The 57,108-nt window shown below is 71.1% G+C and carries 50 protein-coding genes (2 of these 50 running past the window's edge); 26 read left to right on the plus strand and 24 right to left on the minus strand.

Translation table 11 applies throughout. From position 1 onward, the window contains the following. Positions 1–63 carry the 5' end (the start) of an MFS transporter gene (locus JEQ17_RS20105; protein ID WP_200401603.1) on the minus strand. Its footprint begins 1,122 nt before the window's first position, so 63 of the gene's 1,185 nt are visible here — the first part of the coding sequence; its start codon is at positions 61–63; its stop codon lies beyond the left edge, outside the window. Positions 64–184: 121 nt separating this feature from the next. Here JEQ17_RS20105 and JEQ17_RS20110 point away from each other — a divergent pair, with 121 nt between their 5' ends. From JEQ17_RS20110 to JEQ17_RS20120, 3 genes are all read left to right on the plus strand, one after another. Beyond that, a complete protein-coding gene (locus tag JEQ17_RS20110; protein ID WP_200396528.1) occupies positions 185–1,192 on the plus strand; it encodes a helix-turn-helix domain-containing protein in 1,008 nt (335 codons plus the stop codon). A gap of 9 nt (positions 1,193–1,201) precedes the next feature. Next, positions 1,202–1,696: a glutathione peroxidase gene (locus tag JEQ17_RS20115; protein WP_200396529.1), complete on the plus strand. Its 495-nt coding sequence runs from the start codon at positions 1,202–1,204 to the stop codon at positions 1,694–1,696. A 125-nt stretch (positions 1,697–1,821) separates the two neighbouring features. Next, on the plus strand, positions 1,822–2,721 hold the full coding sequence (locus JEQ17_RS20120; RefSeq protein ID WP_234048280.1) for a MerR family transcriptional regulator: 900 nt from the start codon (positions 1,822–1,824) through the stop codon (positions 2,719–2,721). Between the two features lie 82 nt (positions 2,722–2,803). On the opposite strand, the gene JEQ17_RS20125 is transcribed toward JEQ17_RS20120, so the two are convergent. Then, the gene (locus JEQ17_RS20125) at positions 2,804–4,849 is read right to left on the minus strand and encodes an MFS transporter (protein WP_200396530.1); all 2,046 of its coding nucleotides are present in this window, start codon (positions 4,847–4,849) and stop codon (positions 2,804–2,806) included. A 190-nt stretch (positions 4,850–5,039) separates the two neighbouring features. Continuing rightward, the gene (locus JEQ17_RS20130; protein ID WP_200396531.1) at positions 5,040–8,111 is read right to left on the minus strand and encodes a D-alanyl-D-alanine carboxypeptidase; all 3,072 of its coding nucleotides are present in this window, start codon (positions 8,109–8,111) and stop codon (positions 5,040–5,042) included. A gap of 226 nt (positions 8,112–8,337) precedes the next feature. Here JEQ17_RS20130 and JEQ17_RS20135 point away from each other — a divergent pair, with 226 nt between their 5' ends. The 6 genes from JEQ17_RS20135 to JEQ17_RS20160 all read left to right on the plus strand — a co-directional run bounded on the left by JEQ17_RS20135 (position 8,338) and on the right by JEQ17_RS20160 (position 14,144). Further along, positions 8,338–9,093, plus strand: a complete 756-nt coding sequence (locus tag JEQ17_RS20135) for a GOLPH3/VPS74 family protein (RefSeq protein WP_055615874.1) — start codon at positions 8,338–8,340, stop codon at positions 9,091–9,093. 462 nt (positions 9,094–9,555) lie between these two features. Next, complete coding sequence (locus JEQ17_RS20140; protein WP_200396532.1) at positions 9,556–10,425, plus strand: helix-turn-helix domain-containing protein; 870 nt, start codon at positions 9,556–9,558, stop codon at positions 10,423–10,425. A gap of 296 nt (positions 10,426–10,721) precedes the next feature. After that, positions 10,722–10,922, plus strand: a complete 201-nt coding sequence (locus JEQ17_RS20145; RefSeq protein WP_055615876.1) for a DUF397 domain-containing protein — start codon at positions 10,722–10,724, stop codon at positions 10,920–10,922. A 327-nt stretch (positions 10,923–11,249) separates the two neighbouring features. Beyond that, a complete protein-coding gene (locus tag JEQ17_RS20150) occupies positions 11,250–12,404 on the plus strand; it encodes an ADP-ribosylglycohydrolase family protein (protein ID WP_200396533.1) in 1,155 nt (384 codons plus the stop codon). 70 nt (positions 12,405–12,474) lie between these two features. Next, positions 12,475–13,221 (plus strand): RNA polymerase sigma factor, encoded by a 747-nt coding sequence (locus JEQ17_RS20155; protein WP_200396534.1) that lies wholly within the window; start codon positions 12,475–12,477, stop codon positions 13,219–13,221. After that, positions 13,218–14,144, plus strand: a complete 927-nt coding sequence (locus JEQ17_RS20160) for a CU044_5270 family protein (RefSeq protein ID WP_200396535.1) — start codon at positions 13,218–13,220, stop codon at positions 14,142–14,144. Before JEQ17_RS20155 ends, JEQ17_RS20160 begins: the two co-directional genes overlap by 4 nt. A 98-nt stretch (positions 14,145–14,242) precedes the next feature. Here JEQ17_RS20160 and JEQ17_RS20165 read toward each other — a convergent pair whose 3' ends face one another. Together JEQ17_RS20165 and JEQ17_RS20170 are read right to left on the minus strand one after the other, a co-directional pair. Next, complete coding sequence (locus JEQ17_RS20165; protein WP_200396536.1) at positions 14,243–15,787, minus strand: sodium:solute symporter family protein; 1,545 nt, start codon at positions 15,785–15,787, stop codon at positions 14,243–14,245. Positions 15,788–15,929: 142 nt separating this feature from the next. After that, a complete protein-coding gene (locus JEQ17_RS20170; RefSeq protein WP_200396537.1) occupies positions 15,930–16,715 on the minus strand; it encodes an SDR family oxidoreductase in 786 nt (261 codons plus the stop codon). Between the two features lie 98 nt (positions 16,716–16,813). Between JEQ17_RS20170 and JEQ17_RS20175 the strand changes: the two genes are divergently transcribed. Together JEQ17_RS20175 and JEQ17_RS20180 are read left to right on the plus strand one after the other, a co-directional pair. Beyond that, a complete protein-coding gene (locus tag JEQ17_RS20175; RefSeq protein WP_200396538.1) occupies positions 16,814–17,665 on the plus strand; it encodes a hypothetical protein in 852 nt (283 codons plus the stop codon). A gap of 68 nt (positions 17,666–17,733) precedes the next feature. Next, a complete protein-coding gene (locus JEQ17_RS20180) occupies positions 17,734–18,234 on the plus strand; it encodes a DUF2165 domain-containing protein (protein ID WP_200396539.1) in 501 nt (166 codons plus the stop codon). 96 nt (positions 18,235–18,330) lie between these two features. Here JEQ17_RS20180 and JEQ17_RS20185 read toward each other — a convergent pair whose 3' ends face one another. Continuing rightward, entirely contained in the window at positions 18,331–21,684 is a 3,354-nt protein-coding gene (locus tag JEQ17_RS20185; RefSeq protein WP_200396540.1) for a tetratricopeptide repeat protein, read from the minus strand. 326 nt (positions 21,685–22,010) lie between these two features. Between JEQ17_RS20185 and JEQ17_RS20190 the strand changes: the two genes are divergently transcribed. Then, positions 22,011–25,454 (plus strand): S8 family peptidase, encoded by a 3,444-nt coding sequence (locus tag JEQ17_RS20190; protein ID WP_234048281.1) that lies wholly within the window; start codon positions 22,011–22,013, stop codon positions 25,452–25,454. A 108-nt stretch (positions 25,455–25,562) separates the two neighbouring features. Here JEQ17_RS20190 and JEQ17_RS20195 read toward each other — a convergent pair whose 3' ends face one another. The 6 genes from JEQ17_RS20195 to JEQ17_RS20220 form a co-directional block, all read right to left on the minus strand. Continuing rightward, entirely contained in the window at positions 25,563–25,973 is a 411-nt protein-coding gene (locus tag JEQ17_RS20195) for an Imm10 family immunity protein (protein ID WP_200396541.1), read from the minus strand. Positions 25,974–26,039: 66 nt separating this feature from the next. Next, positions 26,040–26,498, minus strand: a complete 459-nt coding sequence (locus tag JEQ17_RS20200) for a hypothetical protein (protein ID WP_200402115.1) — start codon at positions 26,496–26,498, stop codon at positions 26,040–26,042. Continuing rightward, a complete protein-coding gene (locus JEQ17_RS20205; RefSeq protein ID WP_234048282.1) occupies positions 26,495–27,067 on the minus strand; it encodes an RNA polymerase sigma factor in 573 nt (190 codons plus the stop codon). Before JEQ17_RS20205 ends, JEQ17_RS20200 begins: the two co-directional genes overlap by 4 nt. Next, positions 27,060–27,278, minus strand: coding sequence for a hypothetical protein (locus JEQ17_RS20210; RefSeq protein ID WP_200396542.1), 219 nt, complete (start codon positions 27,276–27,278; stop codon positions 27,060–27,062). Before JEQ17_RS20210 ends, JEQ17_RS20205 begins: the two co-directional genes overlap by 8 nt. 204 nt (positions 27,279–27,482) lie before the next feature. Beyond that, positions 27,483–28,331: a helix-turn-helix domain-containing protein gene (locus JEQ17_RS20215; protein ID WP_407700066.1), complete on the minus strand. Its 849-nt coding sequence runs from the start codon at positions 28,329–28,331 to the stop codon at positions 27,483–27,485. Between the two features lie 265 nt (positions 28,332–28,596). Beyond that, positions 28,597–29,064, minus strand: coding sequence for an ATP-binding protein (locus JEQ17_RS20220; RefSeq protein ID WP_200396543.1), 468 nt, complete (start codon positions 29,062–29,064; stop codon positions 28,597–28,599). 116 nt (positions 29,065–29,180) lie between these two features. Between JEQ17_RS20220 and JEQ17_RS20225 the strand changes: the two genes are divergently transcribed. Together JEQ17_RS20225 and JEQ17_RS20230 are read left to right on the plus strand one after the other, a co-directional pair. Continuing rightward, the gene (locus tag JEQ17_RS20225) at positions 29,181–29,990 is read left to right on the plus strand and encodes a helix-turn-helix domain-containing protein (RefSeq protein WP_234048284.1); all 810 of its coding nucleotides are present in this window, start codon (positions 29,181–29,183) and stop codon (positions 29,988–29,990) included. Then, positions 29,987–30,208: a DUF397 domain-containing protein gene (locus tag JEQ17_RS20230; RefSeq protein ID WP_200396545.1), complete on the plus strand. Its 222-nt coding sequence runs from the start codon at positions 29,987–29,989 to the stop codon at positions 30,206–30,208. The genes JEQ17_RS20225 and JEQ17_RS20230 overlap by 4 nt, the downstream gene beginning before the upstream one ends. Here JEQ17_RS20230 and JEQ17_RS20235 read toward each other — a convergent pair. Continuing rightward, complete coding sequence (locus tag JEQ17_RS20235) at positions 30,200–30,799, minus strand: LURP-one-related/scramblase family protein (RefSeq protein ID WP_200396546.1); 600 nt, start codon at positions 30,797–30,799, stop codon at positions 30,200–30,202. The genes JEQ17_RS20230 and JEQ17_RS20235 overlap by 9 nt on opposite strands. Before the next feature lie 242 nt (positions 30,800–31,041). Here JEQ17_RS20235 and JEQ17_RS20240 point away from each other — a divergent pair, with 242 nt between their 5' ends. From JEQ17_RS20240 to JEQ17_RS20280, 9 genes are all read left to right on the plus strand, one after another. After that, positions 31,042–32,931, plus strand: a complete 1,890-nt coding sequence (locus tag JEQ17_RS20240; RefSeq protein ID WP_234048749.1) for a sensor histidine kinase — start codon at positions 31,042–31,044, stop codon at positions 32,929–32,931. Positions 32,932–33,107: 176 nt separating this feature from the next. Next, entirely contained in the window at positions 33,108–33,770 is a 663-nt protein-coding gene (locus tag JEQ17_RS20245; protein WP_200396548.1) for a response regulator transcription factor, read from the plus strand. A gap of 51 nt (positions 33,771–33,821) precedes the next feature. Continuing rightward, entirely contained in the window at positions 33,822–34,244 is a 423-nt protein-coding gene (locus tag JEQ17_RS20250; RefSeq protein WP_200396549.1) for a hypothetical protein, read from the plus strand. A 67-nt stretch (positions 34,245–34,311) separates the two neighbouring features. Beyond that, a complete protein-coding gene (locus JEQ17_RS20255; protein ID WP_200396550.1) occupies positions 34,312–35,148 on the plus strand; it encodes an SDR family oxidoreductase in 837 nt (278 codons plus the stop codon). 175 nt (positions 35,149–35,323) lie between these two features. Beyond that, positions 35,324–36,241, plus strand: a complete 918-nt coding sequence (gene sigJ / locus JEQ17_RS20260; RefSeq protein WP_200401607.1) for an RNA polymerase sigma factor SigJ — start codon at positions 35,324–35,326, stop codon at positions 36,239–36,241. A gap of 109 nt (positions 36,242–36,350) precedes the next feature. Next, complete coding sequence (locus JEQ17_RS20265; protein WP_200396551.1) at positions 36,351–36,758, plus strand: Tat pathway signal sequence domain protein; 408 nt, start codon at positions 36,351–36,353, stop codon at positions 36,756–36,758. A gap of 47 nt (positions 36,759–36,805) precedes the next feature. Beyond that, positions 36,806–37,429, plus strand: a complete 624-nt coding sequence (locus JEQ17_RS20270; protein ID WP_234048285.1) for a class F sortase — start codon at positions 36,806–36,808, stop codon at positions 37,427–37,429. A 122-nt stretch (positions 37,430–37,551) separates the two neighbouring features. Further along, positions 37,552–38,043 carry an RNA polymerase sigma factor gene (locus tag JEQ17_RS20275; RefSeq protein ID WP_200396553.1) on the plus strand — a complete coding sequence of 164 codons (492 nt, stop codon included), beginning with the start codon at positions 37,552–37,554 and terminating at the stop codon, positions 38,041–38,043. Then, a complete protein-coding gene (locus JEQ17_RS20280) occupies positions 38,027–38,530 on the plus strand; it encodes a hypothetical protein (RefSeq protein ID WP_234048286.1) in 504 nt (167 codons plus the stop codon). The genes JEQ17_RS20275 and JEQ17_RS20280 overlap by 17 nt, the downstream gene beginning before the upstream one ends. A 37-nt stretch (positions 38,531–38,567) precedes the next feature. Here JEQ17_RS20280 and JEQ17_RS20285 read toward each other — a convergent pair whose 3' ends face one another. From JEQ17_RS20285 to JEQ17_RS20295, 3 genes are all read right to left on the minus strand, one after another. Further along, positions 38,568–39,140, minus strand: a complete 573-nt coding sequence (locus JEQ17_RS20285; RefSeq protein ID WP_200396554.1) for a hypothetical protein — start codon at positions 39,138–39,140, stop codon at positions 38,568–38,570. A gap of 131 nt (positions 39,141–39,271) precedes the next feature. Continuing rightward, a complete protein-coding gene (locus JEQ17_RS20290; protein WP_200396555.1) occupies positions 39,272–41,857 on the minus strand; it encodes a bifunctional FO biosynthesis protein CofGH in 2,586 nt (861 codons plus the stop codon). Positions 41,858–41,954: 97 nt separating this feature from the next. Continuing rightward, entirely contained in the window at positions 41,955–42,800 is an 846-nt protein-coding gene (locus JEQ17_RS20295; protein WP_200396556.1) for an LLM class F420-dependent oxidoreductase, read from the minus strand. Positions 42,801–43,036: 236 nt separating this feature from the next. Here JEQ17_RS20295 and JEQ17_RS20300 point away from each other — a divergent pair, with 236 nt between their 5' ends. Beyond that, positions 43,037–44,590, plus strand: coding sequence for a CehA/McbA family metallohydrolase (locus JEQ17_RS20300; RefSeq protein ID WP_200396557.1), 1,554 nt, complete (start codon positions 43,037–43,039; stop codon positions 44,588–44,590). A gap of 252 nt (positions 44,591–44,842) precedes the next feature. On the opposite strand, the gene JEQ17_RS20305 is transcribed toward JEQ17_RS20300, so the two are convergent. The 4 genes from JEQ17_RS20305 to JEQ17_RS20320 all read right to left on the minus strand — a co-directional run bounded on the left by JEQ17_RS20305 (position 44,843) and on the right by JEQ17_RS20320 (position 51,366). Further along, positions 44,843–47,038, minus strand: coding sequence for a protein kinase domain-containing protein (locus JEQ17_RS20305; RefSeq protein ID WP_200396558.1), 2,196 nt, complete (start codon positions 47,036–47,038; stop codon positions 44,843–44,845). Between the two features lies 1 nt (position 47,039). Beyond that, positions 47,040–48,953 (minus strand): protein kinase domain-containing protein, encoded by a 1,914-nt coding sequence (locus JEQ17_RS20310; RefSeq protein WP_200396559.1) that lies wholly within the window; start codon positions 48,951–48,953, stop codon positions 47,040–47,042. Between the two features lie 132 nt (positions 48,954–49,085). Beyond that, positions 49,086–50,594: an alpha/beta hydrolase gene (locus JEQ17_RS20315; RefSeq protein ID WP_200401609.1), complete on the minus strand. Its 1,509-nt coding sequence runs from the start codon at positions 50,592–50,594 to the stop codon at positions 49,086–49,088. Between the two features lie 124 nt (positions 50,595–50,718). Beyond that, a complete protein-coding gene (locus JEQ17_RS20320) occupies positions 50,719–51,366 on the minus strand; it encodes a TetR/AcrR family transcriptional regulator (protein WP_200396560.1) in 648 nt (215 codons plus the stop codon). Positions 51,367–51,548: 182 nt separating this feature from the next. Here JEQ17_RS20320 and JEQ17_RS20325 point away from each other — a divergent pair, with 182 nt between their 5' ends. After that, positions 51,549–52,580 carry a medium chain dehydrogenase/reductase family protein gene (locus JEQ17_RS20325; protein WP_200396561.1) on the plus strand — a complete coding sequence of 344 codons (1,032 nt, stop codon included), beginning with the start codon at positions 51,549–51,551 and terminating at the stop codon, positions 52,578–52,580. A 110-nt stretch (positions 52,581–52,690) separates the two neighbouring features. Next, positions 52,691–53,086, plus strand: coding sequence for a nitroreductase/quinone reductase family protein (locus tag JEQ17_RS20330; RefSeq protein ID WP_200396562.1), 396 nt, complete (start codon positions 52,691–52,693; stop codon positions 53,084–53,086). A 20-nt stretch (positions 53,087–53,106) separates the two neighbouring features. Here the strand turns inward: JEQ17_RS20330 and JEQ17_RS20335 are convergent, their stop codons facing one another. The 4 genes from JEQ17_RS20335 to JEQ17_RS20350 form a co-directional block, all read right to left on the minus strand. Then, positions 53,107–54,768: a serine/threonine-protein kinase gene (locus tag JEQ17_RS20335; protein WP_200396563.1), complete on the minus strand. Its 1,662-nt coding sequence runs from the start codon at positions 54,766–54,768 to the stop codon at positions 53,107–53,109. Positions 54,769–54,954: 186 nt separating this feature from the next. Then, entirely contained in the window at positions 54,955–55,707 is a 753-nt protein-coding gene (locus JEQ17_RS20340; protein ID WP_200396564.1) for a TetR/AcrR family transcriptional regulator, read from the minus strand. A 173-nt stretch (positions 55,708–55,880) separates the two neighbouring features. Continuing rightward, entirely contained in the window at positions 55,881–56,780 is a 900-nt protein-coding gene (locus tag JEQ17_RS20345; protein ID WP_200396565.1) for an SDR family NAD(P)-dependent oxidoreductase, read from the minus strand. 69 nt (positions 56,781–56,849) lie between these two features. After that, a protein-coding gene (locus JEQ17_RS20350) for an SDR family oxidoreductase (protein WP_200396566.1) crosses the window boundary here: on the minus strand, positions 56,850–57,108 show its final stretch. The gene runs 500 nt beyond the window's last position; 259 of the gene's 759 nt are visible here — the last part of the coding sequence; its start codon lies off the right edge, out of view — the gene reads right to left on this strand; the stop codon is at positions 56,850–56,852.

Below are 57,108 nucleotides of genomic sequence, written 5' to 3' on the forward strand. Positions count from 1 at the left end.
CGAGGAGGCCAGGAAGAGCGGGGTGAACTCGGGGGTACGGAAGAGGGACCGGTACGACGTCATGGGCATGCCCGGAGTCTCGGACCGGGGCCGGAGCGGCCGGTAGAGTTTCGTGCCCGCGCGAAACAGACAGCCGGACCAGAGGGCAGAAGCAGGGCGAACGGACACGGAGGAGGCCGTCGACATGGGCTGGTGGCAGGTCAACGCCGACACCCTCGCGGGCAGCCGGTTCGTGCTCTCGCCGCTCGCCGAGACCTTCGCCTGTCTGAAGGCGCTGCGGGCGGGGACGGCCGCGCACCCGGGCGAGCGGGCCTGGCTGGCGGCCCATCTGCCGGACCACGAACGACGGCTGGCCGCCGATCCCGTCACGTCCGCCCTCGTCCGGGCCGGGCTCGGGCCCGAGTGGATCGCCGACTTCCTCACGCCGACCCCGCGCGGCGAGGAGGAGTTCGACACCGAGGTCGCCCGCGTGCGCGAGACCTCCCCGGAGGCGGCCCGCGCCCACCTCGCCGTGGCCCTGCGCGGCCCGCTCCCCGGCATCCTCCAGGACCGCGACGACCTCCCCGACCGCGCCGCCGACCTGCTCACCCGCGTCTGGACCGAGGCCGTACGGCCCTACTGGCCCCGTCGCCGCCGCGTGCTCGAAGCCGATGTCGTCGCCCGCGTCGCCCAGTTGAGCCAGGGCGGCTGGGCGGCGGCCCTGGACGCGATGCGGCCGGGCATGCGCTGGCTCGGCGAGAACCGGCTGCAGATCAACCTCCACGAGTACCCGCCCCGCGAGATCTCGGGCGCCGAGCTCCTCTTCGTACCCGTGACACCGCAGCGGCAGGGCTGGGTGTCGTGGGAGGAGCCCGACCGGTACGCGGTCGTGTATCCGTGCTCGGGCGCGCTCGCGGACACCGGGCCGACGGCCGCGGGCGCCCCCGAGAGCCTCAGCCGGCTGCTCGGGGCGGGGCGGGCGGGCGTTCTCGTCCTGCTCGACTCCCCCATGAGCACGAGCCAGGTGGTGGCCGTCACCGGCCAGGGACTCGGCTCGGTCGGCCGCCACCTCAAGGTCCTCCTGGACGCCCGGCTGGTCGAGCGGCGCCGCTCCGGGCGGTCGGTCCTCTACTACCGCACCCCCGCGGGCGAGGTTCTCGTCGGGGCCCAGGGTGACCGGGGCGCCGCCCGTGACCCTTCGGAGCGGAGTTAGCATCCGTTTATGACTACTGACTCAGTTCTCGACGTCGACATCGATGCCCTGCAGGGCGGTTCCGCGGACCTCGGCCAGTACAAGGGCCAGGCCGTGCTCATCGTCAACGTGGCCTCCAAGTGCGGACTCACCCCTCAGTACGGGGGCCTGGAGCGACTGCAGGAGCGGTACGCCGCACAGGGCTTCACCGTGCTCGGGGTGCCCTGCAACCAGTTCATGGGCCAGGAGCCCGGCACGTCCGAGGAGATCGCGGAGTTCTGCTCGGCGACGTACGGCGTGACCTTCCCGATGACCGAGAAGGTCGACGTGAACGGGGACGGACGGCACGCGCTGTACGAGCGGCTCACCGGTTTCGCGGACGGCGAGGGCCACAGCGGCGACATCCGCTGGAACTTCGAGAAGTTCCTGATCGGCCGGGACGGCACGGTGGTCGCCCGCTTCTCCCCGCAGACCGAGCCGGAGTCGGCCGAGGTCGTCGCGGCCGTAGAGGCACTCGTCGCCTGACACGGCGGCTCCCGTCGGTTGCCGTCGCCCGAAGGGGCGGCTCCCGTCGGTTGACCTTGCCCCTGGGGCAAGGAGCACCGTCCTCCCCGCCGGGCGGCAGTCGCCCGGTGACGGAGGATGGGCCCGTGGAACCCGTGACCGACACGACCAACGCGTTGCCCCCGGCCGAGGGCCTGCTCACGATCGGCTCGTTCGCCGCCCGTGCGCGGCTCTCGCCGAAGGCACTGCGGCTGTACGACCGGCTGGGCCTACTGCGCCCCGCGCACGTCGACGACACGACCGGCTACCGCTACTACCGCGCCGCCCAGGTCGAACGGGCACGCCTGGTCTTCCTGCTGCGCGGACTCGACATGCCGCTCGCCAGGATCGCCGAGGTCGTGGAGCGGCAGGAGACCGACGGACAGGCGGCCGCGGACCTCGTGACCGCCTACTGGGCGGACGTCGAGGAACGCCTCGCCGGGCAGCGGACACTCGCGCACTACCTCCGTGGACGGCTTTCCGGAAGGAGTTCCGAGTTGTACGCGACATTCGAGGTCCACACCGTGGACGTACCGGAGCAGTGGGTCATCACCGAGAAGCGGCACACCCTCGTGGAGGAGCTGCCCGTCTGGATCCCGGCGTCACTGGCACGACTGGAGGCCGCCGCGGAGGAGTGCGGCGGCACGACCGGCTCCCCGTTCGTCGTCTACCACTCCGAGGTCTCCCAGGAGAGCGACGGCCCCGTGGAGTCCTGCGTCCCCGTGGCCGACCCGGAGGCCGCCCGCACCTGGGCCGCCCAGCACGCCCGCGCCTGGAACACCACGGCCCGCCTCGAACCCGCCCACCGCCTCGCCTACACCCGCATCACCAAGGCCCAGGTCGCCAACCCCCAGATCCACGCCGCCTACGAAGCAGTAGAGGCCTGGCTGACCGAAGAAGGCCACACCTACGCAGGCCCCTGCCGAGAGATCTACTTCACGGATTGGGACACGTCGGGCCCGGAGGACGAGGTGTGCGACATCGCCTTCCCAATCCAGCCGGGCTGACGGCGGGCGCCCCTTCAGGGGCGCGGGGAACTGCGCGACCAGCCCAATCGAACCCGCACCCGAAATCGGACCCGCGGATGCGCTACCCGCCACTCCCGCGGACGGCGTCCCTCATCTCCTCAGGACACCCAGTCCCCCGGGGCAACTGATAAGGCGCAGCCAACCGATACGTGCCGGCCCGCGGAGCGAGCAGCTCCGTCCACTTGTCCCCGTTGACATCCTCCTCCGTCTCCATCAGACACCCGTTGACGTTCTCGTACGCCTTCGGCATCTCGTCGTCCTCCTCCCGCAACCGCTTCGACTCCTCGGTCTCCTGCGGCGGCTTCACGCTCTTGCCCTCCGCGTCGACAAGCCCGAGCCACGGCGAGTAGGGGATCCGGATGAGCACCCGCCCCGCCCGCTTCACCTCGATGGTCAGCTCACCCTGCTCGGCCCGGTCGACGACGGCGGGCGGGTCGGCCATCGGGGTGGGGTCGGTGACCTTGAAGAGCTGCCAGTTGGCATCGCCCCAGACCTGCTTCAGATACGGCATCCCGCGCTGCACGAGCTCCCGCTCGCGCTCACCGCCGTCGCCGTCGGGCTCGCCCTTGGGGACGACGACGAAGTGGACGGCCCAGCGCCGCAGCCACTCGTGGTAGTTCGCGGAGTTGAGGGTGTCGTCGTAGAAGAGGGGGTTGCGCTCCATGTCCGCCTGACGGTTCCAGCCGCGGGCGAGGTTGACGTACGGGGCGAGGGCGGACGCCTCCCGGTGGGAGCGGGCCGGTACGACCTCGACGCGGCCCTTCTCGGCGCCGGCGACCTGGAGCTGGTTGACCAGCGGGGCCAGTTCGCGGGCCCAGGAGGCCGCGGGCGTCGTGTGCACTATGTCGTCGACGGCCTTGAAGCCGATCCAGGCGTTCATGCCCACGAAGGTCACGAGGATCGCGTACCACTTGCGCGAGCGCGGCACCGTGAAGGGCAGCGCGGCGATCAGCACGACCCCCGCCAGGAGCATGGGCAGGCGGCTGATGTTGGAGCCGATCTGCGAGCTGATCAGCCAGACGAGGAGGACGGAGAGGCCGTACACCGCCGCCGTGATCCGGACCGTCTTCCACTCCTTGGGGACGAGGAGGAAGACGAACACCGAGTACGAGAACGGCAGCAGGACCGAGGCGAACAGCATCGGCTGCGTACCGGAGAAGGGGAACAGCCAGGCGGAGACGCCCACGACGGCGGCGGGCGCGAGGCCCAGCGCGTACGCGCCCGGGCGGCGCTTCTGCAGGAAGAGCGCCACCGCGACGAAGCCGACGAAGAGTCCGGCCACGGGTGACGCGGCGGTCGCGAGCGCGGCGAGGGGCGCGGCGCACAGGGCCTTGGCCCAGCGTTTGTAGCGCCAGCGGTACGGCCAGCAGAAGACGACGGCGGTCGCGCCGAGCGCGAAGACCATGCCGAGGCCGAAGGTCACGCGTCCCGAGGCCGCGTTGCACAGCAGCGCGAACACTCCGGCGAGCGCCGGCCACACCGGGTTCCGTACGGCCCTGGTGCGCATCAGGATCAGCGTGAGCAGCCCGGCGGAGATCGTCCCCGCGATCATCAGCGTCGTACGCACGCCGAGCACGGCCATCAGATACGGCGACACCACGCTGTACGACACCGGGTGCATCCCGCCGTACCAGGCCAGGTTGTACGCCGAACCCGGGTTCCGTCCGACGAACTCGGCCCACGCGTCCTGCGCCGCGAGGTCGCCCCCACTGTTCGCGAACGTGAAGAACCAGATGACGTGGAGGATGCCGGAGAGTGCGGTGGCGAGGGTCGCGGGGTGCCGGAGGAAGCGGTGGAGACGAGTGGTCCCGTGAACGCCGTCGGGCTCCGCGAGGTACTCACCGTCCTCGCGGTCCGTGTCGTTCCCGGGGCTCTCGGGACTCCCGGGCGGCTCGGAGGCCTCGGGGAGTTCGGCGGACCGGGAGGTCTCCGGAGCCTCGGCCGACCCGGAGGAGTCCGAGGAGTCGGACGTGTTCGGGGAGTCGGACGAGTTCGGGGAGTCGGCGGAGCCGGGGCGTTCAACGTGCCGCGTACGCAGCCGTATTCGCTGGCCGGCTTCTTGGCCCGGCTCGGCGTCGTCGGCGTGCGTCGGCTCCGCTGTCGCCACGTGAAGGCACTCCCGTGTCCCGTTGTTTTCGCTCTCGGCCGGGCCCCGCGGCGGGCGACCTGCCCTTCTCGCGACGCTAGCACGCACCCCGGCGCAGAGCGCCGGGGCGGTACTCCGTCGGTGACGTACGACCGTTTCGGCACGGCTTGGGAGCGTTACGCCCCCAAGCCGCCGCGGCCCTGTACGTACGTCAGCTCACCCGGGTGAGCTTGGACCCGTAGCCCGGTTCGACGAGGTCCGACTGGAGCGCCACGGGCACCTCGACCGCGTTGCCGCTCGTGCCGTCACCGACGCTCAGCGAGCCGACCTTGGTTCCCGCCTTCGCCGCGTGCGGGATGGCCGTGCCGTCCTCGCCCAGCTTCAGCTTGACGGTCTGTCCGGCCCAGCCCACCGCGGAGACGTCCTTCGTGGCGACGACCGGCGTCCGGCCGCCGAGCCCGTCGTCCACGTACCCGACGACGTCGCCCTTCTTCAGGATCTTCTGCGAGGTCAGCGCCTCCTGGGCGGCGATCATCGCCTCCTTGCTGACCGCGTTGACCGTGTCGATGATCGGCGGCTTGTGCTGGCCGAGGACCGCGCCGACGACGATGACGTTCTCGCCTCCGACCTCCTGGGTGGCGGCGAAGAGCAGGTTGCCGCCGGCCTTGGTGGTGGAGCCGGTCTTGATGCCGATGGCGTTGTTGTACGGCACGAGGCGGTTGTAGTTGTCCCACTTCTTGCCGGACGGGTCCACCCAGGTCGGCAGCTTGGTGATGTCCACCAGCGCCTGCATCCGCACCAGTTCGTTGCCGAGCTTCACCTGGTCCTCGGCGGTGGAGACGGTGGTCTCCTTGAGGCCCGAGGGGTCGGTGTACGTCGTTTTGGTCATCCCGAGGTCCTTGGCGGCGTCGTTCATCTTCTTGACGAACTCCTCCTCGGAACCGTTCGAGTCCCAACGGGCCAGCAGCCGGGCGATGTTGTTCGCGGAGGGGATCATGATGGCCGCGATGGCGTCCTTCTCGGTGAGGGTGTCGCCCTCCTTGACGGTGTTGAGCGTCGACTCGCCCTGCGCGTCGTAGCCGCCCTCCGTCTCCGCCTTCGCGTCGACGGGGATCTTCGCGCCGTCCTCGCCGGGCTTCAGCGGGTGCTCCTTGAGGATCACGTACGCCGTCATGGCCTTGGCGACCGAGCCGATGGCGACCGGCTTCTGCTCACCGAACCTGTCGACCGTGCCGATGCCGTTCACGTCCATCCAGCCCTGGCCCTCGTCGGGCCACGGGAGGGAGACCTTGTTCCCCTCGAAGGCGTACGACTCGTCGGCCGTCAGCGCGAGCGTGGGGGTGGGCAGCGGGCGTACGGCCTGTACGACTGCAAACACCACGGCCAGCAGCAGCACCAGCGGGGTCCAGATCTTGACCCGCCGTACGACGGTCCGCACCGGGGTCTGCCGGGGCGGCGGCGTGTTCGTCAGCTCCGCCAGCAGGTCCAACGGGGGCTTCGGCGGCAGGGGTTGCTGGGTCGTCCGCTCGGGGCCGACCTGCGGGACGGCGGCCGTCTCGGCGGCCGGCGGCACCGACGGCGGCGCGACCGGCCGCGCCTTCGGCGGCGCAGGCTCGTCGAGCGGCTTGAGCGCCACGAATTTGCTGGTGCGCTCGGACTCCGCCTCGGCGGAGGGCTTGGCGGCCCAGGCCGGACCGGGCTTGCCTTCGGCACCCTTGCCGGGGTCGGCGCCCTTGCCGGACTCGGCATCCTTGCCGGGGTCGGCGCCCTTGGCGGGGTCGGTTGCCGTGCCCTTGTCCGCTCCGGCAGCCGCTCCGGCGTCCGGCTCGGTCGTGGGCTTCTCGTCGGTCCCGGCACCCGGCTTGGCGCCGCCCCACTTGAGCATGGTGGTGGGCTGATCCACGGCACGCGCCGGCATCTTGAAGATGGCGGTGGGCTGATCGACGGGGGGCTCCGGGTCGCCGCCGGAGTCCGCGTCACCGCCGGCTGCTGCGTCGGACTCGGCGTCGGCGCCGGCATTGCCCTCACCGGGGCCTTCACCTGCGGCGGCATCCGCATCGACGACAGCGCCGACCTTCGCGGCACCGGCGGGGACTTCGTCAGCGGGTTCACCCGTGGGACTGGCCTTCACAGCGTCAGCCTTGGCCCCGGCGGGAGCTTCGTCAGCGGGCTCGCCCGCACCGGACGCAACACCGGCCTCAGGCACAGCGTCGGCCTTCACAGCGTCAGCCTTGGCCCCGGCGGGAGCTTCGTCAGCGGGCTCATCCGCACCGGGCGCAGCACCGGCCTCAGGCACGGCGTCGGCCTTCGCGGCGTCGGCCTTGGCAGGGACCTCGTCAGCGGGTTCGCCCGCGCTGGGGGCAGCATCGGCCTCGGAATCGGTGGCGACCTTCGCGTCGCCGTCACCGTCGCCGGAACCGTCACCGTCGGACTCGTCGGACGCATCAGACGCGAGCGCCTCAGGCGCTGCGTCGGCCTTCGTGTCGGCTCCGGCCTCCGGCTGATCCTTCGCCTCGTCGGTCGCCTCGCTCGGCGACTCGCCCTCGGGCTCCCGCTCGGCGTCGGCGCCACCAGCGGGCTTCGCGCCGTCACCGTCGGTCTCGGAGTCGGAGTCGGAGTCGGAGTCGGAGTCGGAGTCGGAGTCGGCAGGAGCGTCATCCTCCGCCGGGGTCTGCGCGGCAGCGGCATCCTTCGGCTCGGCGTCCTCGTCCGTGGACGCGTCGTCGGTCTCGGCCCCGGCCGTCCCGCCCTTCACCCCGGACTCACCCTCGTCGTCCGAGTCACCGCCACCGGCGGCACCCCCGGCGCCACCCCCGGCCGAACCGGCCGAATCCGATGTGGCCGATTCCGGACCGTCGGACCCCTCCGCGGCACCGGGAACCTCCGCGCCGTCGGATCCATCGGAGCCCGCGGCGTCAGAGGCGCCCTCAGGGGCCTCGTCGTCCGCGGTCGCGACCCACGCGGCCACCACGTCCCGCAGTCGCGCGTCACCGCCCTCGGTGCCCTTGGCGGGGCCCTCACCGGCGGACTCCCGGTCCGCAGAACCGTCACTCCCCTGGGAACTCCCGGCGACGGACCCCTCCGACTCCGCCGACCCCGCGGAGCGCTTCGTCGAGAACACCGCCGTGGCCGTGTCCACCCGGGACGCCGCCGTCACCGCCTCCCTGGCGACCGCCAGCCGCGGATCCGGAACCGGAGCCTTGCTCCCCGACGTCGGTTCTGCCGACGACTCGTGCTGCTTCGACCTGTCGGGGGACTCGCCCGCCACCGATGCCTCCTCCATGCGCCACAACTCAGTGCGGCCAACCGAACCATGAACCCGCCAAGCCATGCACACACGCCCGGACATCCCGTGTCCGAACCATGTACCAGTGTCCTGTGTGCGGGCTTAACCCCCGTGGTAGACGAGAACGACATACCTATCGGTTCCACTACATTCCGGTCACGCACTCTCGACAGACCAATGTGAGAGGGGTCACCCTGTCATTCATCCACGCGGGGAGGCATGGATGGGCAGGAGCCGCAGAACACTTCCGGAGGAGCTTCTGCTGCTGGCGCTGGACCCGACCACGGGTACCACCGCACAGCCGCAGTCGCTCGACCTAGGTCTGGCCGGAGCGCAGCTAGTAGAGCTGGCGCTGGCCGGACGGATAGCCCCAGACGGGGATCGTATCGCCGTGGTGGCACCACGGCCGACCGGAGATCCGACCTTGGACTGTGCGCTGGAACTACTCCGCAGGCGGGGTGCTCCAGTACGCGCTGTGAACTGGATCGGCGGACCCCGACTGGGGCTGCGCCAGACATATCTCTCGCATCTGGAGCGGTGCGGCATGGTGCATGCCGTGGCGGGACAGATGTGCGGGGTGCTTCCGACGACTCGCTATCAGGCGACGGACACGGAGATCAGCCGGGAGATCAGGGCCCGGCTGGACAGCGCGATCCGCACCGGCGTACCGCCGGACCCGCGGACCGCCGCGCTGGCCGCGCTGGCGCACGCCGTCGGCCTGGGCAAGCACCTCTACCCGGGGAACGAAGGGCGTTCGTCTCGCTCCCGTCTCCGGGACCTGATCAGGCACGACCCCATGGGCGGCCTCGTGGCGCACGCCGTGATGGACGTCCAGAACGGTGTGGCCGCTCAGCCACGCCGCAGCCCGGCACCGGCCGGCCGTCAGGCCGCCCCCGGAGCCAGGCCCGCACCGGAGCCCGCCAGGGGCGTCCCGATGCAACCGCGCCGCGGTTCGATGGCGCGTGCCGTGGCTCACTGAGCCGCAGTCCCACGGCACTCGCCGGCACGACCGCGGCACTGCAGGACCCGTAGGACCAGCAGGACCCGACAACCGCAGCACCCACCGTGCAGCACGCATCGCGCGTCACGCACGTCAGCGCCGCACCGACGTCCCCAAGACCCGGTTCGGGAGCCGCTGGGCCGCGCGGGGCGGTGGGCCGTACGTCCGGACGACGACACGGCCCACCGCCCCGCGCGTCCGCATGTCCACTCATGTGCCGCCAAGCCGTATGTATCGCAACGTCACGTGTCTCCACGTACAACCGCGCGTCTCATCACACTTCTCACCACTCTTCCACGCAAGGTGGCGTGAGGTGGCGACAAGTGGCGGGTACGCACGGCATATCCGCTGTTTCCCAGCGGTAGCAAGCACCTTGGTGGCAATCTGCTCAACAGCAGATACGCAAAGTACAGACAGTACGCAGCCGGAGGTGCACGTCCCGTGGCGTCCAATGTCAATCCCACCGTCAGGCGACGCCGGTTGGGCCAGGAGCTGCGCCGGCTCCGCGAGCTCAAGGGCATGACGGCAGAAGAAGTGGCCGAGCGGCTGCTTGTCTCGCAGTCGAAGATCAGCCGCCTGGAGAACGGGCGGCGCAGCATCAGCCAGCGCGACGTCCGTGATCTGTGCGGGGTGTACGAGGTCGAGGACGTCCGGATCGTCGATTCGCTGATGCAGATGGCCAAGGACTCGCGCCAGCAGGGCTGGTGGCACTCCTTCGGCGACATCCCGTACAGCGTCTACATCGGTCTGGAGACGGACGCGGCGAGCCTGCGCGTGTACGACCCGCTGGTCGTCCCGGGCCTGCTGCAGACCCGTCCGTACGCCGAGTCCCTGATCCAGGGCGCGCTCCCGGAGGCGGCTCCCGGCGACATCGAGAAGCGCGTACAGGTACGGCTGCGGCGACAGGAACGTATCTCCGACCTGGAGAACCCGCTGCGGCTGTGGGCCGTGCTGGACGAGGCCGCGCTGCGCCGGACCGTCGGCAACAAGCAGGTGATGATCGAGCAGTTGGAGCATCTCGTCGAGATGTCCCACGTGCCGCATGTGACGGTCCAGGTCATTCCGTTCACCATGGGCGCCCACCCCGGGGTCAGCGGGCAGTACGCGATCCTCGAGTTCCCGGACGCGGCCGACTCCAGCGTGGTCTACATCGAGGGCGTCACCAGCGACCTGTACCTGGAGAAGGCGAACGACGTCCAGAAGTACAGCGTCATGTACGAGCACCTGCGGGCGCAGGCCCTGAACGCGGACCAGTCCCGGGAGTTCATCGCGGACGTCGCCAAGGACTACGCCACCGAAGCGATGTCCTGAGGCAGGGCGCCACCGGTGGGACAGGGCGTCACCGAGTGGCGCACGAGGCGGTGTTGGGCCGATTTCCACCGCTCCCGGCGAGAGGGCGCCGGACAATACACCCTCGCGGTATCTCGACGGAAGACTCCACTGGTATATGCCACCCGGTCGAGTGAATAGTCGCTTCGTACGCCGATGTTGGCGAGTAGCGTCGATCACGCCAAGCAGCAACAACCTTGGCGCAATCCGAACCGTGGGTTCCGGAACGAACCCGCAGTGCGGTGACAGCAACTCAGCAACTGGCTACCGGAGCGAACATGGCAATCAAGCAAGGCGCCACGGATACGTGGACGAAGTCCTCGTACTCCCAAGGCAACGGCGCGTGCGTCGAGGTCAAGTCCCCCGTCCTGACGGCGCTGGCCGTCCGCGACTCCAAGGTCCACGAGGGTCCGACGCTGGCCTTCGCGGCCGGCTCGTGGAACGCCTTCGTGGCAGAGGTGAGCCGGGGCACCGTCTGACCCCACCACCGGATGCCTCGCGCAGCACGAGCACCAACGCGGCAAGAGCACCGACAACGGGATCGACAACTGCTCCGAACAACCGGATCAACAACTGCACAAGCACCACGAAAGAGCCCTCTCGACCGGCCCGCCGTCCTGGCCGAGGGGGCTCGGCCTTTTCCGGATTTCCCATCCTTCAAGACCTCCAAAGATGATCAGTTCCCCTAACTGTTCGCAAACCGCTCCGACCTTCAACCGACCGTTCCCGTTCGATTACAGTGCTGGACTGTCGGCCGTACCGACGGAATCGGCACGGGAGCGGATCGGGATCTGTAGGAGGCCTCGGTGGGTGCGACAGCCGGTGCCGTCTGGGGCCGTGCCGAACAGCAGGACTTCCGCAGCCGGGTGCGTGGCACGCTCCTCGGCGCGGCCGTCGGGGACACGCTGGGCTCGCCCGTCGCGGGTCTGTCGATGGACGGGATCCGCGAGGCGCACGGGGCTCAGGGGCTCACTGATCTGGCCTTCGGGCACGGCAGACGCGGAGCCGTCTCCCATCTCACGCAGCTGACGCTGTTCTCCATGGACGGGCTGATAAGGGCCCAGGTGCGCCGGGACACCGGAGCCTGGCACCCGCCGACGGACCTGCACCGGGCATATCTGCGGTGGGCCGCCACACAGCGCGACTGGGGTCCCGACGAGCGGCGCAAGGAGGACGGCTGGCTGGCCCGCGAGGAGTGGCTGTACGCCCGGCGTGAGCCCCCGCGCGCCTGTCTGGTGGGGCTCGGCGACGAGATGATGGGGACGCTCGACGCGCCCAAGAACCCCGATGAGCGGGGCCCGGAGGCGGCGGTCCGCTCCGCGCCCTTCGGGCTGCTCGTCGGCTGGGAGCCGCAGCTGGTGATGCAGCTCGCGGTGGAGTGCGCCGCACAGACCCACGGGCATCCGACGGCCTACCTGTCGGCGGGGGCGTACGCCGTCGTGGTGCACGGTCTGGCGCGCGGTGAGAGCCTCGACGCGGCCGTCCAGCGGGCGCTGCAGCTGCTCGCCGGGCGCCCGGGGCACCAGCCCGTCGCGGACGCGCTCCAGCAGGCGCTGGGGGCCGTACGGCAGGGCATGCCCACTCCGGCCCGGGTCGAGGACCTGGCCGGGGCCGGTACGGCGGAGGGGCTGCTCTCGGTCGCCGTCTACTGCGCCCTGGTGGGCGAGGACACCCGCCACGGTCTGTGCCTGTCGGTGAACCACGGCGGCGACTCGGCGGCCACCGGCGCGCTCACGGGCGCCCTGCTCGGCTCGCTCCACGGCGAGACGGCCCTGCCGCCGTCCTGGCTGGCCGAGCTGGAGGGCCGCCCCACCATGCTCGTCCTCGCGGACGACTTCGCGATGGAGATGACCCAGGGCCCGGCCCTGCACGGCCCGGCGGGCTCCTCACCGGGTTGGCTGGCCCGCTACCCGCGCGGCTACGCGGCCCTGGCGGGCGCCACCCCGGTCCCGGCGGGCTGACCACCGCCCACCGACACTCGATGTGACCGGCGCCACAGGGACGAGGGACGCCGGGCGGACAGGGCTGGTCGTGGAACTTTCCCTACGTGCCCGGATACGGGCCGGTGACCCGGAGGCGTTCGCCGAGCTGTTCACCGCGCACGCGCGGGCCGTCTACAGCTACGCCGCCCGCCTGACCGGAGACCGCACCGCCGCGGAGGACGTGGTCTCCCTGACCTTCCTGGAGGCGTGGCGCCTGCGGGAGCGGCTGAGACCCGATGCCGGGCCCCCCGAGGAGGACGGCGCCCGGGACGGCCCCGGACTCCCCGAGGGCGACGGGCTGCGGCCCTGGCTCTACGGCGTCGCCACCAACGTGCTGCGGAACACCCGGCGGGCCACGCGGCGGCACGGTGCCGCGCTCGGCCGCCTCCACGGGAGCAGGGCGGACCACGACATCGTGCCGGACTTCGCGGACGAGCTGGTCGGGCGTCTGGAGGACACCGAGCGGCTCGCGGCGGCCCGGGTCGCGCTGAAGCGGCTGCGCAGGTCCGAGCGCGAGGTGTTCGCGCTGTGCGTCTGGTCGGAGCTGAGCTATGCGGCCGCCGGTGAGGCACTGGGGGTGCCGGCGAGCACCGTACGGTCGCGGCTCGCCCGTGCCCGGCAGCGGCTGCGGCGCCTGGCGGAGGCGGAGTTGGCCCGCCGCGGGCCCGGGCGGGGGCCGAAGCGGGCCGCCCAGGAAGAAGAGCCTGAAGAAAAACCGAGACACCGTCCCCGTACCGGACAGGTCCCCAGCAGCCGCCCCGAAGCGGCCCGGTCGACACAGGAGAAGTACCGATGAGGCCCGAAGAGCGCGAGGAACTGGCCAGGCTGCTGCCGAGCCCGGGTGACGCGGTCCTGCCGAGCGACCGCCATGATCTGATGAAGGACCATCTGATGCGAGAGCTCACCCGGGACGACGTCACGGCCACCGCGGCCACCGCGCGGCCGAGGACCGCCGCCCGCCGCCGGTTCGCCGTACCACTCGCCGCCGCGACCGCCGTCGCCGCCGTCACCGCGGCCGTCGTCACCGCCACCGCCGGACCGGACGCCCCGACCACCGACCAGGAGGCCGTCGACCTCCTGAACCGCATCGCCACGGTCGCCGCCGCGAAGAAGTCCGTGGCCGTCCGCGACGACCAGTACGTCTGCATCAGCGTCCAGGGCTCCATGGACATGGAGGAGATGGGCACCCAGGTCTTCCGCCGGACGGACTGGACCGCCGTCGACGGCAGGCGCTCCGGACTGGCCCGGACCACGGTGGTGTCGGGCCCGAACCTCCCGGGGGAGCGGACCCCCAAGGGCGTCCCGGCCGACATGACGCTGTCTCCCGACCCGAACGTCACCACGTACCGCGAGCTGGAGGCGCTGCCCACCGACCCCGACCGGCTGCTGAAGAAGATCTACGCGGACGCCGCGGGCGAGGGGCAGAGCCGGGACGAGTCCGCGCTGGAGGCGATCGGCGACATGCTCGACACTGCCACCCTCCTCCCCGAGGTGGGCGCGGCCCTCTACCGCGCCGCCGCGAGGATCCCGGGCGTCAGGGTGGTCGAGAACGCCGAGGACCTCGCGGGACGCCCCGGTATCGGCCTGAGTTTCAAGGACCGCGACGACCCCGACGTGTGGGTCTTCGACAGGAAGTCCCTCAACTACCTCGGGTCCGACGAAGTGGCCCTGCTCGGTGCCGGAGTCGTCGACAAGATCGGTGACACGCCGAAGAGTTGACGCTTCGTCAGCGTGGACGCCCGACGAGAAGGGCGACCGCTCCCAAGGGAACGGTCGCCCTGCCTCATGCGCCCAACTGCCCTACCACCGTACGAAGTTCACTCCACGCCCGCCGCCCCCGCGGGAGCCGGTACCGCAGTGGACGTCGAGCCGGGGTCATCGTTGTTGATCTTCTCGATGAGCGCGTCCCGTTCAGGCGTGTCCTCCGGTTTCACGTACCCGATGAGGATGTAGAGGACGAGCGAGACCGCGAGCGGGATCGACACCTGGTACTGCAGGGGTACGCCGCCGTCGACGTTCCAGCTGATCGGGTAGTTGACCAGCCAGAAGGTGAACAGGCCGAGCCCCCAGCTGATCAGCGCTGCCGTCGGACCGCTCTTGCGGAACCAGGGCAGCAGGCCCAGCATCAGCGGGATCGCGATCGGACCCATGAGCCCCGCGACCCACTTGATGACAACGGTGATGATGTCGTCGAAGAAGCCGGAGTTGACCTGCGTCGCGATGGCCATCGACAGTCCGAGGAAGAGCAGCGTGGCCCAGCGTGCGGCCAGCAGCCCCATCCGGGTGTCCCACTCGCGCACCTTGCGCGAGACGGCGGGCATGATGTCGCGCGTGACGACGGCCGCGATCGCGTTGGCGTCGGACGAGCACATCGCCATCGTGTGGGAGAAGAACCCGACGATGACCAGCCCCAACAGCCCGTGCGGCAGCAGCTGTTCGGCCATCAGGGCGTACGAGTCGGCCGGCACGTCCGTCTTGATGATCAGCGGCGCGACCCACATCGGGAAGAACAGCACGAGCGGCCAGACCAGCCACAGCACGGCGGACAGGGCGGCCGACCGGGTGGCGGACTTCGCGGAGTCCGTGGCCATGTAGCGCTGGGCCTGGTTCCACATTCCGCCGTTGTACTCGAAGGTCTTGATGAAGAGATAGGCGATCAGGAAGACCATCATGTACGGGCCGGCCAGCGGCTTGGTGTGGCCGTCGAGCGCGGGCTCGTCCCAGACGCTCCACAGCGTGCTGAAGCCGTTGAGCTCGGCCATGACCGCGACGAGCATCGCGATACCGGCGATGAACTGGATGATGAACTGGCCCAGTTCGGTGAGCGCGTCGGCCCAGAGCCCGCCGACCGTGCAGTAGACGGCCGTCACGGCGCCGGTGATCAGGATGCCCATGTTGAGCGAGACACCGGTGAAGACGGACAAGAGGGTCGCGATGGCGGCCCACTTGGCGCCCACGTCCACGATCTTCAGCAGCACGCCGGACCAGGCGAGCGCCTGCTGGGTGGGCAGGTTGTAGCGGTTCTTCAGATACTCCAGCGGCGAGGCCACGTGCAGCCGTGAGCGCACCCGGTTGAGCCGGGGCGCGAACAGCTTCGCGCCGATCGCGATGCCGATGGCGATGGGGAAGGACCAGGTGACATAGGAAGTGATGCCGTACGTATAGGCGATGGCGGCGTAGCCGGTGAACATCACCGCGCTGTAGCCGGACATGTGATGGGAGATGCCCGACAGCCACCACGGCATCTTGCCGCCGGCCGTGAAGAAGTCGCTGACGTTGTCGACCCGTTTGTGGGACCAGACACCGATCGCGACCATCACACCGAAGTAGCCGATGAGCACGGCCCAGTCGAGACCGTTCATATGCCCCCTCCCAGGGTCGTGTGACGCCCGCTCATCGTGGGTTCGATGGCATGACTCCGACAACAGCCCGGACTGCCAAGAGGAGGTAAAATAGTTCTGCTCACTGACCTCGGTTCATGTCCATGAACAAGGTCGGATCGGGCTACCGCATCAGCTCCCCCGCGTTGACCAGCAGCGACTGCCCGGTGATCGCGCGAGCCCGGTCGGACGCCAGGAACGCGGCCGCGTCCGCCACGTCCGAGTCCGTGGCCAGCTCCGGCAGGGCCATCCGCGAGGTGAGCCGCTCCAGCACCTCGGCCTCCGGCACGCCCTCGGTGTGCGCGGTGAACTTCACGTACGCCTCCACCGGCGGCCCCCACATCCAGCCCGGCAGCACGGTGTTCACCCGGATCCGGTGCGGGCCCAGCTCCCGGGCCATGGAGTACATCGCGCTGGTCAGAGCGCCCTTGGAGGCCGCGTACGCCGCCTGTCGCACCTGGGAGGGGGCGGCGACGGACGACTGCGTGCCGATCACGACCACGGACCCGCCGTGCTCCTTCAGGGCGGGCAGACAGGCGCGGGTCATCCGCAGTGTGCCGAGCAGGTTCACGTCGAGGACGGACTGCCAGGTGGCGAAGTCGGCGTCCTCCAGACCGCCGAAGTAGCTGTCCCAGGCGGCCACATGGACGACGGCGTCGATCCGCCCGAACCGCTCCTTCGCAAGCGCGGCGAGCGCCTCGCACTGGCCCTCGTCGGTGATGTCGGTGGCCCGGAAAGCGGTGTGCGCGCCGTCCGGGTCGAGCTCGGCGGCCGACTTGGCGAGATTGGCCTCGGTGCGGGCGCCGAGCACGGCGTTCCCGCCGTCCCGCACGACGGCCGCCGCGACCTGGTGACCGAGCCCGGCCCCGACCCCCGAGACGACGACGGTCTTGCCCTGGAGCAGTGACATTGCAGGCCTCCCGGCTCTGGCGGTTGATCTGACGGTCCGTCAGAGTAGGTCCGTCCGGAGGAGGAAGGAAGGCCGGACGAGGAAGGAAGGGGAGTGCCATGCTCGATGACACGCCGAACGACACCCGGAGCGAGGTGTACGCGGAACTGGCCGGCGTCGGCCCGTACGGCGTCCACCCCGGCCATGCCCTGATCACGATGGTGGAGCCGCATCCGGGCCACGAGTACGCGTACAACCGCTGGTACGAGGACGACCACTACTACGCGGGCGCGATGGCGATGCCGTGGATGTACGCGGGCCGGCGCTGGGTCGCGACCCGGGACCTCCAACTCCTGCGCTACCCCGAGAAGTCGGCGGTCGCCCAGCCGGTCACCGCCGGCTGCTACATCTCGACGTACTGGGTCACCGACGGCCGCTACGACGACCACATGAAGTGGACCGTCGGCATCAACAAACGGCTGAATCGGGACGGCCGCGTCTACCAGGACCGCACGCACGTCTTCACCGCGTTCCAGGACCACGAGGCGAGCGTCTACCGGGACGGGGCCGCCGGGCCGCGCGACTTCCACGCCCTAGACCACCCGTACGCGGGCCTGGTGGTGGAGGTCATCGACGCCGAATCCCCCGCGCAGCGCGCCGAGTTGCTGGAGTGGCTCCGCTCGCGCCACCTCCCCAAACGCCTCGCGGGCTCCCCCGCCTCCATGGTCACGATCTTCCGCCCGACCCCGCTCCCCGGCGACCGCATGACGTACGTGAAGCAGGTCGAGGGCGTCGATACGCGGCTGACGCTGCTGTGGTTCCTGGAGGCGGATCCGCGGGAGTGCTGGGATCCGTACTTCACGGGGCTGGACGCTCCCGTGGCCGAAACAGGTCTGGGGCGCGTCGAGTTGGTGGCGCCCTTCATTCCGACGGTGCCGGGTACGGATCGGTACGTCGACCGCTTGCGGTGACCCGCCGCGGCATATACGCAGGTCCCTCGCGGTTGACCAACGCACCTACGCGAAAGGGGACTTGAGGAATGGCCGCAGCACGCGCGCTTCCGCTCACCGCGACCCTGCTCACCGGCACGGTCGCGCTCTACATCACGCTCGTGGCGTTCGGGAACATCACCGACTTCGGCACCAACCAGCAGTTCGTACAGCACGTCCTGGCCATGGACACCACCTTCAAGGACGACGACCTGATGTGGCGGGCCGTCGAGTCCAAGGGGCTCCAGGACGCCGCGTACATAGCGATCATCGTGTGGGAGACGGTCGCCGCGCTCGTCCTGATCCTGGGCACGTTCCAGTGGCTCCGCCGCGACCATGTCCGGGCGCGGCGGACCTCCACGCTCGGGCTGCTGATGTTGATGCTGCTCTTCGGGGCGGGGTTTCTCGCCATCGGTGGCGAGTGGTTCGCGATGTGGCAGTCGGAGGACTGGAACGGGCTCGATGCGGCGATGCGGGTGTTTTTGTTGAGCGGGGTTGTGCTGGTGGTGATTCACCTGCCGGTGGAGCGGGTCGGGAGTGACGACGTGTAGGAGTCGCTCCGTGGGGGGTGTCGGGGGTTGTTCGGCGGCCGCGGGCCGGTTGTGGCCGGTCGCGCAGTTCCCCGCGCCCCTGACGGGCTGCGCCCGTCATCGGGCGTGCCTGGTTCGGATCGCGTCGCGGGCCGCCGTGAGCTCCGTGAGGCGGGCGGTGACGCGGTCCCGGTCCGAGCCGGGGCTCTCCAGTACGTCGGTGAGGACGGCGGCCAGGTTCGCCAGGGCGTCCCAGTCGGGGGTCATGGCCAGGAACTCGGCCAGGCCCCGGTCCGCGGCGGGCCAGTCGGCGAGGGCGCAGGCGACGAAGCAGCGGCCCTGGGCGCGCTCCGCGTCGTCCAGTCCGCCGCCCTCCTCGATCGTCCGGGCCAGCTCCCGCCAGAAGGGTTCGGCGGCCGGCAGGCCCTCGGATCTGCTGACGGTGACGGCCAGTTGGAAGGTGCCGGGAATCGGCTCCGCCTCCCGCATCCGCTCGGCCAGTCGGCGGGCCTCGGTCCACCGCCCCGCGTGCCGGTGGGCCTCGATGCGCAGGTCGTCCAGGTCGTCGTCGGGCGTCGGCGCCCGGTCCGCGTCGGTCAGGCGGGCCGATGCCTCGTCCCAGCGGTCGCAGTGCATCAGCAACTCGATGGCCGTACGGCGTGCCCAGTCCACCTCCGTCGCCAGCTCGACGCACCGGTCCAGGTCGGCCAGCGCCCGCTCGGTCCGTCCGGTCGCCAGGCCGACCCGGGCGCGTGAGGCGTACGCCCATCCGTAGTCCGGGTTCAGCTCCAGGGCACGGTCCAGGTGGCGGAGGGCCTGGTCGTACTCCTTCATGGCGCGGTAGGTCCCGCCGAGACCTGCCCGTGTGACGTGGTCGTCCGGGCTGCGTTCCAGTATGCGGCCGAAGACCGTGACCGCCTCCTCGTACAGGCCCACGTTGCGGTACTCCACGCCCAGTTCGTGACTGGTCCAGTCGACGTGGGGATCCGTGTCCACGGCTCGCCGCAGGTCCTCGAACTTGCCCTCCGGGTCGCCCAGTTCGTGCTTGGCGTGGGCCCGCATCACCAGCGCCCAGGAGTAGTCGGGCTCCAGCTCGACCGCGCGGTCCAGGTCGGCCAACGCCTCCTCGTACCGCCCCAGTTCATGGAGAGCCTGACCTCGACTGGCCAGGGCCGAGGCGTAGTCCGGTTCGAGGGAGACGGCCCGGCCGAGCTCGGTGACGGCTTCCTCGTAGCGGCGGGCGCGCCGGTAGGCGTCACCCCGCTCGGACGCGACCCAGGCCTCGTCGGGCGCGAGCGCGACCGCACGGTCGAAATCGGCGAACGCCTCGTCCTGTTCCCCTCGGACGCGGCGCAGCCGGGCCCTGCGCACCAGCGCCCACACATACTCCCCGTCGATGCTCAGCGCACGGTTGAAGTCGGCGAGCGCCTCGTCGTACCGCCCGAGGGCCTGTCGGCACACGGCTCGCCCGGTCAGGACCTCGCCATCGGTCGGGTCGAGGGCGACGGCGCGGTCGAAGTCGACGGCGGCCTCCTCGAAACGGGCCGAGAGCCGATAGGTCTCCGCGCGCTCGGCGATGATCCACCAGGTGTCGGGGGCCAGTTCGGCCGCCCGGTCGAAGGCGGCCAGCGCGGCCGGGAGGTCGTTCATCAGCCGGTGGGTGAAGCCGCGGCCGTAGTGGGCCCGGGCCATCTCCGGATCGAGTTCGAGCGCGCGGGCGTACTCCTCCAGCGCCCGCCCGTACTCCCCGCCGTGGCGCAGTTCCCTGCCGCGCAGGGTGTGCGCCGCCGCCCGCCCGCCGGTGTCCAGTCCCGGCCGGGTCACGAGCAGGGCCATCGCTCCCGCCACCCCGGCCTCGTCGTCCGCGAGCGCCTCGCCCAGCTCCCGGCCCCACTCCCTGAGGGCCGCGTTGTCCGTCACGTCGCCCGCCTCCGCCAGCATCCGTGCCCAGCGACGGCCGGCGACCGCGTCCTCACGGCAGGTCTCGACCAGCGACCGCAGTGCCCCGCCGAGCGCCGCGGGCGGCCGGGCGCAGAGCAGGTGGTACGTCTCCTCCAGGCGCAGCCCGCGCCACTCCTCGTCCTCCCACAGGTCCTCGGGCTCCCGGCCGGCCCCCACGTCGTCGCCCCACCGGGCGAACGCCTCCGCCAGCCGCCGGTGCCGCCCGGCCCACTCGCGCGGGGACCTGCGTCGCTCCATGCGCAGCATCGGCGCCCGTACGACGTCGTGGTACTGCACCCGCTCCCCGCGTTCGCCGACGAACGGCAGCCCGGTCAACCACTCGTACAGCGCGTCCAGTTCGTCGTCCGGGCGGTCGACGACCAGGATCCGGAAGACATCGGCGTCGAGCCACCGGGGCAGGGCGCAGATCCCGGCGACCTTGCGGCGGACGGCCGGCTCCGACCTCAGGAACCGTTCCACGGCGGTGGCGCTCGGGTCGCTCACGGCGTCCGGGTCGCCGGGGCGCTTGTTCGCGAGCGTCGACACGAGGACGGGCAGGCCGCCCGTGAGGCGCAGCACCTCCTCGACGACCGGCTCGGCCACGACCCCCTTCCCGGCGAGCAGCCGGCGCGACTCGGTCTCGGTGAACGGCGCGAGCGGAACCTCCGCCACCGAGTCCAGGCCGCTCCAGCGGGCGGGGTCCAGCGGGCGCTGTCCTGCGGTGACCACGACGACGGTGGCGGGCAGCCTGCTGTCGGCCGTGCCGCGCGTGATCATCTCGTGCAGCCACGGGTCGAGATACGGCCCTGTCCGCTCGTACGTGTCGAAGAACAGGACGATCCACTCCGAGGTGGAGGAGGAGAAGGCGGAGGCCGAGGCGGAGGCGGCGGCGCGCAGTTCGCGGAGCAGGATCGGGGTGAGCACCTTCTCGGGTGACGTCACGAGTTCGATGTCGTCGGGGTTGCGGAAGCGGGCGCCGAGGCCGGCCCGCAGGCGGTCGGCGCCCTGGGCGAGCCGGTCCGCGGGGAGGGCGCTGGTGAGGAGGCTGCCGCCCGGCAGGGTGGCCTCCACGGCGGCGAGGCCCAGCCCCACCGCGGCCCTGCTGCCGGTCGACGCCGCCTCCGGCTCCGGTGCGGGGCCGCCGGCGAGCGCGGCGAGGGCGGCCGCCTCCGCCTCGTGCCGCCGCTCCTGGTACGCGGTCAGCCGCCGCTCCAGGTCCTTCAACCGCCGTCCCTGGTCCGCGAATTGCTCGCAGATCTCCGACAGCGCCTCCGGGACGCTTCCGGCACGCTCGTCCACGTACGCCGTGAGCGCCCCGCGTTCGCGTGCCAGGTGCCGCAACTCCTGGACCAGGAAGGTCTTTCCGACGCCCGCGGTGCCGTGCACGTGGAAGCGGAAGCGCTGTCCCGGGTCGCCGGGCCGGAGGTCGAAGTTCCGCAGGAACGCGGCCCGTTCGGTGTCCCGGCCGACGAATCCGGCGCGGTTGCCCTGCTGGATCAGCTCCTGCCTCGACGGTCCTGCCTGCGCCACCCGTCCGCCTCCCTGCCGCTCCCGGTCCCGCTTCTGGTCCCGCTCGTGGTCCCGCTTGTGGTGCGGGACCCAGTCTGGCCCAGCCCGCGGAAAATGACCTAGGAGTCGGCAGGCGGGGTGGTCCTTGCGGTCATCCGCCTTCCGACGGAGCGAGCCGCGAGCCGGTCCGTCCCGAGTACCGCCGGCCGGGACCGAGGGGTACGCGCGATGGATCCTTCCCCCGGAACTCAACTGTCCGCCTGACCGCTCACGTCCCTGAAGTGGTACCAACTTCCGTCCGCGCGAGCCGAGTTCGCACGGAACTGTTGTCATCCCCAGGGGGAGACGTGAACAGACAGCTGAAGAGGGCGTACGCCACCACGGTCGCCGCGGCGGCCGCGGTGGCGCTGACGGCGGGCATGACCGGTCCGGCGTCGACCGGCGGGTCCACGGGGGCCGGGAAGGCCAGGGAGGCCGGCGAGGTCGGGCAGACCGCTGAGGCCGGGGCGGGCGCGGCCGCGAAGGGGCCGGCCGCGAAGAGGCCGGTCGCGCATCGCGTCACGCTCATCACCGGTGACCGGGTCGCCGTCGACGCGAAGGGCCGGGTCCTCGGCGTGGAGCGCGCCGAGGGCCGTGAGCACATCGCGTTCCGCACGCTCACGGAGTCCGGGTCCGGACACTCGCTGGTCGTGCCGGCCGACGCACAGCGTCTGATCGCCTCGGGCAGGCTCGACCGACGGCTCTTCGACATCACCGAGCTGACCGGGAAGGCGGTCCGGGCCTCCCACGGGCGGGCCCTGAAGGTGATCGTCGGCTACCAGGGCACGGCGAGGGCCGCGAAGGCGGACGTACGCGCGGCGGACGACACCGAGGTCCGCCGCACACTGAAGTCGCTGAACGCCGAGGCCGTCACCACCCGGGACCCCGCCGGTCTGTGGGCGGCGGTCACCGACACGCAGGGCGGTGGTACGGGAACGGGCGACGCGAGCCCCGGCAGCACGAGGGCCGCGTCCGGCATCGCCCACGTCTGGCTGGACGGTGTGCGCAGGGCGAGCCTCGACAAGTCCGTCCCCCAGATCGGCGCGGACAGGGCCTGGGCGTCCGGGTACGACGGCAAGGGCGTCAGGATCGCCGTCCTCGACACGGGCGTCGACACGACCCATCCGGACCTCAAGGACCAGGTGGTGGCCGCCAGGAACTTCACCCCGTCCCCCGACGCTGCCGACCACTACGGCCACGGCACGCATGTCGCGTCCATCGCCGCCGGTACGGGCGCCAAGTCGGGCGGGGCCCTCAAGGGTGTCGCGCCGGGCGCCGAGCTGCTGAACGGCAAGGTGCTCGACGACGAGGGCTCCGGCGACGACTCCGGCATCCTCGCGGGCATCGAGTGGGCCGCCGAACAGGGCGCCGACGTGGTGAACCTCAGCCTGGGCGGCGGCGACACCCCCGGGCTGGACCCCCTGGAAGCGGCAGTCGACAAGCTCTCCGCCGACAAGGGCATCCTCTTCGCCGTGTCGGCGGGCAACGACGGCGAGTCCGGTGAGCAGACCATCGGCTCCCCCGGCAGCGCGGAGTCCGCGCTCACGGTGGGCGCGGTGGACGGCGACGACGAACTCGCCGGGTTCTCCGGCCGCGGGCCGCGCGTCGGCGACGGCGGCATCAAGCCGGACGTCACCGCGCCCGGCGTCGACATCACGGCCGCGGCGGCACCGGGCAGCGTCATCGAGCAGGAGGTCGGCCAGAATCCGGAGGGCTATCTGACGATCTCCGGCACGTCGATGGCGGCCCCGCATGTGGCGGGCGCCGCCGCGATCCTGAAGCAGCGGCACCCTGACTGGACGTACGCCGAACTCAAGGGCGCGCTGACGGCCTCGACGACCGGTGGCGCCAACTACCAGCCGTACCAACAGGGTTCGGGCCGAATTGCCGTCGACCGGGCCCTCGCGCAGACGGTGGTCGCCGAACCGGTGTCCGTGAACTTCGGCGAGCAGCAGTGGCCGCACACCGACGACACCCCGGTCGCGAAGGAGATCACGTACAGGAATCTCGGTACGACGGACGTCACGCTCGACCTCGCGGTGACGGCGACCGGCCCGAAGGGCGAGCCCGCCCCGGCCGGCTTCTTCACACTCGGGACGAGGACGCTGACCGTCCCGGCGGGCAGCAGGGCTTCGGTGAGCCTGACGGCGGACACGAGGCTCGGCGGGACGCTGGACGGCACGTACTCGGCGTATGTCGTGGCGACGGGCGGTGGTCAGTCCGTGCGCACGGCCGCGGTGGTGAAGCGGGAGGCCGAGGCGTACGACGTGACGCTGAAGTTCGTGGGCCGGGACGGGCGCCCGACGCCCGACTACTGGTCGTTCCTCGCCGGCATCACCGGCGCGGCGCAGGGCAGTTACCGCGAACCGCACGACGCGTCGGGCACGGTCAAGGTCCGTCTGCCGAAGGGGACTTACCTCTTCGACACCACGATCTCCGAGGACCCGGAGGACTCCCGCGCGGGCACGGACTGGCTGGTCCAGCCGCGGCTGGACGTCACCGGCGCCATGACGGTGACGGCGGACGCGCGCGTGGCGAAGCCGGTCGACATCACCGTGCCGGACAGCGCGGCGAAGCCGACGTGGGTGGCGCCCCGGTACTGGTACGCGGGTGAGGGCCACAACATCGAGACGGGCGTGGACGTCGACACGTTCGACAGCCTCCGGACGGCGCATCTGGGTCCGGAGGTCACCACCGGCGCGCTGAACCAGCAGTGGATAGGCGTGTGGCAGAAGGGCACCGACACCGAATACGACGTCATGCTGGGCGGCAACACCCGCAAGCTCGCGACCGGTTACCGCAAGCAGCTGCGCCCCTCGGACCTCGCCACGGTCAAGGTCGGCATGGGCGCGTCGGCACCGGGCAAGCAGGGCCGCCTCTACGTGGCCGGCTACTTCCCGGAGCTCGGCGGCATCTCCCCGATCACCGACCCGCAGGACCTCCCCCGCACCCGCACGGTCCACCTCTCCACGCCGGACAACGCCAAGTGGGACATCGCCTTCGAGCAGTCCGGCACCCCTGACGAGGAGGGCACCGCCCCCACCGAGTCGTACTACGCCTTCGACGAGCCGCGCGCCTTCAAGGGCGGCGCCACGTACGGGACACGCTTCAACACAGGCGTACTTGGCCCGCGCCTAAGCCTGGCCGAGGGCATCTCCAGGGACGGCGACACGCTCACCGGCGACCTCCCCCTGCACGCGGACGGCGACGGGCATGCGGGCTGGACGAGGTACGAGTCGGTCCGGACGACCCTCTACCGCAACGGCGTGAAGCTCACGGAGAACGCGGACGCGCTCGACGGCAACGGCGAGGGCTTCACGGTCCCGTCCGAGGCGGCGACCTACCGCCTGACGACGTCGGTCCGCCGGGACCTGGCCCTAGCCACGACGTCCACCCGCGTGGACGCGACCTGGACGTTCCGCTCCTCGAAGACCACAACCCGCACGCAACTACCCATATCCACGGCCCGCTTCACAGCAAAGACGGACCTGACGGGCGGGGCCCCCGCGGACAGGCAGTCGGTCATACCGGTGGTAATCCAGGGCGCAGCAGCGGGCGACAACCTCAAGTCGCTCGCGGTGTACGTCTCGTACGACGGGGGGAGCACCTGGCGGAAAACCCCGGTGAAGAACAACCGCATCACGGTGAAGAACCCGGCGAAGTCAAAATCCATCTCCTTCCGAGCCAACATCACCGACAAGCAGGGCAACAGGTCGTCGGTGACGGTGTACGACGCGTACTTCGGCAAGTAGCAAGAACGCGGCATGCCCTGAATGGTCCGCCGGTGCTCAATGCTCCGGCGGACCATTGATATCCGTTCGCACTTCCGTTGTCCTTTGGCTGAAGGCACATCGCCAGCCCTAGAGATCGACACGTCCCGGACGGGCATCCTCGCGCCCGTACGCCAGCACCTGCGCGAGCACCTCACGCAGCCGCTCGATGTCCTCTTCCGGAGCGTCGAGCAATGCCTCGATCTCCGCGTTCTCCAACTCCAAGTCATCCAACGACGCAGGGTCCAGCGACAGACTGAGCACGTTGTCCGACAGGGACACCTCGCGGACACAGCCGTAGGCCGTGCCCTGGTCTTGAGTCACCAGGCAGTAGGTGTCGAGGCCGAGCGACACGTTCTGACGCGACGCTTCGCCGATGTTGCTCATGAACAGGAGTAAGAAGCCCTCGCCGCTGTCGTGCTCGGCGACACCCGCCTGCATGACGTCGTTGGCGTGGTCGACTTCTGCAGCTATCGCACGAGCCGTGAATCTGTAAGCCATGCCTGGGTTCTAGCAGGAGCCCCGAAAGCGACCAGCTCCGGGAGGGCCACCATCGGAAACGGTGTCTCACTTGTTGCCGTCCAGGTCCAGGGCGGGCGGGTGCGGCATGTCGTTGTCCATCGTCGAAATCTCCGGCTCCGACGCGGGCTCACTGGGCATGGAGTTGTCGAGCATAGTGACGATCTTCTCCGGCGGGGCCGGCATGGGGTTGTCGAGCATCCGGACCTCATCATGCCGCGGCTCAGACCTGAGGCCGTCCAGGCTGTCGGCCTTGGCTACCGGGGTCTGGGCGCGGAGCCGGCTCTCGGGTGCCGAATCTCCCGGTCCCTCTGCGTGCCGCCGTTCCGTGGGCTTGGTTTGGGCGGCGGTACTCCGAATCGGCGTCACCGTCGAGTTGGGAGGGGCACCGGTGATGGCTGCCAGACCAATGGCCATATCGAGTGCGTCCTCGATGCTCTCCAGAATCCGGTCGTCCACCGAGTGCAGGAGGTCGTCCAGTTCGCGATCGCTGTAGAAGTGAGTCACTGCTCGCCTCCTTCCGCTGTTCCAAGACTCTGCTTGAGCTGCTTCCGAGCTCGCTCCAGGTTTTTCCTCACCGCTTCCTGGGATATGTCCAACTCTTCAGCAATCTCCTTGGTTCTGTATTTGTCCAGGTGCCAAGCCATCACCCGCCTTTGGGTCGGCGACAGTTCGGAGAGTGCAGCAAGAACGCGCTCTTCTTCCTGGCGTATCTCCACGTTCCGTACTGGACAGTGGGGTGACGCCGTATCGGGAAGCTCGCCGGGCAACACTTCGCGTATGGGCTGGCGTAGGAGGAGACGGAAGGCAACACGTCGCAGCCATGGGCCGGGATGCTCGATCTTTCTCCACGTCGCGTAAGCCTCCACGAATGCCGCCTGGGCCGCCTCCGCAGCCTCATGCGGTTCGGCGCCCTGCCGCATGAGGTGACGGATCAACTTGCCCATGTGCTCTGCGTAGTACTTGGAGAAGTCCTGCTGCTTCTCCACATCCGGCGCTTCCGGCTTCACATCCGGCACTTGGGGTAGCGCTAACCCCTGAGCGGCTGTCGTGCGCGTCTGCTGCAACTCATCCACGTCCACCTCCACCGATCTCGATACGCACTTCTTCGCCTTCGCGCAGTTCGTTGAGGACGCTCCCCGGAGGGAGCACGCGCACCCGGTCGCTGGTTCCCTCTTGCCGGGCGCGCACCAACTGGATGCGACTCCGCTCGATCAGCCATCGATGCAGCAACCGCAACAGCCCCGCGGCCACCATGCCCGCAGCCACGATGAGTGCCTCTTGCATCGCATCCCCTTGTCGACTCCTCCGTGGCGCTCATGCACCGCAGCACTAGATAGGTGCGTCGAGCCCTTCAAAGCGTGACATCGGGGTGGGGCGGCGTGCTGCGGTGCCGTTCGATTCCTACGAAGACGGCCCACGAGTGCACGAAGGCCCGTAGCGCTTCGGGAGTGGCCTCGGGCATCGGGATCAGGGGTCCGTGGCCGTCGTTCATTTCCTACGCCATTCCCTACGCCGCTGCCGCTCGGGCCTGGTGGGCCGTGTTGCAGCCCCGGCAGCGGCCCGGTGTCGCGGACCGGAAGGCTCGGTCGCAGTCGTCGCAGTTCTGGAGGGGGGACGGGCGGGGTGGTTCTGGGAGGGCCGGTGGGAGGGGTGGGGAAGGAGTGCCGTGAGGCGGTGGGCCAGGAAGCCTGCTGGGTGGCGTACGCCGTCCTGGGGCATTCCTGCCGCGAGCGTTCGGCTTACGTCGTCCGGGGCTACGCCTCGTTCCAGCCAGGTGGCCACCGCGGGGGCGAGGCGGCGTACGTCCTGCTCGCTGAGGTGGAGTCGGGGGTCGTGGTTGCGAAGGACTGCGAGGACGTCGCGGGCGGTGCGGTGGGCGGGGAGGTCGTGGGGGCCCGGCGGGGGTGGTGTCGGCACGACCGGGGTGGGGGGCGGGGGCGGAGTCGTGTCGCCGTGCGGCTTCCGCGGGCGCGGGGCCGTGCGCGTTCTCGGCTTGTTGTACGAGATCGTGCGCGTCACGATGCGGCCCGAGGGGAGGCGTTCCTTGGTGCGGGCCAGGTAGCCGTGGGTCTCCAGCTCCCGCAGGGCCGAGGCGATCCTCGTCTCTCCCTCGGGGAACCTCGCCGCCAGTGCCTTGATGCCGACGAGCGTGCCGCTGCGGAGCGAGTGGATGTGGACCGCCAGACCGATGGCCGTCAATGACAGCTCCGAATGCTGGGCCAGGTGGTTTCCGACCACGGTGAATCGTTCATCGTGGTGCTCGTCGACGTGGCCCACTCCTTGGTGGGAACGGCCGGTCCGGGCGCGCGTGCGCGCGCTAAAGTGCTGATCAGTCATCGGGAAGGTGCTACTTCCTAGGTGGTGAGGCCCTCGTTCGGGATGCCAGTCCCGGCGGGGGCCGTTTCATGTTTGCGGTTGTGTGTCCGGGCTGACGCTGCCCGACCAATCCGCCTTTCCGCCAGCCGAATTGGCCGCGATCACTCGACCGAGTGATCAGGCGGCGGAGACGCGGGATTGCCAGGGGTGCGGTGGATGACGGGCCGGGTTGGGTGGGTTGGGTTCTTTCCCCGGTTCCTTCTCTTTGGCGTCGGGCCCCACCGGGTCACGTCCGTCCACGATCCGGCCTCACCTCGGCCCACACCGTCTTGCAGCCCGGCCCCGGGCCGTCCACCACGCCCCACCCGTCCGCGTACGCCGCCACGAGCAACAGACCGCGCCCCGACTCCTCCCCGTCACCGACCGGGTCCTTGATACGCGGGTGCCGGTCGCCCCGGGCGTCGGTCACCTCCACGCGCAGCACGCCGACCTCGTCGAGCCTGAGCGTCAGCCTGAAGTCCCGGCCGGGGACGCGTCCGTGGAACACGGCGTTCGCGGCGAGTTCCGCGACCACCTGCAGCGCAGGCTCGGACTCGGCTTCCCATTCCACGAGTTGGCGCTCCGTGAGCAGGCGGGCCAGGCGGGCGCCGCGGCGGGTCACGGAGAGCAGGATCGTGAAGTGCCGGGCGGCGAGGACCGGTTGGGCGGGGGCTTGGATTCCGTAGTTCACGTCACTCAGCGTGGCCGCCTGCATCTACGCTGAACAGCGGCGAAGCCGGTACGCAGCGTGACTGTCCGGGTGCGGTACGGATGCGGTGCGCAGTTGTCCGGTCCGTAGTTGTCCCGTCCGTACGCGCGAGAGGTGAGCTTGTGGAGGACGAGGAGGCGACAGCCGTACTCAAGGCCGTCGGGCGTCAGATCAAGGCGTGGCGGGAAGCCGCCGGGATGCGGCAGTCCGAGTTCGGGGCTGCCATCGGATACGGCGAGGAGATGGTCTCGTCTGTGGAGCGGGGGCGGCGGGTGCCCCAGCCGGAGTTCCTCGACAAGGCGGACGAGGTTCTCGATGCGGGCGGCAAGCTCTCGGCGATGAAGAAGGACGTGGCCGAGGCCAGGTACCCCAAGAAGGTGCGGGATCTGGCGAACCTGGAGGCCGAGGCGGTCGAACTCGGCGCGTACGCCAACCACAACATGCACGGTCTGCTGCAGACGGAGACCTACGCGCGGTCGCTGTTCGCGATGAGACGGCCCGCGTACACCGAGGACGAGATCGACCGCCAGGTCGCCGCACGCATGGCCCGGCAGTCCGTCTTCGAGCGCGTGCCCGCACCGCTGCTCACCTTTGTCCAGGAAGAGGTGACGCTACGGCGGCCCATCGGCGGCAGAATGGTGCTGCGACAACAGCTCGAACGCCTGTTGGAAGTGGGAAGGTTGAGGCACGTGGAGATCCAGGTCATGCCGACGGATCGTGAGGATCACGCGGGCATGGGCGGCCCGCTCCAGTTGCTGAAACTTCAGGGCGGCAAGGCGTTGGGGCACTCGGAAGGTCAGCTGCACAGTCGCCTGATCGCTGATCCGAAAGAGGTTCAGATCGTCGAGATGCGCTATGGCATGATCCGGGCGCAGGCTCTCACGCCGCGGGAGTCACTGGCCCTGATCGAGAAAGTTCTGGGAGAGACATGACCCCCACCGCCGCCTCCGCCGAAGCCGACTCCTCACTGAAGTGGTTCAAGAGCAGTTACAGCAGCAACGACGGCCCCGAGTGCGTCGAGGTCGCGATAGCCCACGCCACCGCCGCCCGTGTCCACGTCCGCGACTCCAAGGACAAGCACGGCGCCCAGCTCGCGTTCGCGGGCCCGGCGTGGGCCGAGTTCGTCGGCCACGCCCGTCGGTCAGCGTGACTGGAGGGCGTCCAGGGCCACGGCCTGGGCGATGGCCAGGCGGCGGTCGAGGTCCGGGTTCGCCATGTCGAGTACGTAGCGGTCGCGGAGGCCGAACTTCTTGTCGACCGCCATCGATCGCTTGTCGCCCTCGGTGAAGTCGAAGTGGTACGGCCATGCGAAGGGCAGGAAGTCGACGAGCGGCAGGAACTCCCAGACTCGGCGCAGCACGGCCACGAACCTGTTGCGCTCGCGTCCCGTGAGCTGTGTCGTGCCCGGTTGGTCCAGGGTCCACGTCGAGCGCAGGAGGGAGGCGGCGAACTCCTTGCGGAACGTGCCGATGGGGTTGCCCGCCTCGTCGCGTACGTCGTAGGTGGCGCCGACGTCGAGGAGCTGACGGGCCTTGAAGGTGAACAGGACAGTCTTCTTGGACTCGTCGGAGTAGACGGTCATCTCTTCCTTGATCGCGGTCCGTTTCTGCTGGGCGTAGGCGACGACCTCGCCCTCGGAGCCGTCCGGACGGGCCACGGTCACCACGTACTGGTTGGCCATGAAGGTCATCTTCTGCCGGACGTTGAACCGCTCGTGCGCCTGCAGCTGTGCGTTGTCCATGTGACGTCTCCCGTTTTCGTCCCCTGCGCTGTTTCCTGCCGAACCATCGTCGCCGCGACGGCCGGTCCGGATCAGTCCTCGAAGGTCGCGGCCCGCAACGACCTTCGGCTACGGCGCCGACAGCCCCAACAGCGCCCGCCCCGGCCGGAGTCGTCCCGCGGTCGTCCACTTTCGTCGTTCTGCGGCGCGACGCAGGGATGATGCGGGCGCCCCCGGGCACTGCCTATCGTCGGGCCGTGGAACTGGACGAAGCGAAGACCGCCCGCATCGCATTGCCGCTCCGACGCCGCCTTGCCGCCGCGTCGCCCTGGAGCCGCGGGCGGATCGCCGGGGAGACCGCACTCATCGTTGTACTCGCCGGGCTCGCGGGGCTGTTCGACGCCCTGGGGGCCGGGTTCGGCGTACGGACCTTCGTCGTCGTCGCGGGTGTCGCCCTGCTGTCGCTGATCCGGCGGTCGCTGCCGGCGACGGTGCTGGTCGTCTCGGCGGCCGCGGCCGGGGAACTGGCGGGCGCGGCCCCGCTGCTCATCTACGCGAGCTGGTCGGCGGGCAGCCGCATCATGAAGCCCTGGCGGGTGGTCGCCGCCTTCGCCGCCGCGTTCGTACTGCATGCCGCGCTGTCGTTCCGCAGTGAGCTCAGCGCGGGTTCCGATCTGTCGCTGTCCTTCACCGGCGCGCTGAGCGCGGGCGTGTTCCTCACGCTGTCGATCGTGCCCGGGCTGGCCTCCCGCTACCGGGCACAGCGTCACTCACTGCTGGACGCGCTGCAGCGGAACAACGTCCAACTCGTGCGCGAGCAGACGATGGTGGCACGGCAGGCGCGCCTGCTGGAGCGGGGCCGCATAGCCCGGGACATGCACGACAGCCTCGGCCACCAGCTCGCCCTGATCGCCGTGCACGCGGGCGCGCTTCAAGTCGATCCGGATCTCACCGAACGACAGCGGGAAGGCGTACGGATCCTGCGGGACGCCTCCGTGACCGCGATGGGCGAGCTGCGCGAGGCCGTCGGCATCCTCCACGAGGAGCGGGACGAGCAGAAGAACTGGCCCGACGCGAGCACCGCCAGCGAGTCCGGGCACACCGGGCACACAGAGGCCGGGCACAACGGGTTCACCGGGCACACCGAGGCCGCCGACACGGACGGCGGGCGTCCGGGCTCACGCGCGGTCGCCTCCATCGACGGGCTGGTCGAGTCGTCGCGGGCCGCGGGCGCGGCCGTGGAACTGCTCCGGTCCGGCGCCTTCCGCGCGCTGGCCCCCGCCGCCGGTCACACGGCGTACCGCATAGCCCAGGAGGGCCTGACCAACGCCCACAAGCACGCCCCGGGCGCCCCGATCACCCTCGCCCTGCGCTACGAACCGGACAGCCTGGTGGTGGAGGTCGCCAACGGGCCCGCGCCTGCCGGGGCACCGGGCGTCCCGGCGGCGATCAGCGGGGGCCAGGGGCTGAGGGGCCTCCAGGAGCGGGCCCGGCTCATCGGCGGCATGGTGCACACCGGTCCCACCGCGGACGGCGGCTTCCGCATCGCGGGCATGCTCCCCTACAGCACAGGCGCAGACGCGGGCTCAGGCACCAGCGCCACCCCCGACACCGGCACCGGCACCGGCACCGGCACCGGCACCGGCGAACCCCAGCCCCGCCTCCCCCACGGCGCGACCTCCGTCGGCCCGTACAACGACTTTGTGGGGCAGCCCGGCGCCGGCGCCGCGGACAACAGTGGAGCGGTCATCAACCGGTCCGATCCGCAAGGGGAGTTCGCCGCCACCATGAGCAAGAAGAAGAACGTCGCCATCGGCTGTGCCGTCACCGCCGTCGTCCTCGTCGTGGGCATCGTCGCCCTGGGAATCTGGGGGGTGACGGCGTTCATGGACGAGGTGGACAAGGCCATGATCCCACCGAGGGTCTACGCGTCGGCGACGGTCGGCGATCCCGAGGCCGACGTGCAGGACCAACTGCCCGACGGGGACTCGATCATGACCGCCGCCTGGGAGGACCAGGGCCCGCCGATACCCAAGGGCGCGACCTGCCGTCACTTCGCGTCCGACGACCCCGACGACACCACGACCCTCTTCAGATTCTGCTTCCGCGACGGAAAGCTGATCGAGAAGAAGACCTTCAAGGACGAGAGCTGACCCGTAGGACGCCGTGACAACCGCGAGGCCGCGAAACGACCCGGCCCGCGCCCGCACCGGCGCCCGCACCCGCACCCGCACCTCCTCACACCGTCTCCGCGACGCACCCGGCCGGATCAGGGCATGATGGCGAGGCCATGCCATCAGCTCCCGACCGACACCGCGCAGGAGGCCGTGTGATCCGGGTCCTCGTCGCCGACGACGAGCCGCTCATCCGGGCCGGCATCAGGATGATCCTCACCTCGGCCGACGACATCGACGTGGTCGCCGAGGCGGGTGACGGCCGCGAGGCGGTGGAGAACGCCCGGAGCACCGCCGTCGACGTGGCCCTGCTGGACATCCAGATGCCGGTGATGGACGGCCTGACGGCCCTGGCCGAACTGAGCCGCGCCGCACCGGACGTACGGGTGCTGATCCTCACCACGTTCGGCGAGCGCGACAACGTACTGCGCGCGCTCGGCCACGGCGGCGCGGGGTTCCTGCTCAAGGACTCCGCGCCCGACGAGCTGATCCACGCGGTGCGGGCGGCCGCGGCCGGGAACGCCTATCTCTCGCCCGCGGCCACCCGGCACGTGGTGGACGCCCTCTCCTCCCCCGGGGCCACCGCCCGCGCGGAGGAGGCCAGGAACCGCCTCGACGGGCTGACCGCGCGGGAGCGTGACGTCCTCGCCCTGCTCGGCGAGGGCCTGTCCAACGCGGACGCGGGCCGGCGGCTGCACATGAGCGAGGCCACCGTGAAGACGTACGTCAGTCGCATCCTGACCAAGCTCGACTGCGACAACCGGGTCCAGGCGGCCCTGCTCGCCCGCGACGCCGGTCTGCACCCGGGCACCGCCTGACCGCTCCCGCGCCGCGCCTCACGTTTTCGTGGGCCGTCTCGTCATAGGGGCATGAACACGAAAATCCGGTACGCCAACCTCGGCTTTCTGGCCGTGACCGCGCTGTACACAGGCGCCTGGGCCTATTTCTCGCCGAAGGAGTGGCACGCGAGCTTTCCCGGCTTCGGGCTGAGCTGGCTGCCGCAGCTGGGCCCGTACAACGAGCACCTCGCCAAGGACGCCGGGGCCATGTTCCTGGCGCTGGCGATGCTGACGGCCATCACCCTCGGTTCCGTACGGAACACCCGGCTCGTGCAGACCACGGGCGCGGTGTGGCTGGTCTTCAACGTGCTGCACCTCAGCTATCACATGCAGCATCTCGGCATGTACGGGACGCGCGACCAGGTGCTCAACGTCGTCCTGCTGACGGCGCTGGTGCTGTCGTCGGCCCTTCTCCTCGTGCCGGTGCTCCCCGGGCGGCGAGGGGACACATGATGGCGTACGGGATCAGGATGGACAGGGACAAGGCGGACAGGAACACGGTGGAAGAAGGAGGTCCGTCATGCGGATCGCGGTAGCGGGCGGGACCGGGCTGGTCGGACGGTATGTGGTCGACGAGCTGGTCGCCGCGGGGCACGAACCGGTGGTACTGGCCAGGTCGCGGGGTGTGGACCTCGTCTCGGGCGCCGGACTCGACGCCGCCATGACGGGCGTGGAGGCCGTCGTCGACGTCAGCAACCTCCAGACCACCAGTGCCAAGAAGTCGATCTCGTTCTTCGAGAGCACCGGCCGGAACCTCCTGGACGCCGGTGCCCGGGTCGGCGTACGGCACCACGTGCTCCTGTCGATCGTCGGCCTCGAACGGGTCGCCCTCGGCTACTACCAGGGGAAACTGCGGCAGGAGGAGGTCGTGGCCAAGGAGGGCGCCACGCCGTGGACGATCATGCGGGCCACGCAGTTCCACGAGTTCCCGCAACAGGTCCTCGACCGGATGCCGGGCCCGCTCGCGATGGTGCCCCGGATGCGTACGCAGCCGGTGGCGGCCCGCGAGGTCGCCCAGCATCTCGTGCGGCTCGTCCTCGGGGCGCCCCAGGGCATGGCGCCGGAGCTCGCCGGGCCGCGGGTCGAGGAACTCGTCGACATGGTGCGCAAGGTGCTGCGGGCCGGGGGCCGGCGCAGGCTGCTGGTGCCGGTCACGCTCCCCGGCGCCGTCGGGCGGGCCATGAAGGGCGGCGGCAACCTGCCGACCGGACCCGGGTCCCGCGGCACCCAGACCTTCGACGAGTGGCTGACCGAGAACGTCCGGCACATCGCGCAGGACGGGCAGTACGGGCAGGACGGGCAGGACGTAAACGGCGGGCACGACGGGCACGGCGGGCGCCCCGGAGAGGGAGGCTGAGCGACCCGTGCCCACCCCGCCCGACTCCGACCAGGGCCCCGACTCCGCCCCCGAATCCAGCTCCGGCTCCGGCCCCAACTCCGGCTCCGACTCCGGTCCCGACTCCAGCCCCAACCCCGGCTCCGGCTCCGGCCCCAGCCCCAGCCCCAGCCCCAGCCCCAGTCTCGGTTCCCTCATGGCCGAGCGGCGGCGGTTGCTCAATCTCGGCTACCGGATGCTCGGTTCGGTGCAGGATGCCGAGGACGTCGTACAGGAGACGTACGCCCGGTGGTACGCCCTGTCCGAGGCGCAGCAGCGGGTGATCGTCACCCCGCTGGCGTGGCTGACCCGGGTCGCCTCGCGGATCTGCCTCGACCAGCTCGCCTCCGCACGGGTCCGCCGGGAGCGCTACACCGGGGAGTGGCTGCCCGAGCCCGTCAGGGGCGGCACCACCTGGACCAGCGCGGCCGGAGCGGGGCGGACGAGCGGCACGGGCGGGGACGATCCCGCCGACCGGATCACGCTCGACGAGTCCGTCAGCATGGGCATGCTCGTGATCCTGGACTCGGTCACGCCCGCGGAACGCGTCGCCTTCGTCCTGCACGACGTCTTCGGCACGCCGTTCACCGAGATCGCCGAGACGGTCGGCCGCTCCCCCGCGGCCTGCCGACAGCTCGCCTCCTCGGCCCGTCGGCGCCTCGCGGAGCGGCGGCCCGTCGGCGGTACGACGACGGAACACCGGCAGGTCGTCTCCGCGTTCCGCGAGGCGTGCGAGACCGGTGACCTCGACTCGCTGGTCGCCCTGCTCGACCCCGCCGTCGAGTCGCGCAGCGACGGGGGCGGCAAGGTGCGCGCGGCGCTGCGCCCGATCGCCGGCGCGGACAAGGTGGCGCGCTTCCTCCTCGGCCTCCTGCGCAGGGAGCCGGACGTGGAACTCGTCGAGGAAGACATCAACGGCACCCCCGGCGTCACGGTCGCCATCGCCGGTACGACCATCGCCGTCCTCGCCGCCGACGTCCGCGACGGCCTGATCACCGACCTGTGGCTCGTGGTCAACCCGGACAAACTCCGCGCGTGGACCGGTACATCGACCGATACACCGACCGCCCGATGACTTTGCCGGCTCTTTACAACCCGGTACGCCGCTGTCTCGTCTCTCCGCTCGATCCGTACCCCAGTCCGCCGGGACACCGGGCGGGCGGGCCGACGAAAGAGAGCGATTCATGCGCCGAACTGTCCTCAGCGCCATAGCACTTGCCTGCACCGCCGTACTGGCGAGCACGGTGCCCGCGTTCGCCGCCGGGACGACCCCGACCGTGGCGCCGAGCGACGCCCCGACCCAGGCCCCCGCCGAGACCGCCCCGTCGCCGGCTCCCAGCAAGCCCTCCGAAGGGGACCCGACGCCGGCTCCGAGCCAGCCCGCCGAGACGGCCCCGACGGCGGCGCCGAGCCAGGCGCCGGGCGACGAGGTCTCCGTCGTGCCGAGCGGGGCGCCCGACACCGGTGCGGTGCCGCCGTCGTCGCAGTCCGGGTCCAACGGCGAGCTGGCCGCCGGGAGCGCCGCCGCGGCGTTCGCCCTCGGCGGGGCGGCGTTCTTCGTCGTACGTCGTCGGCGGGCGACCGGGGCATGACCTTGCCCCCAAGTCGAGTTCCCTCCAGGCGTGTGCCGTCCGAGCGTGTGCCCTCCAGGCGCGCGCTCTCCCGGCGCGCGTTCGTCACCGCGGCGGTGGCCTCGTTGCTCGTGAGCTGCGACGGCCAGCAGGCCGACCGGACCACGGACGACCGGGCCGGAGCCGAGAAGACCGGAAGCGCGCAACCCCCCGCGAACGCGGCGAAGGCCCTGGGACGTTCGGTCCCGGTCAGGTTGCAGGTCCCGGCCATTCAGGTCGACACCCCTGTCATGCGGCTGGGGCTGGCCTCGGACGGCACCGTGGAGGTGCCGCCGATCGCGGCGGACGACAAGGCGGGCTGGTACGAGCACTCGCCGACGCCCGGCCAGGTCGGCCCGTCGGTGCTCCTCGGCCATGTGACGGTCGGCTCCTACGGTGACGGGGTCTTCCATCACCTCTCGCGGCTGCGCCGCGGCGACCGGATCGTGGCGCGCCTGGAGAACGGCAGGGCGGCGGAGTTCGCGGTCACCGACGTACGGACGGTCGCCCAGGCGCAGTTCCCGACGGACGACGTCTACGGGGACGTGGGCCGTCCGGAGCTGCGGCTCATCACCTGCGGGGGCCCCCGCACCGGTGAGGGGTACCGCGACAGCGTGATCGTCTTCGCCTCGCTGAGCTCCGGCAACCCGTAGTGCCGGGCACATAGCCCGTAACCCGTAGCTTCAGGGTCCTGGGCCGACGGACCGTACGTCGATGGACGGTACGCCGACGGCCCGGGATCCTTCCTACGAGTCCATCACGACCATGGAGAGCGTTGAAACGGTCCCGCGAGAAGGCAGCGTCCGAGCTGTTCGCCGCCCTCTACCCGCGCCTGGCCGGCTGGTGCCGCCGCCTGGTCGACGACGACGAGACGGCCCACGAGATCGCCTCGGAGGCGTTCACCCGGCTCTGGGCCCGCTGGACGAACGTGGCCGAGCCGCGAGGGTTCCTCTACGTCACCGCCGCCAACCTCGTCCGGGACCACTGGCGCAAACTGGAGCGCGAGCGCAGAGCCGTACGCCGTGTCAGCGACGAGGTCGCGGTCCGGCCGCGGAACGAACAGGCCGACCCGTCGGTGCGCCTGCTCGTACAGTCGCTGCCGGAACGGCTGCGCGTACCGATCCTGCTGCACTACTACGCCGACATGCCGATCCGGGAGGTGTCCGCGCTGACCGGGCGCAAGGAAGGAACCGTCAAGGCCGACCTCCACGCGGCCCGAGAAATGCTCCGCGCCCACCTGAGGAGAAGCCTTGATCACACCCTCTGAGGACGGTCCCGACCTGGAGCCCGACGACCCCCTCGCCGTCATCCTGCGGCCGGCCACCGGCTATCTCGCCCCGCCCCCGGGCGGATACGAGGCGATCCGCCGCGACGCCTCCCGCCGCCGGGTGCTCCGCGCCGCGGCCGGGGTCGGTCTCTCCTGCGTCGCCGCCGCCCTCATCGCGCTGCCGTTCCGCCTGGCCTCGTCCGACGCGCCCGTCACCCCGTCGGTCCCGCTCGCCCCGCCGCCCGCGAGCAGCCCCTCGACCCCGCCCACTCCGTCACCGACGCCCAAGCCCGTCAGTCCGGCCCCCAGCAGCGGCCCCAGCGACCCTGGACCGAGCGTCGGCTCCAGTGTGCCTGGCGACTCCGGCACGCCGGCCAAGCCGACCGCCCCCAGCGAGGCGACGCCGACACAGGCACCGCCGACCCCCGAGTCGACGACCGAGCCGTCACAGGCTCCTGACGCCGCGGCCAGTACCCCGGCCCCGTGAACAGCAGCCTGCCGTGGGCGAGGCCCCGGGACAGGCGCTAGTCGACGACCGCGACCTTCGTCCCCGCCGTGCCGAACTTCCAGACCGCGTCGCCGTCGGCGGCGCGCATGCGGATCCCGCCGGTCGGTACGCCGGACGCGGGCGGCGGCGGGGAAGAGCCGTCCACGGCGTTCGAGAAGGCGATGTTGGTGCCGGAGCTGACGGTGAAGAAGACGATGTTCTCGATCTCCACACCGTCGCTGCCCGTGCCGCCCTCGCGACGGGTGCCGACCGTGTACGAGCCGGGTACCGGGTTCACCGTCCCCGGCCACACCTTGAAGCTGCGCCGGGACGCGTCGCTCGCGTCGACGAGCCATACGCGGCGCTGGTCGAGGGAGTAGACGATGCGCCGTCCGGTGCCGGAGCCGTCCGGCACGGCCACCGGCTCGGACTCGTCGGGCGAGGCGGAGGGCTTGGCGGTCGCCGAGGCGGAGGGCTTCGGCGAGGCCGAGGCCGTGGGCTGCGGGCCCTTGTCGGCCTTGACGGCCAGGAACGTCACCGCCACCAGTGCGGCCGCGGTCAGACCGGAGACCCAGACCCACGAGGGAAGCCGTCGGGCAGGCACGCGCACGCATCTCCTCAGCTGTGATTCACCCCGTCGGAGGGTCGGATCATCCTACTCCGACGAGGTCCTCGGCCGATCCTGGCCCACCCGCCCCGAGCCCGCTCCCGCGGGCCCGGGAACCCGCGCGTCCGCGTCCGTCACTCCAGCACGGGCAGCAGCTCCGGCAGATGCCCGTCGGAGGCCGCCGCCGCCCGCTGCCGCTCCTCCGTCACCTCGCCGTAGAGCGTGGTGCGGGGCCGGGACGGCCGTCCCGCCGCGTCCGCCACGGCGATCAGTTCCTTGACGGACTTGTACGAGCCGTACGACGAGCCCGCCATCCGGGAGATGGTCTCCTCCATCAGCGTCCCGCCGAGGTCGTTGGCGCCCGAGCGGAGCATCTCCGCCGCGCCCTCCGTGCCCAGCTTCACCCAGCTGGTCTGGATGTTGGGAATGTGGGGGTGGAGCAGGAGCCGTGCCATCGCCATCACCGCGCGGTTGTCCCGCGTGGTCGGCCCCGGGCGGGCGATCCCCGCCAGGTACACCGGCGCGTTGGTGTGGATGAAGGGCAGGGTCACGAACTCCGTGAAACCGCCGGTCTGTTGCTGGATCCGGGAGAGCGTACGGAAGTGGCCGAGCCAGTGGCGGGGCTGGTCCACATGCCCGTACATCATCGTGGACGAGGAACGGATGCCCAGTTCGTGCGCGGTGGTGATCACCTCGATCCAGGTCGCCGTGGGCAGCTTGCCCTTGGTGAGGACCCAGCGGACCTCGTCGTCGAGGATCTCGGCGGCCGTGCCGGGGATCGAGTCGAGGCCCGCCTCCTTGGCCGCGGTCAGCCATTCACGGATCGACAGGCCGGTGCGGGTCGCGCCGTTCACGACCTCCATCGGCGAGAAGGCGTGGACGTGCATGCCGGGCACCCGCTCCTTCACCGCGCGGGCGATGTCGAAATAGGCCGTCCCCGGCAGGTCCGGGTGGATGCCGCCCTGCATGCAGACCTCGACGGCACCCAGGTCCCACGCCTGTTGGGCACGGTCGGCGACCTGGTCGAGCGACAGGGTGTACGCGTCGGCGTCCGTGCGGCGCTGGGCGAAGGCGCAGAAACGGCAGCCGGTGTAGCAGACGTTGGTGAAGTTGATGTTCCGCGTGACGATGTACGTGACGTCGTCGCCGACGGCCGCCTTACGCACGTCGTCGGCGATCCGGCAGAGCGCGTCCAGCGCCGGGCCGTCCGCGTGCAGCAGCGCGAGCGCCTCGTCGTCGGTGAGGCGGGTCGGGTCGTCGGCGGCCGTCGCCAGCGCGGCCCGTACGTCCGTGTCGATCCTGGACGGCACCATGCCGGGCGCCGCGGCCTCCCGCAGGGCGTCCCAGTCGCCGTACACGTGGTCGTAGTCCTCGCGCCGGTCGGACGTGCGCCCCTCGGTGTCGATCGCGGTGTGAAGATCCGTACGCCCCGACGACGTGAACGCCTCCTCGGGCTCCTGCCACGGGTGGCCCTCCACGACCGCGTCCGGCACCGCGAGGCCCGTCTCCGGGTCGGCGAGCGCCCGTACGTGCGGGAGCAGCCGCGGGTCCAGCCACGGCTCGCCGCGCTGCACGAACTCCGGGTACACACACAGCCGTTCGCGCAGTTCGAAGCCCGCCTCCGCCGACTGCTCGCGCAGCAGGTCGATCTGCGGCCAGGGGCGCTCGGGGTTGACGTGGTCGATGGTGAGCGGCGAGACCCCGCCCCAGTCGTCGATACCGGCGCCGATCAGCCGCCCGTACTCGGAGTCCACGAGGTTCGGCGGTGCCTGGAGGCAGGCCGAGGGGCCCATGATGTGCCGGGCGACCGCGACCGTCGCGACCAGTTCGTCCAGTTCGGCGTCCGGCATCCCGCGCATCGCCGTGTCCGGCTTGGCGCGGAAGTTCTGGATGATCAGCTCCTGGACGCCGTGGTAGGACCGCGACACGCGCCGCAGCGCGAACAGCGAGTCCGCGCGCTCCTCGTACGTCTCGCCGATGCCGATCAGCACACCGCTGGTGAAAGGGACCGACGAGCGGCCCGCGTCCTCCAGGACACGCAGACGGACGGCCGGCTCCTTGTCGGGCGAGCCGTAGTGCGGGCCGCCCGGCTCGCTCCACAGCCGGGTCGCCGTCGTCTCCAGCATCATGCCCATGCTCGGCGCGACGGGCTTGAGCCGCTGGAAGTCGGTCCACGACATGACACCCGGGTTGAGGTGCGGGAGCAGGCCCGTCTCCTCCAGGATGCGGATCGAGATGGCCCGTACGTACGCGATCGTGTCGTCGTAGCCGTGTGCGTCGAGCCATTCGCGGGCCTCGGGCCAGCGGTCCTCGGGCTTGTCGCCGAGGGTGATCAGGGCTTCCTTGCAGCCCAGTTCGGCACCCTTGCGGGCGATGTCGAGGACCTCGTCCGGGGACATGAACATCCCGTGGCCCGCCCGGCGCAGCTTGCCGGGGACCGTGACGAACGTGCAGTAGTGGCACTTGTCCCGGCACAGCCGGGTGAGCGGGATGAAGACGCTCTTCGAGTACGTGATGACGCCGGGGCGGCCCGCCGCGGCCAGGCCCGCGTCGCGCACCCGGGCGGCGGACGCGGTCAGGTCGTCCAGGTCGGCGCCGCGTGCCTGGAGGAGGACGGCCGCCTCGGTGACGTCGAGGGCGACGCCGTCGCGGGCGCGTTTGAGGGCGCGACGCATGGCGTTCGCGGTGGGCCCGGTTCCGGAGGTCGCGGAAGTCGTCATCCTTCGAGCATACGATCGCATTGATCAGGCCCCGTTACGGATGGGCCGCGTCACGAGCGGCACACCAGCGGCGCACCAGTGACACACCAGCGGCCGACTACAGGTACTTGGCGTATTCGTCCAGAACGCGCAGTACGTCCCCCTCGCCGGCCGGCGGCAACTGGAGGACGACCTCCTCGATGCCGAGGTCCGCGTAATGCGTGAGCTTGCCGGGGGTGGGCAGCACCGCGTACGGCACGACCTGGAGGGCCTCGGGGTCGCGGCCGGCCTCGGCCCAGGCGGCCCGCAGCACAGGCACGGACTCCGTAAGACCGCGGCCGCCGATCGGCATCCAGCCGTCCGTGTACTCGCTGATGTGCGAGAAGAGCTTCGGCCCCGCCGCTCCCCCGACGAGCGTGCGCGGCCCGACGACGGGTCCGCGCGGCTTCTGTACGGGCTTGGGGTGGGCGTGGCTCGGCCGTACGGAGCCGAACTCGCCCTCGTAGCCTGTCGGTTCGGCGGACCACAGGGCCCGCATCAGGGCCATCCGGTCCCGGACCAGCTCCCGCCGCGTGCGCCAGTCGACACCGTGGTCGGCGGCCTCCTCGACGTTCCAGCCGAAACCGAGGCCGAGGGTGAAACGGCCGCCGGAGAGGTGGTCCAGGGTCGCGATCTGCTTGGCGAGGGCGACCGGGTCGTGCTGGGCGACGAGGGTGATCCCGGTGCCGAGCGCGAGCGACTCGGCGACCGCCGCCGCCTGGCCGAGCGCGACGAAGGGGTCGAGGGTGCGGCCGTACTCGGGCGGCAGCTCACCGCCCGCCGGGTACGGGGTGACGCGCTCCACGGGTATGTGCGTGTGCTCGGGCAGATAGAGCCCGGCGAAGCCCCGCTGCTCCAGCTCACGGGCGAGCAGCGTCGGGGTGATCGTCTCGTCGGTGAGGAAGATCGTCACAGAGATGCGCATGGCACCTCCCTACCGGCACGAGCCCCAACTGTCCATACCGACCGGTAGGCATTCCGCCTGCTTGTCACGAATGCTTCCTACGAATGCTTCTCATGAGTGCTCCGAACCCGAAACCCGCCGACCCCCTTCCCTTGCACCACAGTTCACGGCTGAATACCAGAGTTGTCGTACCACCTCCGCAGCTACTGAACCGCTACATGCCACTCAGCCACTCACGAGACCCGGGAGCAGCAGACATGTGCGAGGACGACCACAGCGGTGACCACGGCATCGGCAGACGCGCGCTGTTCGTGACGGGAGCCGCCGCCGCGCTTACGTTGGGAAGCGTGAGCTTTCCGAGCGAGGCCGCCGACGCGGCACACGCGTCCGAGACCCGGACGGTCCGCGGCACCCTGCCCACCGGTTCGCCGGACTTCGTGTACCTGCCCGTCGAAGTCCCGGACGGCGTACGGGAGATCAAGGTCGCGTACACCTACGAGAGGCCCTCCATGCCGGCGGGCACCGCGGGCAACGCGCTCGACATCGGCATCTTCGACCAGCGCGGCACCGAACTGGGCGGCAAGGGCTTCCGCGGCTGGTCGGGCGGGGCCCGCACGGAGTTCTTCATCCGCGCCGACGACGCCACGCCGGGCTACATCCCGGGCCCGGTCAAGGAAGGCACCTGGCACATCGCGCTGGGCCCGTACACGGTGGCCCCGCAGGGACTCCCGTACGAGATCACCATCACGCTGACGTACGGCGAGCCGGGCACGGCCGTGAAGCCGGTGTACCCGCCGTCGCGGGCCAAGGGCCGCGGGCGTGCCTGGTACCGGGGCGACTGCCACCTGCACTCCTGGTACTCCGACGGCCGCCGCACCCCCGCCGAGATCGCGGCCCTCGCGCGGGCCGCGGGCCTTGATTTCATCAACTCGTCCGAGCACAACACGCACTCCGCGCACGCCCATTGGGCCTCGGAGGCCGGTGACGACCTGCTGATCATGCTGGGCGAGGAGGTGACGACGAGGAACGGTCACGTCGTCGCGCTCGGCACCGACCCGGGGACCTTCGTCGACTGGCGCTACCGGGCGCGCGACAACCGCTTCGGCAAGTACGCGCGCCGGATCCGCGAGGCCGGCGGTCTGGTCGTGCCCGCCCATCCGCACGCCACCTGCGTCGGCTGCAACTGGAAGTTCGGCTTCGGCGAGGCGGACGCGGTCGAGGTGTGGAACGGTCCGTTCGGCCCCGACGACGAGGTGTCGCTGGCCGACTGGGACAGCATGCTGGTCGCCTCCGTGCGCGAGGGTCGGGGGGACGGTGGGGGTGGGGGTGGCCGGGGCTGGATTCCGGCGATGGGCAGCAGTGACGCCCACCGGGATCCCGACCCGATCGGCACCCCGCAGACCGTCGTCCTCGCCGACGACCTGACCCGCGAGGCGATCCAGGAGGGCATCCGGGCGGGCCGCTCTTACGTCGCGGAGTCCAAGAGGGTGTCGCTGTCGTTCTCCGCGACCGGGCCGAAGGGCGAACACGCCGGGATCGGCGGGCGGTTGAAGGTCGACCGCGACGACCCGGTGACCGTCACGCTGGAGGCGTCCGGGGTGCCGCGCTGCACTGTTCGGTTCGTCACGGACCAGGGTGTGCTCCACACGAGTGCGGTGCTGCCGGTGTCCGGGGCCGGGACGGTGGAGTGGCGTACGACTGCGCAGTACGCGGCGTATGTGCGGGCGGAGGTGCGGCATGAGGCCGCGGTTGGGCCGTTGCCCGGTGCGATGGCCGGGTTCACCAACCCGATCTTTCTCGGGCGGGGGTGAGCGGGGCTCGGCTGAAGGCTGGAGGTCAGGGGCTTCTGGGGTCGGTTCGTTGACTGCGGGTGCGTGGGGGCTGGTCGCGCAGTTCCCCGCGCCCCTGAGGGGCGGCTGAGGTTCGGTGCTCGGGTGCGGGTGCGTTGTGGCTGAGCGCGCCGTTCCCCGCGCCCCTGAGGGGCGGCTGAGGTTCGGTGCTCGGGTGCGGGTGCGTTGTGGCTGAGCGCGCCGTTCCTCGCGCCCCTGACGGGGCGCTGCCTGTTATGGGGCGCGGTCCGGGCTTGTTGAGAAGGCCTTGTTGCCTGCCACTGCCACTATCGCGTCCTTTGTCAGGAGCAGGCTCGGGATTGTTTGTTCGGCCGAGGAGCCTGGGTCCTTCAGCTTGTCGGTGGTCCATTGCTCGGTGCCGGTGGTGCGGTCGAGGGCGAGGAGGCGGCCGTAGCGGTTGGCGAAGTAGAGGGTGTTGTACTTCTTGGACAGGACCGGCGCCGACAGGTTCTCGACCTGGGTCTCCCGCTGCCACAGCCGGGTGCCGTCGGTCGCCCTGTTCGCGGTGACGGTCCCGTCGGGGCGGACGAAGTACACCACGCCGTCGATCACGGTGGCCGTGCCGCGCGGGGTGCCCGCCAGGGGGATCCGGACGGCCGCGCCGGTGGTCGGATTCACCTTCTGCAGAGCCTCGTACGCCTCGTCCCGCCCGTCGCTCGACTGCCAGTCCACCTGCCGCGGAAGCGCGAACAGCGGCTGCCCGCCGACGGCGCCGAGCGGTGCCGCGCCCCGGGGCGGCGCCTTGAGTTCCCGCGGTGTGCCGTCCGCCGGATCGAGGCGCAGGAAGCCCATCGGACCGTCGGCGGGGCCGTCCTCGTCGCTGCACATGCCGTAGGGGGCACGGCCCATGACCACCACGGTGCAGTCGGTGCCGGCCGACGACTTCGCCGGTGTCCGCCACATGTCCTCGCCCGTCCTGGCGTTGACGGCGACGAACTCCTTCCCCCCTTCCGGCATCACCAGGATCCCGCCGCCGTCGAACAGCGCGGCGGGACGGCCCGCGTCGACCGGTCGGGTCCAGAGCCGTTCCCCGGTGTCGGCGTCGATGGCGAGCAGCCGCAGGGCCGCCCCCACCTCGTCCGCGTCCGGCTCGTCGGTCGTGTACACGATCCCGTTCTCGACGCCGAGGGGCCGCCGGGTGCTCTGAGGGTTGCTGCCGAACCGCCACAGGACACGACCGGAGGCGGCGTCGACGCGGGCGACCGTGAACCCGGTCCCCGCGCAGTACACGGAGGACCCGCCGGGCACACAACCGGAGTCCAGGCCGTCCACGTCGACGATCACGGAGTCGCTCTTCACGGCTCGGACGAGACTCGTCTGCCAGGGCCGCCACCCCGCGGGAAACGCCGGGGCGGCAGCGGCGGAGCCGGACGCGGACGTCCCCCCTGCGGACGTGTCCTCGGTGGTCCTCGGCCGCGTCACCAGATACACCGACGCGCTCACGGCCACGGCCAGGGCCACGCCCGCGGCGACCAGGAGACGCACCCGGCGGCCACGGCGGCCGGAGCCCGTCGAGGTGGCACCCTCGGTTTTCCGAGCGGCCCTTCGGCCCTCCGGAACGGTCGGCGGGCCCGACGCGGACGGGGCCGTGGACGTCTCCGGCAGCTCCCTGAACAGCCAGTGCAGCTCGGCGAGTTCGGGCCGGACGGCCGGGTCCTTGTCCAGGCAGCGCTCGACGATGCCCCGCAACGGCTGCGGGACTCCGTCCAGGGACGGCGGCTCGTTCATCACCTGGTAGCCCGTCACATACGGGCTGCCGCCGTCGAAGGGCCCGTTGCCGGTGGCCGCGAACGCCAGGAGCGAGCCCAGCGAGAACACGTCGGAGGCCGCGGTGACGTCCCGGGGCGAGGCGAACTGTTCCGGGGACATGAAGGGCGGCGTGCCGATCAGCCGCCCGGTCACGGTGAGGGCCTGGCTGTCGGCGGCGCGCGAGATGCCGAAGTCGATGACGCGCGGGCCGTCCCCGGCCATCAGGACGTTGCTCGGCTTCAGGTCCCGGTGCACCACACCCGCCTGGTGGATGTCCTTCAGCGCCTCGACGAGCCCCAGCGCGAGCGCGCGCAGCTCGCGCCCGCCCAACGGCCCTTCCCTGTCCACCATTTCGGACAGCGTTCGGCCCGGCACGTACAGAGTTGCCATCCAGGGCAGTTCGGCGTCCGGGTCGGCGTCCACCACCGGGGCGGTGAACGCCCCGCTCACCCGGCGGGCCGCCGCGACCTCCTGCCGGAACCGGGCCCGGAACTCCTCGTCCAGCGCGTACTGCGCGTGCACGACCTTGACCGCGACCTGCCGCCCCGAGACCGAGCGCGCCAGGTACACGACCCCCATGCCACCGCTGCCCAGCCGGTCGACGAGCTCGTAGCCGCCTATGGACCCGATGGACCCCTGCTCCCCGGTGTGCTGCGGCATGCTAGGCGCCTCCTGCCATGCGGGCCCGCTGGAGGTTCGTGAGCCGTCGCACGAAGAGGATGGCCAGTACGGCGGTCACGATGCCGAGGACGTTGGCCGCCTGCGAGGTGACGATGGTGTCCGTGGCCGCGACGGCGAGGTCCCTGTCGTACCAGCTGGCCCACGAGTCGTTCGCGTACGCCAGGAAGTAGGCGAGCCAGAACCACCACCATGTGTGCAGGAGCCACCGTCCGGCGCCGGACGGCCTGCCGGTCGTCGCCGTCCAGATGTCGTTGCCGATCTGCTTGGGCATGTAGAAGTTGACGACCGGGATGAACCACGAACCGGCCGCCATCCCGGACGCGTGGCGGATGTGGCCCGGCGCGAAGGCCTCGGCGTTGAGCCGGCTGCGCTGGAACCAGAAAGCCCACACGATCACCACCGCGATGCCCACGAACACGGTGAGCACCTCGGTCCCCAGCGACGCGACGCTCAGGTACTTGTAGTCCTTGATGAGGTCGGTGGCTGACGTACTGGCCGCCGCGGACAGCCGGGAGTAGGCCACCCCGAGGACGGCGATCCGCAGCAGCAGCGGCACGACGAAGAGGGCGAGCAGGAGGGCCAGCGCGATCGAGAGCCCACGGGTCGAGCGAGGGGTGGGCAACCGGGAGCCGTAGGCGGGAGCGGAGAAGTGCGGGGCCTGCAGATGCCCCGGGGGCGGGCTGTGGGGGTGGAGACCCCCGGGGAGCGGGCCCTGCGGGTGGAGGCTGCCGGGCAGCGGACTGTGCGGGTGCTGACTGCCGGGCTGCGGGCTCTGCCACGAGGGGGCCGTCGGGGAGTACGCGAGGGGAGGGCCGAAGCCCGGTACGGGGCTCGATACCGGTATGGGGCTGGATGCCGGTCCGGGGTTCGATGCCGGTGCAGGGTTCGATGCCGGTGCGGGGCTCGGTATCCGCGCAGAGGCGCTCGCCCCGGGCACGGGACTCGGCGTCGGCGCGGGGCCCTGCGGGTCCTCGCTGTCCAGGAGGCGTACGGCGTGTCTGCCCAGCTCCGCCAGCACCTCGCCGGGCAGCCACGCGCCGCCCCTGCCGTCTCTGCCGACCGGTGCGCCCGGCATCCCCTCGGCCGACGCCAACAGCGTGTCCAGGGAGGGCCGTTGGGCGGGGTCCTTCGCGAGGCAGGCCGCGATCAGTCCCTGCCAGGCATCGGGTATGTCCTCGAGATCGGCCTCCTCCTCCGCGATGCGGAAGAGCAGCGAGTGGATCCCGCCGTCGGCGGTACCGAAGGGCAGCCGCCCCGTGGCGGTGTACGCCAGCACGGCACCGAGGCAGAAGACGTCGCTCGCGAACGTCACCCGCTCGCCGCGCACCTGCTCGGGCGCCATGAAGCCCGGGGACCCCACGAGGGCCCCGGGCTTGGTGAGCCCGTCGGCGGACTGCACGGCCGTGTCGAGGGCCCGCGCGATACCGAAGTCGATGACCCGGGGCCCGTCGATCGTCACCAGCACGTTGGAGGGCTTGAGGTCGCGGTGCACGAGACCCGCGCCGTGGATGGCCTGGAGCGCGCGGATGAGCCCGATCGCCAACGCGCGCACGGACTGCGGCGGCAGCGGTCCGTACTGCTTGTCCACCACCTCGGCGAGCGAGGGGCCGGCGACGTAGCCGGTGGCGACCCAGGGGGTCGGCGCCTCGGTGTCGGCGTCGAGCACGGGTGCCGTCCAGTCGCCACCGACCCGCTGGGCCGCCTTCACCTCCTGCGCGAACCGCCGTCTGAAGTCCGGCTTGCGGGCCAGCTCCTCCTTGACGACCTTGACCGCGACCGTACGGCCGCGCTCGGAACGGGCCAGGTACACCCGCCCCATGCCGCCTTCACCGAGTCTGCCGAGCAGTCGGTAGCCGCCGATCCAGCCCGGATCCGCCGGGTCCAACCCGTCCATGCTTGCTCCCTCTCCCCCGGCGCCGCGTTCGCCTGAGGATAGGGGAGGTGCGCGAGTGACGTGTGGGAGACCGGTGTCTGTCCGGCGGTCCTGTGCCGGTGAACACCCGTGTGCCCCATGGCAGTTCCGTGCCTATCGGCAGTACGTGTCCCTGGCGGGCCGTTCCCCCGTGGCCAGGTAGCGGGTGACGGCCGTGTCCCCGCAGGCGTTGCCGTTGCCCAGGTAGGCGTCGTGTCCGGTGGAGTCCACGGTCACCATGACGGCGCGCTTGCCGAGGGCCGCGCGGAGTTCGCGGGCGCCGGCGAGCGGGGCGGCGGGGTCCCGCTCGTTCTGGACCATGAGGATGGTGGAGGGTCCGCGGTCGGTGATCCGTACCGGGTCCTGCTTCGGCGGATACGGCCAGGCGGCGCAGAGGGTCGCGTTCCTCGGCATTCCGGCGGTCAGCGGGTATTTGGCGCGGCTCTCGTCGACCTCCTTCTGGTAGCGGGCGGCCGACGTGGGCCACTTCCCCTCGTTGCAGAAGGTCGCGGAGGCGACGGCGAGGCCGTTCTGCAACAGCGCCTCCGGGGGCGCCTCGGGCGCGGGCGGGACAGTGCCCTTCCGGGCGGCGAGGATCAGCCGGGCCGCCGCCGGGAAGCCCTCGGGGTCGTAGAACGCGTCGAGCAGGCTCTGCCGCAGCACGTTGCCGTTCAGCTCGGCCGGATTGGCGCCGGGCCAGGGAATCGGCTCGCGGTCGAGGCGTGCGGCGAGCCGCAGGAACATCGGCCGCACCCCGGCCGCCGTATCGGCCAGCCGGTACGGATTCCCGGGCGCCGAGGCCCACTTGGCGAACTCGGGGAAGACGTCCTCGACACCCCGCTCGAACCCGGCCCACAGACCGCGGGCGACCTGGCCGCCGTGGGCGTCCGCGTTGGCGTCCAGATTGCTGTCCAGCACGAACCGGTCGGTGCGGTGGGGGAACAACTGGCTGTAGACGGCGCCGAGATACGAGCCGTACGAGACACCCCAGGCGGACAGCTTCCGCTCGCCGAGCGCCGCCCGGATGCGGTCGACGTCATGCGCGTTGGCGACGGTGTCGATGTGCCGCATCAGCTCCCCGCCGTTGCGCTCGCAGGCGCCGGCCATCCGTGTGGCGGCAGCCATGTTCGGGGCGACGGACCCGTCCGGACCGCCGGGCCACGGCCGGAACGCGGTCGCGGCCAGATCCCGCCGCTCGAACCCGCAACTCACCGGCGCCGAGCGCCCGTTGCCCCGGGGATCGAACACGACCAGGTCGTACGCCTCCCGCACCTCCCGGGGCAGGGTCCGCGCCTTCGCCGACTGCTCTTCGAGACTGCTGCCACCGGGCCCTCCGGGAATCAGCAGCAGGACCCCTCGGCGTACGGCCGGCTTCTCGCTCCGGATCCGGGAGACGGCGACACCGATCTCCTCGCCCCCGGGGTCGGCGTAGTCCATGGGCACGTCGACGGTCGCGCACTCCTGCCCGGGGCCGAACCCGCTCCCCTCGCACTTCGCCCAGTCGAGGGGCTTGTCCCGTAGGGCAGTTGGAGCGGTCGAGGCGGTCGCGGTGAGCGGCAGGGCGAGCCCGAGCACCACGCCGGAGACGGCGGTCAGGGCGATGTTTCGCTTGCTCTTCTTCATCATGGGAAGAGCCTCGCGAATCCGCGTCGACCCGCCCATCCGGCCACCCGGCCTCTCCGCACGGCGGTTTCCCGAACCGGCGGCATCGCGGGAGAGGTGCCCGCGCCGGCCCGGCATGGCGTGCTCAGTGGCTGAGCAGGTCCTCCAGTTCGGCCGCGTACAGCAGTGCGGGGTCGAAGCCCATCCCGGTGAAGTGGCCGGCGAGTTCCAGGGACAGGACGCCGTGCAGCCGGGTCCAGAGGGCCAGGCCCCGGTGGAGGGCCGCGGGCGGGGCGGGGTGGCCGCCCGCCCACTGGCGGTGGCTTTCGAGGTGGGTGTCGAACGGCGTCGCGGGACCGTCCGAGGGCAGCGCGACGCAGGCGTCGAGCAACGTCACCATGATGCCCTGCGCGATTCCGGTGACGTCGTCCGGCGCGTGGTAGCCGGGCACGGGCGTGCCGTAGATGAGGAAGTAGCGGTGGGGGTCCGCGAGGGCCCACTCGCGCAGGGCGTGCGCGAGCGCGGGGAGGTCGGCGCCGGATTCGGCGGCCGCGTTGAGGGTGTCGGCGAGGCTGCTGTACGCGTCCCTGATCAGCTCGGTGATCAGCTCGTCGCGGCCGGCGAAGTACCGGTAGAGCGCGGGGCCGCTCATGCCCATCTGCTTGGCGATCGCGTTGAGGGAGAGCGCGGTCGCGCCCGCCGTGGCGATCTGCTCCCACGCGCGTTCCTTGATCTCCGTACGCACCTGGGTGCGGTAGCGCTCTCGCGGGGTCGTCGTGCCGGTCTCCGCCATGACCTGCCGCCTTCCGTGATCGTGGGGGCGCCTGCGAGATACAGGCTCAAGATTTAGTTAGAGGCTATCACTGAACCTCTTGACGTCACCTTTCTCGTGGAGTTATAACTTCTAACAGAAGCGAGAGCGAGTAACTCCCGCGGAACCCGAATCACAGAGCGCAGAGCGCAGTGGAGGCAGTCATGAACGCCGAAGGACTCGTCGAGGTCGTCCTGCCGGGCAAGGTGGAGCCGGAAGGGCTGGAGATCCGGCACGGAGCCGTACCCGTCGCGGGCCCCGGTCAGGTCCTGATCCGGATGGAGGCGACCGGCGTCTCCTTCGCCGAGCAGCAGATGCGCCGCGGCCGCTACTACGACCAGCCGGCGTTCCCCTTCGTCCCCGGCTACGACCTGGTCGGGACCGTGGCCGCCACCGGTGAGGGCGTCGAGCCGGGCCTGGCCGGCACCCGGGTGGCCGCACTGGTCAAGGTCGGCGGCTGGGCCAGCCACGTACTCGTCGACGCGGCGGACGTGGTGCCGGTGCCCGACGGGGTCGGCGCGGCGGAGGCGGAGACGCTGGTGCTCAACGGCATCACCGCCTGGCAGATGCTGCACCGCAAGGCCCGCGTCCGCGCCGGGCAGACCGTCCTGGTGCACGGCGCCAACGGCGGCGTCGGCTCGGTCCTGGTCCAGCTCGCAGTGGCCGCGGGCGCCAAGGTGATCGGCACGGCGTCCGCGCGCCACCACGACGCGCTGCGGGCCCAGGGGGTCACTCCCGTCGACTACCGCACCGAGGACATTCCCGCGCGGGTCCGTGAGCTGGCCCCCGGCGGAGTGGACGCCGTCTTCGACCACGTCGGCCTGCGCAGCGCGATCGACTCCTGGAACCTCCTCGCCCCCGGCGGCACGCTCGTCTCCTACGGCAGCGCCGCCACCCGGGACGACGAGGGCTCCAAGCAGCTGCCCGTGCTCAAGCTGCTCGGCCGGATCTGGGTGTGGAACGCGCTGCCCAACCGCCGGCGCGCCTACTTCTTCAACATCTGGGCCGGGCGGGCCTTCGCCAAGAACCAGTTCCGGGCCCGGCTGCGCGCCGACCTCACCCAGGTCCTCGCGGCCCTCCAGCGCGGTGACATCACCCCCCGGATCGCCGCACAGCTCCCGCTCTCCCGCATCGCCGACGCCCTGCGCCTGGCCGAGTCGGGCACCGTCGCCGGAAAGATCGTCCTGAACCCGTAGCGCGCCGCGGCCGCCACCCCGGCGGGCCGGGCCGGCCGGCCGAGCCCTATCCTCACGACCGACCGACGGCTCGGCCGACAACCGCCGCCCAGGACGAGGATCACAACGACATGTCACGCCACCACGAGACCAAGTTCCGCGTCGTCACGAAGCTCCAGCGGTGGGTCGTGAACCCGGTGTCCAGACTGCTGCCGTTCCAGACGCTGTTGGAGACCACCGGACGCAAGTCGGGGCTGCCGCGGCGGACTCCGGTCGGTGGGCGGCGGGTCGGCCGGGAGTTCTGGATCGTGTCCGAGTACGGCGAGAAGTCGCAGTACGTACGGAACATCCAGGCGAACCCGAGCGTCCGCGTCCGCGACAAGGGCCGGTGGCACCACGGCACCGCCCACCTCCTGCACAAGGACGACGCCCGCACCCGGCTGAAGTCCCTCCCCCGCATGAACAGCGCCGCAGTCCGGGCGTTCGGCACGAACCTGCTGACCGTACGGGTGGATCTGACGGACTGAGGGCGGCCGGACGGAACCGCCTAGGCCGCCCCTCGCCAGACCGTCATCTCGCCGGACACGAAACCACTGTCCGGCAGCGCGGTCGACTTCACATCGACCACGAACAGAGCGATGTCTCCGGAGGGGTGTTCGAAGCAGATCTCGCTGCCGGCCGCCACAATGGCGAGCGGGAGCCTGTGTTCGGCGTCGGCGAGGGTTGCGCGACAGGATTCCAGGGTGGCGCCCGGCTTCTCGGAAGGCACCCAGTCGATCAGACTCGTGTCGCTCTCCAACGCGCAGGTCTGCCCGCAGACGAAGCGGATGTCCGCCTTGCGTTCCTTCGCACTCCTGTCGTCCTTGACGTCTTTGGCGTCGTTGAGGAAGCGGTAGGGATCCTTCATATCCAGGGGTATCGTCGCGTTCAGCATCTGCACGGGGTACGGGATCGGTTTCGGCGGCTTGGACGCGGTCGAGGAGGGGCGTGAACCTCCTGATGTCCGGCCCCCGGCTCCCGACCCCGAGGACGCCCCGGACGTCGATGAGGAAGTCGACGACCGTGCCGAGGACTCCTGACCGGACGTCGAGGACTCGGCCGCATTCCGGTCACGCAGCCGCTCCGACATATCCAGGTTCGTCCATGCCACGCCCACCGACAGCAGCGAACCCACCGTCACGACGACCGCAAGCATCCTGGTACGCCGCCGACGGGCCCGCCGCTCGTCCGGCACCGTCGGCTGCGGACGCCGCTGAAGTTGCGGCTGCGCGAGCAACGGCATCGTGTGCACCGGGGTCGGGTGGGGGACCGGGGACGGAACCGTCACCTCGGGTCCCATGACCTCCCGCCAGACGGCCGGTCCGGCGCCCGCGTCGGCGTCCCGGCCCAGCCGCTGCCGACACCACTCGACGATCTCCGCCGGAGTGGCCCGCTGCCCCGGATCGGCCGCGAGGCACCGGGCCATCAGCGGACGGAGCTGCGCGGGCAGCAGGGACAGGTCGGGTTCCGAGTGCACGATCCGGTACAGCACGCCGACCGAGTTGCCGTCCCCGTACAACGGTTCGCCCAGCGCCGCGAACGCCGCTGTCTGGCCGAGCGCGAACACGTCGGTCGCCGCCGTGACCCCACCCCCGGACGCCTGCTCGGGAGCCATGAACTGGGGCGTGCCGACAGTGGCTCCCGTGGCGGTGTGCGAGGTGATGCCCGAGGCCAGCGAGATGCCGAAGTCGATCACCCGCGGCCCGTCGGCGGCCAGCAGCACGTTCGACGGCTTCAGGTCCCGGTGCACGATTCCCGCGGCATGGATTGCCTGCAGGGCCTCGGCCACCCCCGCCATCAGCCACAGCACCGCGGGCACCGGCAGTGGTCCGCGCCGGGCGACGGCCTCCGCCAGCGAGGGGCCGGGCACGTACAGCGTGGCCAGCCAGGGCGGTACACCGTCCGCGTCGCCGTCGATCAGCTCCGCGGTGTACGCGCCCCGGACCCGCTGGGCCGCCTTTATCTCCCTGCGGAACCCCCGCCGGAAGGTCGGGTCGTCGGCCAGCTCCGGCCGGATCACCTTGATCGCCACCGGTCGGCCGCCCTGGGTGTGCGACAGATAAACCCGGCCCATACCTCCCGCACCGAGCCGGGCGGCGAGGCGGTAACCGGCCACCATGGGCGGATCGTCCGCCTGCAGTGGCTGGAACACCTCAGTCGCGTGGTCCATCGGCCCTCGTCCCCCACCCGCCGGTCGGAGCGGCAGGCTCGGTGCTCGGCCACCCCGTCAAGATCGTACGAACTGGAGATTCAAGCACGACGGCGCCGAATTCGTTACCCGGTTCGAGAGTCGGCCTGGCGTTCCCACGAAGGTCGTCGGGTCCGGCAGGGAGAGGAGAAGGGAGCGGAGAGCTGCCTAACTCCGGGACTCGTTCGAGATACGGTCCAGCCACTCCGTGAGCAGGGCGTCCTCGGCGGGGCTGAGGGTCGGTACCGGGGACTGGCGGAGGAGGGCGTTCAGGCGGGCCGCCGTGGCGGGAAGACGGGACTCGTCCGAAGCCTCTGCCCTTTCTGACGCATCCCTCTCCGTCTCTGTCCCCGTCCCCGTCTCAGGCTGGGCGGTCACGTCCGGTGTGAAGACCGTGGCGTGGACCCCGTCCCGTACCCGGCGGGACACCGAGACGTCGGTGAACGTCGCAGGGCGGGAGACGAGCATCAGGGCCACCCCTACGTTCGCGGACATGATGATCTGGGCGGCCAGTTCGGGGGCGAGGCGCAACTTGCCGTGTTCCGCGGCCCGTTGGAGGTCCGCCGTGAGGATGCGGTGGGACTCCAGGGCCGCCGCCGGGGGCTTGCGCATCGCCGGTGAGTTCATCAGGCGGTACAGGTTCGGATTGTGCAGGGCGAACTCGACATGGGTGTCCCAGCCGTCCCGCAGGTCCTGGACAGGGTCCGTGCCGGGGGCGCGGTCGCGCTTGGTCGCGAGGTACCTGTCCCAGCCGTGGTCGACGACCGCCGACAGGAGGCCCTCCTTGTCCCCGAAGTGGCGGTAGAGGGCCGGGGCGCCGACCCCCGCCGCCTCGCACACGGCCCGGGTGGAGACGTCCCCGTCCGGCGACTCGGCGACGAGGGCCGCCGCCACTTCGAGAATGCGCGCTTTCGTACTCACGGAAGCGACGCTAACCGACGCGGTACGGGCCGGTGCGGGGCGGGCCGATACGGGGCGGGCGGCCGACGTGGGGCGGGCCGTTGCCGTGCCGGGCGTTATGGTGTCGGCCGTTGCTGTGCGGGCCGGCGTCGTGCCGGGCGTTGCCGTGCCGGCCACTGTCGTTCCGGACGGGGTCACGCCGCCGTCCCGTGCGGGGCGAGGAGGTCGTCGAGGCCTATTCGGGTCAGGAACTCGGCGCGGATGCGGTCCGCGACCCGGCTGACCTCCTCCGACCCGTCGTTCGCCGGGTCGACGTGGACCCGGAAGGGCCGCTCGCCGGGCGGGGTGTCGACGACCTCGACGATCGCGTCGGCCACCAGGGAAGCCGGGGCGTCGGCGGGCGCGAGGGCGGCGAGGCGCTGGGCGACCTGGTCCATCAGGCCCGCGTACCGCTCCTCGTACGCGGGGAGGACCCCCTGCTCGGCGGGATGGCCGCCGGTCGCGAAGTGGTTGGTGCCCGAGGTGAAGGCGCCGGGCACGACGATGGTCGTCTCTATGCCGAAGCGGGCCAGCTCGGCCGCGTACGACACCGCGAGCGCGTCCATCGCGGCCTTCGCTGCGAAGTACGGCGCGAGGTAGGGCGGGGTGCCGCCCCGGGTCGAGGTCGAACCGATCCAGAGCACCAGGCCGTGCTCCTGGGCCCGCAGGTGGGGCAGCGCGGCGCGGTTGACCCGCTGGGTGCCCAGCACATTCGTGTCGTACACCGCGGCCAGTTCCTCGGGGGTGAACGCCTCGGTCGGGCCGGTCACCATGTGGCCCGCGTTGTGGACGACCACGTCCAGCGTGCCGGCCTCGGACAGGACCGTGGCGACGGCGGCATCCGCGGACGCCTGGGAGAGGACGTCCAACTCGACCGTCCGCAGGTCCACTTGGTGCTCGGCCGCGTACGCCTCGGCCTCCGCGACCCGGCTCGCGTTGCGCCCTGCCGTGTCGCGCATCGCCGCGTAGACCGTGTGACCCGCTTCGGCCAGTGCCCGCGCGGCGAGCGCGCCGAATCCCGAACCGGCGCCCGTGATGACGATCGTCTTGCCCATGACGGAACTCCTTAGGAGGGAGGAATGGAGGAGAGGAATGGAGGAAAGGGAGACAAGAGTGATGAGGGCTTAAGCGATGCCGCCGTTGGCGCGGAGCACCTGGCCGTTGACCCAGCGGCCGGCCGGGCCCGCGAGGAAGGACACGACCCCGGCGATGTCCTCCGGGGTGCCGAGGCGCTCCAGCGGCGGCTGGGCGGCCATCCTCGCGATGGTCTCCTCGTCCTTGCCGTCCAGGAACAGGGCGGTGGCGGTCGGGCCGGGGGCCACCGCGTTCACCGTGATGTCCCGGCCGCGCATCTCGCGGGCCAGGATCAGCGTCATGGCCTCG

This window comes from Streptomyces liliifuscus (assembly GCF_016598615.1).
GTDB lineage: Bacteria > Actinomycetota > Actinomycetes > Streptomycetales > Streptomycetaceae > Streptomyces > Streptomyces liliifuscus.

Excerpts from the sequence above, each read along its gene's own strand:
- JEQ17_RS20115 (WP_200396529.1), top strand. The coding sequence starts at position 1,202 with ATGACTACTGACTCAGTTCTCGACGTCGACATCGATGCCCTGCAGGGC.
- JEQ17_RS20170 (WP_200396537.1), bottom strand. The coding sequence starts at position 16,715 with ATGTCACTGCTCCAGGGCAAGACCGTCGTCGTCTCGGGGGTCGGGGCC.
- JEQ17_RS20195 (WP_200396541.1), bottom strand. The coding sequence starts at position 25,973 with ATGGCTTACAGATTCACGGCTCGTGCGATAGCTGCAGAAGTCGACCAC.
- JEQ17_RS20320 (WP_200396560.1), bottom strand. The coding sequence starts at position 51,366 with ATGGCGGAGACCGGCACGACGACCCCGCGAGAGCGCTACCGCACCCAG.
- JEQ17_RS20230 (WP_200396545.1), top strand. The coding sequence starts at position 29,987 with ATGACCCCCACCGCCGCCTCCGCCGAAGCCGACTCCTCACTGAAGTGG.
- JEQ17_RS20145 (WP_055615876.1), top strand. The coding sequence starts at position 10,722 with ATGGCAATCAAGCAAGGCGCCACGGATACGTGGACGAAGTCCTCGTAC.
- JEQ17_RS20255 (WP_200396550.1), top strand. The coding sequence starts at position 34,312 with ATGCGGATCGCGGTAGCGGGCGGGACCGGGCTGGTCGGACGGTATGTG.
- JEQ17_RS20265 (WP_200396551.1), top strand. The coding sequence starts at position 36,351 with ATGCGCCGAACTGTCCTCAGCGCCATAGCACTTGCCTGCACCGCCGTA.
- JEQ17_RS20220 (WP_200396543.1), bottom strand. The coding sequence starts at position 29,064 with ATGCAGGCGGCCACGCTGAGTGACGTGAACTACGGAATCCAAGCCCCC.
- JEQ17_RS20165 (WP_200396536.1), bottom strand. The coding sequence starts at position 15,787 with ATGAACGGTCTCGACTGGGCCGTGCTCATCGGCTACTTCGGTGTGATG.
- JEQ17_RS20235 (WP_200396546.1), bottom strand. The coding sequence starts at position 30,799 with ATGGACAACGCACAGCTGCAGGCGCACGAGCGGTTCAACGTCCGGCAG.
- JEQ17_RS20250 (WP_200396549.1), top strand. The coding sequence starts at position 33,822 with ATGAACACGAAAATCCGGTACGCCAACCTCGGCTTTCTGGCCGTGACC.
- JEQ17_RS20135 (WP_055615874.1), top strand. The coding sequence starts at position 8,338 with ATGGGCAGGAGCCGCAGAACACTTCCGGAGGAGCTTCTGCTGCTGGCG.
- JEQ17_RS20130 (WP_200396531.1), bottom strand. The coding sequence starts at position 8,111 with ATGGAGGAGGCATCGGTGGCGGGCGAGTCCCCCGACAGGTCGAAGCAG.
- JEQ17_RS20160 (WP_200396535.1), top strand. The coding sequence starts at position 13,218 with ATGAGGCCCGAAGAGCGCGAGGAACTGGCCAGGCTGCTGCCGAGCCCG.
- JEQ17_RS20295 (WP_200396556.1), bottom strand. The coding sequence starts at position 42,800 with ATGCGCATCTCTGTGACGATCTTCCTCACCGACGAGACGATCACCCCG.
- JEQ17_RS20330 (WP_200396562.1), top strand. The coding sequence starts at position 52,691 with ATGTCACGCCACCACGAGACCAAGTTCCGCGTCGTCACGAAGCTCCAG.
- JEQ17_RS20305 (WP_200396558.1), bottom strand. The coding sequence starts at position 47,038 with ATGCCGCAGCACACCGGGGAGCAGGGGTCCATCGGGTCCATAGGCGGC.
- sigJ (WP_200401607.1), top strand. The coding sequence starts at position 35,324 with ATGGCCGAGCGGCGGCGGTTGCTCAATCTCGGCTACCGGATGCTCGGT.
- JEQ17_RS20315 (WP_200401609.1), bottom strand. The coding sequence starts at position 50,594 with ATGAAGAAGAGCAAGCGAAACATCGCCCTGACCGCCGTCTCCGGCGTG.
- JEQ17_RS20335 (WP_200396563.1), bottom strand. The coding sequence starts at position 54,768 with ATGGACCACGCGACTGAGGTGTTCCAGCCACTGCAGGCGGACGATCCG.
- JEQ17_RS20215 (WP_407700066.1), bottom strand. The coding sequence starts at position 28,331 with ATGACTGATCAGCACTTTAGCGCGCGCACGCGCGCCCGGACCGGCCGT.
- JEQ17_RS20175 (WP_200396538.1), top strand. The coding sequence starts at position 16,814 with ATGCTCGATGACACGCCGAACGACACCCGGAGCGAGGTGTACGCGGAA.
- JEQ17_RS20210 (WP_200396542.1), bottom strand. The coding sequence starts at position 27,278 with ATGCAAGAGGCACTCATCGTGGCTGCGGGCATGGTGGCCGCGGGGCTG.
- JEQ17_RS20325 (WP_200396561.1), top strand. The coding sequence starts at position 51,549 with ATGAACGCCGAAGGACTCGTCGAGGTCGTCCTGCCGGGCAAGGTGGAG.
- JEQ17_RS20300 (WP_200396557.1), top strand. The coding sequence starts at position 43,037 with ATGTGCGAGGACGACCACAGCGGTGACCACGGCATCGGCAGACGCGCG.
- JEQ17_RS20310 (WP_200396559.1), bottom strand. The coding sequence starts at position 48,953 with ATGGACGGGTTGGACCCGGCGGATCCGGGCTGGATCGGCGGCTACCGA.
- JEQ17_RS20110 (WP_200396528.1), top strand. The coding sequence starts at position 185 with ATGGGCTGGTGGCAGGTCAACGCCGACACCCTCGCGGGCAGCCGGTTC.
- JEQ17_RS20290 (WP_200396555.1), bottom strand. The coding sequence starts at position 41,857 with ATGACGACTTCCGCGACCTCCGGAACCGGGCCCACCGCGAACGCCATG.
- JEQ17_RS20345 (WP_200396565.1), bottom strand. The coding sequence starts at position 56,780 with ATGGGCAAGACGATCGTCATCACGGGCGCCGGTTCGGGATTCGGCGCG.
- JEQ17_RS20180 (WP_200396539.1), top strand. The coding sequence starts at position 17,734 with ATGGCCGCAGCACGCGCGCTTCCGCTCACCGCGACCCTGCTCACCGGC.